The following is a 55798-nucleotide window of genomic DNA, read 5'->3' as shown; positions in this document are numbered from 1 at the left end:
GCCGTCGACGGCCGAGGTCGGGGCGCCGGACCCAGGGCTGTTGGCGCCGGACTTCGGGAAGCGTGCCCCCGGGCCGTCGACGGCGGAGGCCGGTACGCCTGGCTGCGCGCCGCTGGAGTCGGGCGGCGGGGTGCCTGGCTCCGCGTCGCTGGTCTCAGGCACCGAGGCATCTGGCTGCGGGCCAATAGAGTCAGACGTTGAGGTACCGGGCTGCGGGGCGTTGGTGTCAGACGGTCGGGCGTCGAGTTCCGGGTCCGGGGCTCAGGTGTCCTCCGAGCCCGCGAGTCGGCCGAAGTCGCGGTCCGGCGGCGGAGGAGGGGACGCCACGTCGAGGCCGTAGTGGTGGTAGAGCTGGAGTTCCTGCTCGGGTGAGAGGTGGCGCCCGACACCGAAGTCGGGGGCGTCCTTGATCAGGGCCCGCTCGAACGGGATGCGCAGGGTCCCCTCGACGATCTCGCTGGGCTCCAGGGGCACGAAGGCGTCCCTGCTGAACAGCCCGGTCCGTATGGCCGCCCACTCCGGGACACCGGTCGCGTCGTCGAGGTAGACCTCGTCGATCGTGCCGATCTTGGTGCCGTTGCTGTCGAACGCCTTGCGGCCGATCAGGTTGCGCGGATCGATGTCGGTCTGCACGGTCCCTCCAGTGGTCGCAAACTCATCCGTAAGTACTACAAAAGAGCACATCTGTGAAGGCGGCCACTCGAAGGCTGTCGCCTTGTCCTCGCTGGTAGGCTGGCAAGCGGCTGCTGATCCCGTGCGGGAGAGTCCTCCGGAATTCGTCGGAGGCGCCGAAGGAGCAACTCCTCCCCGGAATCTCTCAGGCTCACGTACCGCACGGACGAGGTCACTCTGGAAAGCAGAGCGGGTGTCGATGGCCCCCGCTCTCACCGACGGTGAAAGCCGGATCGTCCACGGGACCATCCGGTGAAACTCTCAGGTTGAGATGACAGAGGGGGAGGCCGTCGGGGTACCCGTGCCGGGGTGCCCCTCGAAGGTCGCGTCAGACCAGGAGGCCTCCGCCATGACCGCCCCTCGCATTCCGCTCTCCGAGCTCGAACAGGGAATCCCCTTCGAGCAGCGCCACATCGGACCCGACTCCGAAGCACGGGCCAAGATGCTCGCGCAGGTCGGCTACGGCTCGCTCGACGAGCTGACCGCCGCCGCGGTGCCGGACGTGATCAAGAACGCCGAGGCCCTGAACCTGCCGGCCGCGCGCACCGAGGCCGAGGTCCTGGCCGAGCTCCGCTCCCTCGCGGACCGGAACCAGGTGCTCGGTTCGATGATCGGCCTCGGCTACTACGGCACCTTCACGCCGCCGGTGATCCTGCGCAACGTCATGGAGAACCCGGCCTGGTACACCGCGTACACGCCGTACCAGCCGGAGATCTCGCAGGGCCGCCTAGAGGCACTGCTGAACTTCCAGACCGTCGTCGCCGAGCTGACCGGGCTGCCGACCTCCGGCGCCTCCCTCCTGGACGAGGGCACCGCCGCCGCCGAGGCCATGGCGCTGTCCCGCCGGATGGGCAAGAACAAGAAGGGCCTCTTCCTGGTCGACGCGGACGCGCTGCCGCAGACCGTCGCCGTCATAGAGACCCGTGCGGAACCGACCGGTGTCGAGATCGTCGTCGCCGACCTCACCGACGGCATCCCGGCCGACCTCGCCGGGCGTGAGATCAACGGCGTGCTCGTCCAGTACCCGGGTGCCTCCGGTGCCGTACGCGACATCAAGCCGCTCGTCGAGCAGGCCCACGAGGTCGGCGCCGTCGTCACCGTGGCGGCCGACCTGCTCGCCCTGACGCTGCTGACCTCGCCCGGCGAGCTCGGTGCGGACATCGCCATCGGTACGACGCAGCGCTTCGGCGTGCCGATGGGCTTCGGCGGTCCGCACGCCGGTTACATGGCGGTCCGCGAGAACTTCGCGCGCAGCCTTCCCGGCCGTCTGGTCGGCGTGTCCGTGGACGCCGACGGGCACAAGGCGTACCGCCTCGCCCTTCAGACGCGTGAGCAGCACATCCGCCGCGAGAAGGCGACCAGCAACATCTGCACCGCTCAGGTGCTGCTCGCCGTCATGGCCGGCATGTACGCCGTCTACCACGGCCCCGAGGGCCTGGCGACCATCGCACGGCGTACCCACCGCTACGCCACGGTCCTGGCCGCCGGGCTCACCGCCGGCGGAGTCGAGCTCGTGCACGGCGCGTACTTCGACACCCTCAGCGTGCGGGTCCCGGGCCGTGCCGCCGAGATCGTCGCCGCCGCCCGCGACAACGGCGTCAACCTCCACCTCGTCGACGCCGACCTGGTGTCGATCTCGTGCGACGAGACGACCACGCGCGAGCAGCTGGCCGCCGTGTGGACCGCGTTCGGTGTCGAGGGCGACGTCGACGCGCTGGACGCGAGCGCCGAGGACACCCTGCCGGAGGCGCTGCTGCGCACCGACGCGTACCTCGCGCACCCCGTGTTCCACGACCACCGCTCCGAGACGGCGATGCTGCGCTACCTGCGCAAGCTCTCCGACCGCGACTACGCGCTCGACCGCGGCATGATCCCGCTGGGCTCCTGCACCATGAAGCTCAACGCGACCACCGAGATGGAGCCGGTCACCTGGCCCGAGTTCGGGCAGATGCACCCCTTCGCACCCGCCGAGCAGGCCCGCGGCTACCTGACGCTGATCCACGAGCTGGAGGACCAGCTCGCCGAGGTCACCGGCTACGACAAGGTGTCGCTCCAGCCCAACGCCGGTTCGCAGGGCGAGCTGGCCGGTCTGCTGGCCGTGCGCGGCTACCACCGCGCCAACGGCGACGACCAGCGCACCGTCTGCCTCATCCCGTCCTCCGCGCACGGCACCAACGCCGCCAGCGCCGTGATGGCCGGCATGAAGGTCGTCGTCGTCAAGACCGCCGACGACGGCGAGATCGACGTCGAGGACCTGCGCGCCAAGATCGAGCGGTACCGCGACGAGCTGTCGGTACTGATGATCACGTACCCCTCGACCCACGGTGTGTTCGAGGAGCACGTCGCCGACATCTGCGCCCAGGTGCACGAGGCCGGCGGTCAGGTCTACGTCGACGGCGCCAACCTCAACGCCCTGGTCGGCCTCGCCAAGCCGGGCCACTTCGGCGGCGACGTCTCGCACCTGAACCTGCACAAGACCTTCTGCATCCCGCACGGCGGCGGCGGCCCCGGCGTCGGCCCGGTCGGTGTGCGCGCGCACCTGGCGCCGTACCTGCCGAACCACCCGCTCCAGCCCGAGGCCGGTCCCGAGACCGGTGTCGGCCCGATCTCGGCCGCTCCCTGGGGTTCCGCGGGCATCCTGCCCATCTCCTGGTCGTACGTCCGCCTGATGGGCGGCGAGGGACTCAAGCGCGCCACGCAGGTGGCCGTGCTCTCCGCGAACTACGTCGCCAAGCGCCTTGAGCCGCACTACCCGGTGCTGTACACGGGCCCCGGCGGGCTGGTCGCGCACGAGTGCATCATCGACCTGCGCCCGCTCACCAAGGCGACCGGTGTCAGCGTCGACGACATCGCCAAGCGCCTGATCGACTACGGCTTCCACGCGCCGACGATGTCGTTCCCGGTGGCCGGCACGCTGATGATCGAGCCCACCGAGTCCGAGGACCTGGGCGAGCTCGACCGGTTCTGCGACGCGATGATCGCGATCCGCGCGGAGATCGAGAAGGTCGGCAGCGGCGAGTGGGCCGTGGACGACAACCCGCTCCGCGGGGCTCCGCACACGGCCGCCGCGCTCGGCGGCGACTGGGAGCACCCGTACACCCGCGAGGAGGCCGTCTTCCCGGCCGGGGTCTCGGCCGCCGACAAGTACTGGCCGCCGGTGCGCCGCATCGACCAGGCCTACGGCGACCGCAACCTCGTCTGCTCCTGCCCGCCGCTGGACGCCTACGAGGACTGATCAGCGCTCGGCACGTGGACGCCTACGGGGAGTGATCACCCCCGGACATGCGTCGGGGCCGGTTCGGAGAGTACGTCTCCGGGCCGGCCCCTCGTGTGTCTGGGCGGCCTGTCACGGCCGCCCGGGTCGTGCGGCTCAGGCGGCCGTCATCACCGGCGCGCCGCCCAGCGGGCGGTGCGGGGCGATGATCTGACCGTCCGGCAGGAGCTCACCGGTGTCCTCGAAGAGCAGAACGCCGTTGCACAGCAGGCTCCATCCCTGCTCCGGGTGATGCGCCACGAGGCGGGCGGACTCCCGGTCGGCTGATTCGGCTGCGGGACACAGTGGCTGGTGCTGGCACATGGATGGGATCTTTCGCTGGGTCGAGATGTGAGTGATGGCTGTGGTGTCTGTCTTGCGGCTCGAGATACTCATCGCCGCCCCCCGTTGGTGTGTGGTCTGGAACCCAGTGTTGCCCCACGGGCGCCGATCCGCAGGGATTTGCGGGCACCGCTTCTTACAGGTTGATGACGCATCACCCGTGCGGAGGGTTCACCCCAACCGCGCTGTCCTTTCGGGTGGTTCGAGGGGGCCGGATCGGGCTAGTCCGGTTGGGCGCGGAGCACGTTTTCCCTCGTACGAGCGGCCTTCACCGCTAACGAGCGAGATGCTCTCCGGGTTCGTGACAGCGCCGTGCCCCGCGGCAGGTTTACCCGTGTGGGGCACGGCTGCGGGGCACGGACGCGCGGATCGGAGGTTCAGGCGGGCGAGCTGAGGAGAGGTGCCGGGGTGACCCGGTGGGTGAGGACCGGAAGCAGTTCGGTGACGAGGTAGGGCCGGTGCGCGGCGATGCCGGGCGGGGCCGGTGCGAGCGGGACCAGGAGGTCGGCGGCGGCCGGATGGCCGGCGGCGCCGTCCGCGGTGCAGTCGCCGTGCAGCCAGAGCGTCAGCATGTACAGCTCGGGCACGGACAGCAGGCGTGCCTGATAGGGCTGTTGCATCGTCTCGGCCTGCCGCAGGGCGAGCTCGGTCGCGGCGATGTAGGGGCCTTCGAAGAAGCGGGAGAAGGCCCAGCCGTCCGGGGTCAGCATGGTGTCGGCGGCGGCCACCGCGCGGTCGCCGCTCCGGATCAGGAAGCGCCACCCGGCGAGCCGGGTGGCGGAGGCGCCCGCGGGAGTGATGCGATCCAGGACGTGGACGGGCAGCGGGAGTTCCGGGGTGACGGGTCCCTGTGCCAGGCGCAGGGACGGGGTGCGGGCCTCACGGACGGCGGTGGGGGAACCGAGTGCCGTGAGGACCGTGCGCAGGGCGGGCGCGGGAGCCGGGGGTACGTGCAGCGGCATGGTGGGTCGCCTCTCATTCGACAGGCATGGTGGCGCGAGGGCGGGGGCGGACGGCGCTGTCAGCTCTCGGGTCAGAGGTGGGGCGAGGGGTCTGGATCTGCCGACAGGGTGTCGCCTGCCGTCGTCACCTGACGACAGGACCTAGGACCGCGAGCGCCAACTCTCTGCCTCGGTAGCGGAGTTTATACGACGGGTGTTCAGGCGTTGTTTCGTCTAGTCGCGGCGAATGAGAAGAACAAGTCGATATCCGGTCGGTGAAATGCGGTATTCATCCCGGTTCTGCGCGATCGAATCGCGGTGACCTCGGAATGCTTCGCCCGAGCGGTCGGCCGATTCTCGTCGGCGTTTTTCACGAGATCATTTCGGTCGGAAAACTTGCTCGATGCTCCATGCCGCGTGAATGTGCCTGGGGCCGATGTCCAGACTAACGGTCGAAGAGCGCGCGCGGGACGTTATGGATCGTGTTGCCTGGGCATCATCCCCCGTGACCCGGGACGCCAGGGCCGTAAACGTCGGCCTGCCCATCAAAGGAGGGACACTTCGATGGGGGAGAAGGTCGTGGCAGGGACGTTCGGCCTGTCCGATCGGCAGCGCCACCGCGACAAGCTCCGACAGTGTCTGACGGTGCTGGAGCGACTGCTGGCGGAGAAGCGGTTCGACCGCCCGAAGAATCTGATGGGCCTGGAGATCGAATTGAATCTCGCGGGGCCCGACGGCATGCCCAGAATGATGAACGGGCAAGTACTGGAACGGATTGCGAGCCGCGACTTCCAAACAGAACTCGCCATGTTCAACCTGGAAGTCAACATAGCCCCCCACCGCTTGGGCGGCCGGGTATTCGACCGGCTCGCCGAGGAGATCCGCACCTCGCTCGCCTATGCCCACAGGAAAGCCAGCGAGGTCGACGCCGGAATCGTCATGATCGGTATTCTGCCGACGCTCGGCCAGGACGATCTGGTGTCCTCCAACCTGTCGGACGTCGACCGTTACACCCTGCTCAACGATCAGATCGTGGCCGCGCGCGGAGAGGATTTCGAACTCGACATCGACGGTGTGGAGCGTCTGGTGTGCAGGTCGGCGTCCATCGCGCCCGAAGCCGCCTGCACCTCGGTGCAGTTGCACCTCCAGGTCACGCCGGGCCGGTTCGCGGCCGTGTGGAACGCGGCACAGGCGGTCGCGGCTCCGCAGGTCGCGATCGGGGCCAACTCGCCCTTCCTGTTCGGGCGTGAGCTGTGGCGGGAGTCGAGGCCCCCGCTCTTCCAGCAGTCCACCGACACCCGGCCGCCCGAGCTCCAGGCGCAGGGGGTCAGGCCGCGCACCTGGTTCGGCGAACGGTGGGTCACCTCGGCGTACGACCTCTTCGAGGAGAACCTGCGGTTCTTCCCGCCGCTGCTGCCCATCTGCGACGAGGAGGACCCGCTCGGTGTCCTCGACGCCGGGGGTGTGCCCAAGCTCGCCGAACTGGTGCTGCACAACGGCACGGTGTACCGCTGGAACCGGCCCGTGTACGGCATCGCCGACGGAGTCCCGCATCTGCGCGTGGAGAACCGGGTGCTGCCCGCGGGACCCACCGTCACCGACGTCATCGCCAACGCGGCCTTCTACTACGGCCTGGTCCGGGCGCTCGCCGAGGAGCAGCGGCCGGTGTGGACCCGGATGTCCTTCGAGGCGGCCGCCGCCAACTTCGACGCGGCCTGCCGGCACGGCATCGACGCGCGCCTCGAATGGCCGCGGCGCGGCCGCTACGGCGGGACCGCGCAGGTGGACGCGGTGAACCTGGTGCGCGACGAACTGCTGCCGCTGGCCGCAGCCGGCCTGGACGCGTGGGGTGTCGAGCCCGTCGACCGGGACTTCTACCTGGGCGTGATCGAGGACCGGTGCAGGCTGCGCGTCAACGGCGCGACCTGGCAGGCGGCCACCTTCCACCGGGCCCTGGAGAAGGGGCTCGGCCGGGAGGCCGCGCTGGCCGCGACGACGCGGCGCTACGGCGAGCTGATGCATCTCGGTGAGCCCGTGCACACCTGGCCGGTGGGACTGCCGGAGCCGGTCCCGCTGGGCTGACGCGACACCGCACGGGACGAGCCCCGACTCGGGCGGCCTCAGGGGTGAGGCCGCCCGGAGTCACGGGCTGCGGGGCGGGGGCGGCCGGGGTCAGGTCGTGGTGCCCGTGCCCGCCGCCGTGATCGCCTTGAGCATCGCCGCGTGGATCTGTGAGGGCTCGTTGACCCGTTCCCCCGAACCTCCGGTCGCCCGGGCGATCTGGTCGACCTCGCGGCGGTCGCTGTCGGGACCCACCGCGATGGCGATCAGCGGCACCGGCCGTTCCGGGTCGGCCAGTTTCCGCAGCTCGGAGACGAGAGTGGACCGGGAGATGCTGCCGGGATCCCGGTTGACCCCGTCCGTGAGGACGACCAGCGCGTTGAACCGGCCCTTCGCGTACGAGGCGACGGCCGCCTTGTACGCGGCGAGCGTGGTGTCGTACAGACCGGTCTCCCCGTGCGGGACCGGCTTCAGCGACGTGAAGGCGGCCGAGAGCCTCGCGCGCTGGCCGCCGGAGCCCTTGGAGTTTCCGAGCCGCGCGGTCGGCACGAGGACGCGGTAGTCCTTGTCGCCGTCGAGCTTGGTGGAGAACTTCCACAGCCCGATCTCGTCCTCGGCGGTGAAGGTGGCGAGCGCCTGGAGCAGGGACTCCTTGGTGACGTCCATACGGGAGCGGCCGCCGCCCGGCACCGGCTCGGCCATCGAGGAGGAGGCGTCGACGACCGTGGTGATGCGGGCCCGCTCCACCGTGATCGTCCACATGCCGAGGGCCTCCTGGACCGCGCCCTTCGACGCCGAATCGGCCAGGATCCGCTGATAGGGCTGCGGGGAGCGCCCGCCGGCCTCGGCGACGAGCGTGGCGGAGGGGCTCTCCGCGTCCGTGCGGAACCCGAACATCCGCAGGAACTGCCGGGGTGCGGGCTCGCCGAGCAGGGTCATGAACCGCAGGGCCGCCCGGCCCTCGTCGGTGCTGAGCCGCGGCTCGTCGACCAGGGTGTACGGGTAGTCGAGGAGGGGCGAGCCGTCCTTGGGGTAGAAGAGATCGAGATCCTGGCCGCCGTCCTGCGCGCTGTTGTGCGCGAACGCCGCCTGCTCGGAGAGGATCAGCGCCTGATTGCTGTCGGCGCCGCTCCGCCCGGTGCCCGAGGCGTCGCCGGGCAGCGTGTCCAGCAGGTGGGTGGCGCTGTCGGAGGTGTGCTCCGAGAGGGCCTTGGCCAGGGCGGCCGCCCGGACGTCACCGTCCTTCACACCGGAACCGGCCGCGCTGATCCGGGCCAGCGCGAGCAGCCCGGGCGAGCTGCGGGCGGGATCGACGGCGCCCAGCCTGAGCTTCTTGGCCCGCGTCGTCTCCCCGGCCAGCTCGGTCCAGGTGTACGTCTTCGCGGGCCAGCCCAGCGTCTTGGCTGCCGACGGGACGACGGCGACCCCGACCGGTGAGGAGGCGACGTTGCCCAGGCTGGTGACCTGCGTGGCGGCGGTGGTGTCGGCGACCCGCTGCACCCAGGCGTCGGAGTCCGGCACCCACACCTGGGCGTCGGACTTCCTGCCCGCTCCGAGCGAGGCGGCGACCTCGTACGACTCGCGGGCGGTCACCCTGACGTCGAGACAGCGGCCGTCGGAGGTGACGTTCTTGTCGCGCGCGTCCTCGGCGACGGCCTTGAGCGCGGGCGCGATGTCCGGCGAGGCGGCCACCTCGATGCGCACGGCGTCGTCGTCGCAGGAGCTCTCGAAGGAGAACAGGCCCCCGCGGACCGCCGCGGCCGTGCCTCCGACGACGGTGAGCACGAGTGCCGTCGCGAGCGCCGTGTTGCGGCGGCGCGCTCGGATCCGGGGGTCGGCGGAGCCCGCCCGTCGTGCGTCGGGCAAGCTGTGACGTCCCATGACGGTGAGGTCCCTCCCAGGTGAGCCTGCGCCGTGAGACAGCCGTAGAACAGGCGATGGGGGACGTACGCCCCGTACGGTGCCCGCCCCCCGACGGCCTGTCGCGCACGATCTTCGTAACTTCTTTCGAGACCCTAGCGGGGCGAGGACGGGGATGCGGTGGGAATACCCAACTGGAGGCGGGAGTGCAGGTGGAGGCGGGATCGGTGGCCGATTCTTTTCCGGCCGAGAGGCTGACCCGACGGGTTTTCCGGGACGAGACGCTGCTCGTGCTGGCGTTGTCGCTCGGCGCGAGCGGGGTGTCCGCGCTGATCAGTTTCGTCGGCTCCGTGACGAAGCCCGGGGGTCTGAAGGACCAGGCGGCCACCCTCAACGCCTCCGCGGCGCCGGGCCGTCCCTGGCTCGACCTGGCCTGGCAGCTCTTCGGCATCGCGTCGGCTCTCGTGCCGGTCGCGCTCGTCGCGCACCTGCTGATGCGCGAGGGCCGGGGCATGCGGGTGATCGGCTTCGACCGCACCCGTCCCTGGCCCGACCTCGGACGCGGCGCCCTGGTCGCGGCGGTGATCGGCAGCACGGGAATCGCCTTCTACCTGGCGGCGCGCGCGTTCGGCGCGAACCTCACGGTGGTGCCCGAGGCCTTGCCCGACGTGTGGTGGAAGTTCCCGGTGCTGATCCTCTCGGCGGTGCAGAACGCCGTGCTGGAGGAGGTCGTCGTCGTCGGGTATCTGCTGCGCAGACTCGGGCAGTTGGGCTGGACACCGGGGACCGCGCTGATGGCGAGCGCGGTGCTGCGCGGTTCGTACCACCTCTACCAGGGCATCGGCGGGTTCGTCGGCAACATGGTGATGGGCGTGGTCTTCGTCTACCTGTACCGGCGTTGGGGCCGGGTCGGGCCGCTCGTGGTCGCGCACTCGCTGCTCGACATCGGCGCCTTCGTGGGGTACGCGCTGCTCGCGGGGAAGGTGGGCTGGCTCCCGACGGCGTGAGTCACGCCCGGGGCCCCGGACTCGCGACCGTGTGAGGGGTGGCCGAGTGGCGGACCCGGTCCCGAAGCAGGGGCGTACGAGCATCTCGTACGCCCCTTTCGTGTGCCGCCGCGCGGAGGGGAGCCTGCCGGGCCGGGCCCGGCGGCCCGCTACGCGAGCAGGTCGCCCTCGATCACCGTGACCGCGTGGCCCGAGAGCAGGGTGCGGTCGCCGCGGACCTCGGTGCGGACCAGGCCCGAGCGCGGGGAGGCCTGGAGGCCGGTGAGCGCGGACCGGCCGAGGCGCTCCGACCAGAACGGGGCCAGGGCCGTGTGGGCGCTGCCGGTGACCGGGTCCTCGTCGATGCCGACGTTCGGGAAGAAGCCCCGGGAGACGAAGTCGTAGCCCCGGGAGGGATCCTCGGCGCGGGCGGTCGCGATGATGCCGCGCTCGGAGTAGCGGGCGAGCGCCTTGTGGTCCGGGGTGAGCGCGCGGACCGTCTTCTCGTCGGCGAGCTCGATGAGCAGGTCCCCGGTGTTCGGGCCGGTGTCGAGGGTGCGCAGCGGCTCGGCGCCGAGTGCCTCCGCGACACCGGCGGGGGTCTCGACCGGAGTGAGGGGGGCGGTCGGGAAGTCCAGGGTGACCGAGCCGTCCGCCTCCGGGGTGGCGATGAGGACACCGCTGCGCGTGGCGAAGCGCACCGGGCCCACATGGGCACCGGTGGTGGTCAGGACGTGTGCCGTGGCGAGGGTCGCGTGTCCGCACAGGGCGACCTCGGTGGCGGGGGTGAACCAGCGCAGCGCCCAGTCGGCCGCGCCGCCCTCGGGAAGGCGGTGGGCGAACGCCGTCTCCGCGTGGTTGACCTCCATGGCCACGCTCTGGAGCCAGGCGTCCTCGGGGAAGGCGTCGAGGAGGAGGACCCCTGCCGGGTTGCCGGTGAAGGGACGGTCGGTGAAGGCGTCGACGATTCGAATCCGCATGCTCCGACGCTAGTCGTCCGATAGGACCGCAGGCCAAGGCCAATCCGGGTGAGCCGGCCCCTGCGGGGATGGACGGACGACGGGTCCCGTGTCCGCGGCGAAGGGGAAAGGGGTTGTCATGAGAATGCTTCCGATATATCGTTGACGCATCGCGACCGATCAACGATGGAATGGAGTGATTGCGATGCGTTCCCGTGGAGAAGACTTCGGATACGAACACGGACATGGACAGGGACACCACGGCGGACCCGGCCATCGGGGTCGGGGCGGCTTCGAGGGGCTGCGAGGAGCTTTCGGGCCCTTCGGCCCGGGTGGTCCCGGCGGCGGACCCGGCGGTCCCGGCTTCGGCTTCGGTGGACCCGGCTTCGGCCCGGGCCCCTGGGGCGGGCGCGGCGGCCGGGGCGGACCGAGGGGCAGGGCGCGGCGCGGTGACGTACGCGCGTCGATCCTCGCCCTGCTCAAGGACCGGCCCATGCACGGTTACGAGATGATCCAGGAGATCGCCGAGCGCAGCGGCGGGGCGTGGAAGCCCAGCCCGGGTTCGGTGTACCCGACCCTTCAGCTGCTGGAGGACGAGGGCCTGATCGCCAGCGCGGCCGAGGGTGGCAAGAAGCTGTTCTCGCTCACCGAGTCCGGCCGCAGCGCGGCCGACGAGGGCCCCGACGCGCCCTGGGAAGAGGCCGGGCGCGGGGTCGACTGGGAGACGCTGCACGAGATCCGGCAGGCCGGTTTCGGCCTCATGGAGGCCTTCGGCCAGGTCTGGAAGACCGGCAGCAAGGGCCAGCGCGACAAGGCGCTGGCGGTCATCAACGAAGCCCGCAAGAAGCTGTACCTGATCCTCGCCGACGAGGACTGACGGCGTGCTGTGGTATCTGCCGGCGCCCCGTGGAAGTGTTTCCGCGGGGCGCCTGTCCGTGTACGGGGGGCCGGGCGCCGCGCGGACGCGCGAGGCTCAGGCCACCAGTGCGGCCAGCTTGCGCAGCGACTCGTCGAGGGCGGCCGTCGCCGAGTCCCTGAGCTTGCCGGCCATCAGCGAGACGGCCGCACCCGTGAACTCCCCGTCGATCCGCACGGAGGTCGCGTCGCCGTCGGGGGCGAGCGTGTAGCGCGTGGTGACGATCACCGACATCGGGCCCTTGCCGCGGATGGCCAGGGTGCGGCCGGGCTCCAGTTCCTCGATGGTCCAGGTGACCTCGGCCGGGAAGCCCATGAGCTTCATGTTCTCCGCGAAGGTGCCGCCCACTTCGAGCTTCTCCGGACCGCCCTTCGGGAAGTTGGTGTGGGTCGCGTTCCACTCGCCGTAGGCGGACCAGTCCGTGAGCTGGGCCCAGATCTTCTCGGAGGGCGCCTCGATCCGTGCCTCCGCGCTGACTTCGGCCATGCGACCACCCCTTCGTGTCGGGCGCTGCGCCCGGCGCAGCTACGGTGTCGCGGAACGTAGCTCCAGGGCCTGGAACATTCAATACTGATGAACCGTCAGGAATTGCGGAGGGGGAGCCGGCCTGCCGCCGAAGGGCCGGGCGAGCGGCGCCCGGACGGCCGGGTGAGCGGTGGCCGGAAGGGCGCGAGGCAAGGCGGCGCGCGCGCCTGGGGGAAAATCGGCGCGAAGTCATCCGTGAGGAGGAGCCCGCACACGGCGACGCCCACCCTGCGTCGGACCCGGAGATGCTGCCCGCCGCGGATGACCCGGCGCCGTGAGCCTGATGGGGTGGAGGTCGTGTCGCCCCGAAATCCCCGGCGGTCCGCCGCGAGCGGACCCGAGCATCCCGGCGCCGAGGCCGGACCCGGCGCGGAACCGGCCTCGGTGGTGTCCGGCGCGCGCAGACGAGCGGTGCGCGACGGGGACCGCCAGATCGACACGGCGCACCTGCTGCACTCCCTGCTGGAGTCCGACCCGGAGGTGCGTGCCGTGTTCGACGGCGGGACGCAGCTCTCCCGGCTGCTCGGCTACCTCGTGCAGCGCAGCATCGGGTACGGGCTCCGCTGGCAGAACGCCGTCGAGAACTCGGGCGCCGGACCGGTGGGGGCCGGGCCCGGCTGGTCCCCGGTGGCGGCCACGGCCCTGGAGGAGGCGTACGAGCGTGCCGTGCTGCGGGGCGACGAGCGCGCCGGTGGCCTCGACCTGCTCGCGGCACTGATCGCCGATCCCCGGTCACGGGCCGTCGAGGTGCTCGGACGGGCCGGTGTCGACGTCCCGCGGCTGCTCGAACGTCTGGGGAGCGGCCGCGACGCGACGCGGCGAAGGGGAGCGGACACGGCGGGGCCGGCGAGCGGCGGGCCCACCCCGGCAGGCCCGCGGGGACCCGTCGCGGGGTCCAGCCGATGAGACAGGTGTCTTCGGGGGTGACGGTCATGTCGTCGCCTGTCATCATGTGCCGGTGCACACGTCTCAGGGCAGTCAGGACAGTCAGGCCGACCGCGGAAGAGGTGTCGGTCTCGGCCTGGCGCTCGTGTCGGCGGTCGCCTTCGGCGGATCCGGTGTCGCGGCCAAGCCGCTGATCGAGGCCGGGCTCGACCCGCTCCACGTGGTGTGGCTGCGGGTCGCGGGTGCGGCCCTCGTCATGCTGCCGCTCGCCGTGCGGCACCGGGCCCTGGTCAAACGGCGCCCCGCGCTGCTCGCCGGGTTCGGGCTCCTCGGCGTGGCCGGTGTCCAGGCCTGCTACTTCGCCGCGATCTCCCGTGTGCCCGTCGGCGTCGCCCTTCTCGTCGAGTACCTCGCCCCCGCGCTGGTCCTCGGCTGGGTGCGCTTCGTGCAGCGCCGGCCCGTCACGCGCGCCGCGGCTCTCGGGGTCGTCCTCGCGGTCGGCGGACTCGCCTGCGTGGTGGAGATCTGGTCGGGGCTCGGCTTCGACGCCTTCGGACTCCTCCTCGCGCTGGGCGCCGCCTGCTGCCAGGTCGGCTACTTCGTCCTGTCCGACCAGGGCAGCGACGCCGGTGACGAGGCGCCCGACCCGCTGGGCGTGATCGCGTACGGCCTGCTCGTCGGCACCCTCGTACTGACCGTGGTCGCACGCCCCTGGACCATGCGCTGGTCCGTCCTCGGAGGCGACGCGGACATGAACGGGACGTCCGTGCCCGCCGCGCTGCTCCTCGGCTGGATCGTCCTCGTGGCCACCGTCGTCGCCTACGTCACCGGAGTCCTCTCCGTGCGCCGGCTCTCCCCGCAGGTGGCGGGCGTGGTGGCGTGTCTCGAAGCGGTGATCGCGACGGTCCTGGCATGGGTGCTGCTCGGCGAACACCTCTCGGCGCCGCAGATCGCGGGCGGCGCCGTGGTGCTGCTCGGGGCGTTCATCGCACAGTCGTCGGCCCCGGCGAAACCCTCGCGGGAGCCGGTCGCGAGCGGGACGAACGACGCCGAAAGGGAGTTGTCGGCCCGCGGAACGGCCGTCTAAGGTGCTGATCATGCCTGCGACGCTCGTTCTTCCGCCTCCGGCCGCCTGAGGCGGGCGTACCGGAACACCGCCCGGCCCCGTGCCGGGCGGGACGGCGCTGCCCGCAGAGGAGTCCGAGGACCTTCCCGCATGCCCCCGCCCCCGTGGCCCGGGCCGCGACGTGGTCCCTTCCCGAACTTCTGCGGAACTGCGGAGAGAATCACGTGTCGAACACCGCTGCCGGCCTGCCCGTCGGGCGAGGCCTGCTCCATCTGATCGTCGCCGGTGTCGCCTGGGGCACCGCGGGCGCCGCCGCGTCCCTGGTCTACCGGTCCAGTGACATGGGGCCGGTCGCCCTCTCCTTCTGGCGCTGCGCGGGCGGCCTCGTCCTGCTGCTCGCCGCGCGGCTGCGCCCTCGCCGCCGCCCCCACGGGCGGGAGGACCGCCCCGCCGTGCGGGAGCCGCTGCGCTCCAAGGCGCTGCGGATCGGTCTGACCGGACTCGGTCTCGCGCTCTTCCAGACCGCCTACTTCGCCGCCGTCGAGGCGACCGGCCTCGCCGTGGCGACGGTCGTCACCCTGGGCGCCGGGCCCGTCCTCATCGCGCTCGGCGCCCGGCTCGGCATGGGGGAGCGGCTCGGCCGGGGCGGGATCGCCGCCGTCGCCGGGGCGCTGACCGGGCTCGGCGTGCTGGTCCTGGGCGGTGGCGGTGCCACCGTGCGCCCCTGGGGCGTCGTGCTCGCGGTGCTCTCCGCGGCCGGATACTCCGCGATGACCCTGCTCACCCGGTGGTGGGGGCGCGACGGCCGCACGGACGGGGCACGCACGACGGTGTGGACGTTCGCCGTCACCACGCTGTGTCTGCTGCCGCTCGGGCTCGCCGAGGGACTGTTCCCGCACACCGCACAGCCCGCGCGGCTGCTGGCCCTGCTGGCGTACATCGCCGCCGTCCCCACGGCGCTGGCCTACGCGCTCTTCTTCGCGGGCGCCGCCGTCGTCCGCTCCGCCGCCGTGTCCGTGATCATGCTCCTGGAACCGGTCTGCGCGGCGCTGCTCGCCGTCGGGCTGCTCGGCGAACGGCTCACCGCGGCGACGCTCGCCGGGACCCTGCTGATGCTCGGCTCGGTCGCCGGACTCGCGGTGGCCGAGGCGCGCGCCGCGGGCACCGAACGCCTCGCGGTGCCCGAGGAGCCGCTCCTCGTGTGACGGGGAGCGGCCTTTTCCGCGACATCGGGTGCGTGGGGCCGTGATCCCGCGCGGCACCGGGTGCCGCGGGGCCGTCGTCCCGGTGGGCGCGGTGACCGGCTCCGGTCACAGGGCCTTGAGGTAGTCGGGCAGTTCGATGCCCGGTGCCAGGTCGTCCGCCGGGACGGGCGCTCCGTGTCCCTTGGTGAGCGGGACCACCCCGGTCCAGTGGGGGAGGGAGAGGTCCTCGGGCTCGTCGCTGGGGCCGCCGCCGCGCAGCTTGGCGGAGACCTCGTGGAGATCCAGGCTGATCACGGCCGTGGCGGCGAGCTCCTTGGCGTTGGCGGGACGGGAGTCCGCCGAGCGGCCGGGGACGACGTGGTCGACCAGTGCGTCCAGCGCGAGGCGCCGCTCCCCGGGGTCCGTCACCTGGTGGGCGATGCCGTGCACGACCACGGAGCGGTAGTTGATCGAGTGATGGAAGGCGGAGCGGGCCAGCACCAGTCCGTCGACATGGGTCACCGTGAGGCAGACGGCGAGCCCGGGGTCGGTCCCGCCCGACATCCGCAGCGGACGCGAACCCGTCGAGCCGTGCACGTAGAGTCGCTCGCCGACCCGTGCGTACAGCGTGGGCAGGACGACCGGCGCGCCGTCACGGACGAATCCGAGATGGCAGACGTATCCCTCGTCGAGTATCGCGTGCACGAGCTCCCGGTCGTACGCGGCGCGTTCCTTGGAGCGGGTGGGGACAGTGCGGTCGGTCGGGGTGTAGGCGGCGGACCCCGTCGTCCTCTGCTGGGTGTTCGTCTCCGACATTGCCATCTCCATTGCACTAGTGCATAATCTCGTTTGTGCTAGGAGAGTATCGGATCGAAGGGCGCCGCGCAGCCGACATCGCGGCCGATGTCGAGCGGGCGGTCGGGGCCGGAGACCTGGAACCAGGTCAACTCCTGCCGCCCATGCGGGAGTTGGCGGAGCGGCTCGGGGTGAACCCGAACACCGTCGCGGCCGCCTATCGCACCCTGCGCGAGCGCGGGGTCATCGAGACCGCGGGCCGCCGGGGCAGCCGAGTGCGCCCGAAGCCGGCCACCACGGGCCGTGAGCAACTGCGCGTCGAGGCACCCGAGGGCGTGCGGGACCTGGGGGAGGGTAATCCCGATCCGGCCCTGCTGCCGGCGCTCGCCGGGGCCTTCGCGGCGGCGACCCGGCAGTCGGACCGGCATCCCGTGCAGTACGGGCAGGACGCCGTCGAGCCGGAGCTGGAGCGCCTGGCGCGTGCCGCGCTCGACGCGGACGGCGTGCCCGAGGGGGCCGTCGTCGTCACCTCCGGATCGCTGGACGCGATCGAGCGCGTCCTGATGGCCCACCTCAGGCCGGGTGACACGGTGGCCGTCGAGGACCCCGGCTGGGGCAGCCTGTTCGACCTCCTGCCGGCGCTCGGGCTGCGTACGGCCGGAGTCGGTGTCGACGACGAGGGCCCGCTCCCCGACGACGTACGAGGAGCGCTGGAGTCGGGGGCGCGGGCCCTGATCGTCACCGACCGCGCGCAGAACCCCACCGGTGCCGCGGTCACCGCCGCTCGCGCTCGTGCCCTGCGCTCGGTGCTCCGCGCCCACCCGCGGACCCTGCTCATCGAGGACGACCACGGTCATCAGATCGTCGATCTGCCCCTGCATCCGCTCGCGGGCGTCACGCACAACTGGGCGTTCGTGCGGTCCGTCGCCAAGGCGTACGGGCCCGATCTCCGGCTCGCCGTGCTCACCGGGGATCCCGTCACCACCGACCGTGTGCACGGGCGGCAGCGGGTCGGCCCCGGCTGGGTGAGCCGGCTGCTCCAGAAGGCCGTGGTCCACCTGTGGACCTCGGGCACGGTCGACGTGGAGGCGGTGGCCGCCGCGTACGGGGCCCGCCGGGACCTGCTGATCGACGCGCTGAGGGCGCGCGGTGTCGAGGCGCGCGGACGCAGCGGGATGAACGTCTGGATCCCCGTCCCGGACGAGACCGGGGCCGTCTCCCGGCTGCTGCACCGCGGCTGGGCGGTCGCACCCGGCGCCCGCTTCAGGATGACCTCGCCCCCGGGCATCCGGATCACCGTCTCGACGCTTCGGCCCGAGGACGTCGGACCGCTGGCGGACGCCGTCGCCTCGGCCGTGGGACCGGCCCCGGCACGCCGCTACGTCTGAGCGGCGGGTCGGCCCCCGGCGCGGCGCCACGTCCCGCCCCGCCGGAACGGCCCCGGCGGGGCGGGACGTCTGAGCACCGAGGGCGCCCCGGGCGTGGCGCCACGCCCGGGCGGCGTGACGGCTCCCGGTACGGCGGCACGTCCGAGTCGCGGAGGTCCGGCGCCGGGCGGGCCACGCTTCAGCGGCTGGGCTTCGCCTGGGTGAGCGCCGCGCCCGCGAGGACGATCACCGCGCCGACCGGCGTCGACCAGGCCAGCGACTCGCCGAGGATCGCGACACCGGCGGCGGTGGCGATGACCGGGATGAAGTACGTGACCATCTGCGCGGTCGTGGGGCCGACCTCGGCGACGATCCCGTACTGGACGAGCATGGCCAGACCCGTGCCGAGCGCGCCGAGCGCCGCGATCGCGAGCAGCGGAACCCAGGCGACATGGCTCGGGAGCGTCGTGAACAGCGGGGTCACGAAGGCCAGCTGGACGGTGGCCACGAGCAACTGGGCGCCGGTCATCGACAGATGTGAGTGGCCGGTGCCCGCCAGGGTCCGGCGCACGTAGATCCAGCCGACCGGATAGCTCAGCGACGCCAGCAGGGCCATCGCCGTGCCCGTGGCGTCCAGTCCGTGGAAGCCCTGCCAGACGCCGAGAACCGTCAGGACGCCCAGGAAGCCGAGGCCGAGACCGGCCACCCTGCGTCTGGTCGGCCGGTCCTCGGAGAGCGCGACCAGGGACAGGGCCATGCCCCAGAGCGGTGAGGTGGCGTTGCAGATGCCCGCGAGCGTGGAGGGGATGGTCAGCTCGGAGTAGGCGAACAGGGAGAACGGCAGCGCGTTCAGCAGGAAGGCCGCGACCGTGAGGTGTCCCCATGTGCGCGCGCCGCGCGGGAGCCGCTCCCGCTTCACCGCCATCGCCACCACGAGCACCGCGCTTCCGAACAGCAGCCGGCCGAAGGTGACCTGGAACGGCGCGTAGCCCTCCGTGCCGACCTTGATGAACAGGAAGCTGAACCCCCAGATCAGCGACAGGACGCCGAAGCGGATCCGCCAGTCGAGGGCGGTTCGGGGGCGGGGTTCGACGTCATGCGGCGCGACGGTGCGGGAGGAGGCGACGGTGCTCATGGGCACAAGGATGAGGCAGAACAATCTCGTAGCACAAGCGAGAATATTCACGCGATATCTCGTAGCATTGCTTACATGTTGAATCTGGAGCGCCTGCGCACGCTCGACGCCCTCGCCCGGCACGGCTCGGTGAGCGGCGCGGCCGAGGGACTGCACGTGACGACCTCGGCCGTCTCCCAGCAGATGTCGAAGCTGGAGCGCGAGGTGGGCCAGCAGCTGCTGGCCAAGAACGGCAGGGGAGTGCGCCTGACCGACGCCGGGCGGCTTCTCGCCGAGCACGCGGCCCGCATCCTGTCCCAGGTCGAACTCGCGCAGTCCGACCTGGAGGCGCAGCGCGGTCAGGTCGCCGGTGAGCTGAGACTGTCCGCGTTCCCGACCGCGGCGCGCGGACTGTTCCCGGCGGCCCTCGCGGAACTGCGCGCCGAACACCCCGGACTGCGGGTGCGCTCCAGCGAACTGGAGCCGGAGGCCGGGGTCGCGGGGGTGGTGCGCGGGGACCTGGACCTGGCGGTCGTGCTCGACTGGTACAACAAGCCGATGCCGCTGCCCGACGGGCTGGTGAAGGCCTCGATCCTCGACGACCCGGCCGATGTGGCGATTCCGGCCGGTCACCGGCTCGCGGACCGCGGCGAGGTGGACCTCGGCGACTTCGCCGACGACGAGTGGATCACCTGGGGCGAGGGCGAGTTCTGCCACGAATGGCTGATGTTCACCCTGCGCTCCCAGGGCGTCGAACCGCGCATCGGGCACCGCGCCGGGGAGACCCACACCCAGCTCGGGCTCGTCGCCGCGGGGCTCGGCGTCTGCGTGGCCCCGCTCCTGGGGCGCCACCCGATGCCCGAGGGGGTCGTCACGGTACCGGTCCGGCAGCGGGTGCGCCGCCATGTCTACGTCGTGTGGCGGGCAGATGCCGACCGCCGGCCCTCGATCAGGGCGGCGGTGGACGCCTTGCGCAGGGCCGGCGCGGCCGTGCGGTAGCGGCAGGTGAGAGGCGTCCGGCGGATCGGGCCGGAGGCGGTCCACGGTGCCGTGCGTCTCCGGCGGGTGTCCGCCGGAGAGGCGCTAGACCGGAGGGAGCTTGCGGAAGTCCCACGAGGCGATGGCGTCCGGGGTCAGTCGCATCCACGCGTGCCGGCCGTCGTGCGGCATCTCCTCCAGGCCGAAGTTCTTGCGGGCGAACAGGACCTCCGGGACGTCGAGTTCGGCGCACAGATCCCCGGTGCGGGGGAACTCGCCGACGAACTCCACCGTGCCGGACAGCTCGACGCCCCGCAGCTCCCCGTACTCCTCACCGGAGTCGATCACCACAGCGACCCGCGGGTCGTTCCGCAGCTGCACCCAGCGCTTGCTGCGCACCACCGAGTACAGCCACAGCGAGGTGCCGTCCCAGGCGAACCAGAGGGCGCTCACATGCGGGACCCCGTCCTTGGAGACGGAGGCGACGCGGCAGGTGCGCTGGGTGGTGAGGAACTCGTCCAGTTCCCCGGGGGTCATCATGATCTTCCGGCCCCTGCGTTGGGTGACGGTCATACGGTCCCCTCTGGATTCCGTGGATCGGCCACGTAGCGCCGATCTTCACTCGGTGTACCGACTCTGTCCGTCGGGGCTTGCCCGTAAAGCTTTCTGACGTTCCGTCAGGAAATCATGCGGCGTCTTCCCTCCGCACGCAATGCTCGTTACGCTCCGCCGTCCCGACCCGCGCCCCGGCCCGTGTCCCGACCGCGACGTCAAGGAGAGCCATGCCGTCGTCCGAGCAACTCAGCGAACTCCTCGACCCCGTCGGCACGGTACTGCTCACCGTGGAGTGCCAACAGGGCGTCGTGGGCCCGGCCAGCGCACTGCCCGAACTCGCCCAGGAGGCACGGTCGTCCGGGGTGCTCGACCGGATCGCCCGGCTGGTGGGCGCGGCGCACGAGAGCGGGGTGCAGGTGATCCACGCGGTCGCCGAACGCCGCCCGGACGGCCGCGGCGCCAACCGCAACGCCCGGCTGTTCCGGGCGGCCGAGCGACTGCCCGTGCGTCAGCTGACCGGCACGGCGGCCGTACGGATCGCGCCGCCGATCGAGGTCGCCGAGGAGGACTTCGTCGTACGGCGGCTGCACGGTCTGTCGCCCATCTCGGGCACCGACGTCGACCCGCTGTTGCGCAACCTGGGGTGCCGCACCCTCGTCGTGACGGGGGTCTCGGCCAACATCGCCGTTCCCAACGCCGTGTTCGACGCCGTGAACCGCGGCTACACGGTCGTCGTTCCGGCGGACGCCGTCGCGGGGGTGCCCTCCGAGTACACCCCCGCCATGGTCCGCAACACGCTCGCGCTGGTCGCCACCGTCACGACCACCGACGACGTCCTCGCCTGCTTCAAGGGACGGCGGCGCTGAGGCCGGTGTTCCTCAGGCGAGCGTGATGGAGCCCCCGTCGACCTTGATGTCGGCCGCCGCCAGCCCGGTCGTCGCGGGCCCCTTCTTCACGCTGCCGTCGGTGGCGGAGAACTCGCTGCCGTGACAGGGGCACGTGATGACACCGTTCGCGATGCCCTTGACCGCACAGCCCTGGTGGGTGCACTTGGACGAGAAGGCCTTGAAGGTGCCCGCCGTCGGCTGGGTCACCACGACGCCCTTGTCGGCGAAGACCTTGCCGCCGCCCTGCGGGATGTCGCTGGTCTTGGCGAGCTCCGTGCCGGCCGCGTTCCCGCCCGCGCCGTTGTCGGAACCAACCGAACTGGAGGCCTTGTCGTCCGCCCCGCACGCGGTCAGCGCGACGGCGATCCCCGCCGCGCCGACCGCCGCCACGACGGTGCGGCGGGCCGGGGCCTGTGCGGGGTGAAGCGATTCGCTGGTCATGCTGGCTTTCCCTTCAGCGGACATGATCTGGATCTGCTCAGAGGTACGGTCCGCCATGACGGGCCGTTCAGGCAATGGCGACTTCTTGACCGGATCCACAGCGTGCCGACAGCCGCGTGTGGGGGGTCACGGCCCGCCCGGGCCCGCGGACCGGGGACTGCTCCGGCCGGCGTCACCGGGTCGCGCCCCGCCGGCCGGGACCACGCCAGTAACCTGGGGCGATGCTCAAGGAAGTGAACGCCTCCCGCTACATCACGCCGTTGCGCGAGGGCGGCTCGCTGCCGGGACTCGTCGAGGCCGACGACCTCGGGACGTACGTCATGAAATTCACCGGCGCCGGGCAAGGGCGCAAGACGCTCGTCGCGGAGGTGGTCTGCGGTGAACTCGCCCGCCGGCTCGGCCTGCGGGTGCCCGGCCTGGTGACGATCGGCCTCGACCCGGTCCTCGGGCTCGGCGAACCGGACCAGGAGGTCCAGGAGCTGCTGAAGTCGAGCGGCGGCCCGAACCTCGGGATGGACTTCCTCCCCCGTGCCATCGGCTTCGACCCGCTCGCCTTCGAGGTGAGCGCGGAGGAGGCCGGCCGGATCGTCTGGTTCGACGCCCTCGTCAACAACGTCGACCGTTCCTGGCGCAACCCCAACCTCCTCATGTGGCACGGCGATCTGTGGCTCATCGACCACGGCGCCACGATGATCTGGCACCACCACTGGCCCGGCGCCGAGAAATCCGCCGCCAAGCCGTACGACGTCTCCGACCACGCGCTCGCCCCGTTCGGACCGGACATCGCCTCCGCCGCCGCCGAACTGGCCCCGCTGGTCACCGAGGAACTGCTCGGCGAGGTCACGGCCCAGATCCCCGAGGCCTGGCTGGCCGACGAACCCGGCTTCGACACGGTGGACGCGCTGCGCCGGGCCTACGCACGGCCGCTGCTGGCACGCGCCGCCGTCATCCACGAGCGGATCACGGGCACCGAGGGGGACAAGTGAACGGGCGGGACGTCTTCGAGTACGCGCTGCTGCGGGTGGTGCCGCGGGTCGAGCGCGGCGAGTGCTTCAACGCGGGGGTGCTGGTGTACTGCCGCGCCCACTCCTTCGTCGCCGCCCGCACCCATCTGGACGAGAACAAGCTGCGCGCCCTCGACCCGGACGCCGACGTCATGGGCGTACGGGCCGCGCTGCGCGCCGTCGAGGGGGTCTGCGCCGGAGGGAAAGCGGCTGGTCAGGCGGCTCATGACGACGCCGGCCGGCGTTTTCGCTGGCTCATCGCGCCTCGCTCCACGGTGGTCCAGCCGGGTCCCGTGCACACGGGCCTGACCGCCGATCCCGAGGCCGAGACCGAGCGGTTGCTCCAGCTCCTGGTCAGGTAATGGATCACATGTGCGCGGTGCGCCGTTGACACCGGGTGCCAGGGCTTCTAGCGTCACGTCTGCTGAAGGTACTAAGCGGTCGCTCACCGGACGGGCGTACCGTGTGAGCCGCGGGTCCCGCGGGACCCGGAAGACGCCGCAAGGTTGTCGAGACAGCTTGGCCGGGCTTGGGCCGGCTTTTCCAAGGGCGAGGAGAACCAGCAATGTCCACCACTGAGCAGCGCGTCGCCGTAGTCACCGGTGCCGCGCGCGGCATCGGCGCCGCGACCGCCGTACGACTGGCCGCGGAGGGCCGCGCCGTCGCGGTGATCGACCTCGACGAGGCCGCGTGCAAGGACACCGTCGAGAAGATCACCGCCGCCGGCGGCAAGGCTCTCGCGGTCGGCTGCGACGTGTCCGACGAGGCCCAGGTGGAGGCCGCCGTCGCGCGGATCGCCGAGGAACTCGGCGCGCCGACCATCCTGGTGAACAACGCGGGTGTCCTGCGCGACAACCTGCTGTTCAAGATGAGCGCGTCCGACTGGGACACCGTCATGAACGTGCACCTGCGCGGTGCCTTCCTGATGGCCAAGGCCGTCCAGAAGTACATGGTGGAGGCCAAGTTCGGCCGCATCGTCAACCTGTCGTCCTCGTCGGCGCTCGGCAACCGCGGCCAGGCCAACTACTCCACCGCCAAGGCCGGTCTCCAGGGCCTCACCAAGACCCTGGCCATCGAGCTCGGCAAGTTCGGCGTGACCGCGAACGCCGTGGCGCCCGGCTTCATCGTCACCGACATGACCGCCGCGACCGCCGCCCGCGTCGGCATGGACTTCGACGACTTCCAGGCCGCGGCCGCCACCCAGATCCCCGTGCAGCGCGTCGGCAACCCGGACGACATCGCCAACGCCATCGCCTTCTTCACCGGCGAGGCGGCCGGATTCGTCTCCGGCCAGGTGCTGTACGTGGCCGGCGGACCGCTCAACTAGACGCGGGGGAAACGCACATGACCACACTCCCCGAACTCTCGGGCAAGGTGGCGCTCATCACGGGCGCCAGCCGCGGCATCGGCTACGGCGTCGCGGAGGCCTTGGTCGCCCGCGGCGACCGGGTCTGCATCACGGGCCGCAACGAGGACGCCCTCAAGGACGCCGTCGAGGCGCTCGGCGCCGACCGGGTCATCGCGGTGGCCGGCAAGGCCCATGACGAGGCCCACCAGGCCGTCGCCGTGGCGCGCACCATGGAGGCCTTCGGCCGCGTCGACTTCCTGGTCAACAACGCCGGTACGAACCCGGTGTTCGGGCCGATCGCCGACCTGGACCTGAACGTGGCGCGCAAGGTCTTCGAGACCAACGTCGTCTCCGCGCTCGGCTTCGCCCAGCAGACCTGGAAGGCGTGGCAGGGCGAGAACGGCGGCGCGATCGTCAACATCGCCTCGGTGGCCGGCCTCGCGCCCTCGCCGTTCATCGGCGCGTACGGCATCAGCAAGGCCGCGATGATCAACCTGACCGTGCAGCTGGCGCACGAGTTCGCGCCCAAGGTCCGGGTCAACGCCATCGCGCCCGCCGTGGTGAAGACCAAGTTTGCTGCCGCACTCTACGAGGGCCGTGAGGCGGAGGCCGCCGCCGCCTACCCGCTCGGCCGGCTCGGTGTCCCCTCCGACATCGGCGGCGCGGCCGCGTTCCTCACCTCGCAGCAGTCGGACTGGGTCACCGGTCAGACGCTCGTGGTCGACGGCGGGATGTTCCTCAACGCCGGAGTCGAATGACCCGAAGGCCGGTCGGACGCTCCCCGCACGCCGGGGACGTCCGACCGGCCTTTTGTTGAAAGCTGACAAACGCTCAACCCGCGTCGAGTCGCGCGGAGTTCCGCGCCCAAAGTGCCGACACGTTCACAGCATTCTGACACCGCGGTCACATACATGCTGATCAAGTGCCCTGCCAGGGAAAGACAGTTCCTCTGGCAGGGCACTGCGGTATGGTCTGCCGACCCTTGGGACGGCGGATCGAGGAGCGTGTGCGTGTTCAACCGGAACCGATACCTGCGACAGTTGGCGGCGGTCACGTCCATAACCCTGGTGGCCGCGTGCGGCAGTCTCACCGAGGGATCGCCGGCCGAAGAGGGGCCGATCGTGGTGGGCACCACCAGCGCCCCCAGCACCCTGGATCCCGCGGGTTCCTGGGACGGATCGTGGGAGCTGTTCCGCAACGTCTACCAGACGCTCCTGAGCTATCCGACCGGCTCCGTGGCCCCGCAGCCCGACGCCGCCGGGAAGTGCGGGTTCACGGATGAAACCAACAGCGTCTACCACTGCGAACTGCGCCCGGACATGAAGTTCGCCGACGGCCACCCGCTCGACGCGGCGGCGGTCAAGTACTCCATCGACCGCATCAGGAAGATCGGCGTACGCGGCGGCCCCGCCGGTCTGCTCGGCAGTCTCGACCGGGTCCAGGTACAGGGCAGGCGTGATGTCCTCTTCCGTCTCAACAAGGCGGACGCCACGTTTCCGCTGGTCCTGGCCACGCCCGCGATGTCGATCGTCGACCCGGGCCACTACCCGGCCGACGCCCTGCGCGAGGACGGCAAGGTCTTCGGATCGGGGCCCTACAGGCTGAGCGCCTACACACAGGACAAGAAGGCCGAGCTCGTCGGGAACGACCACTACGACGGCTTCGCCCGGCGCAGGAACAGCGCGGTGACGATCCGCTACTTCCAGGACTCGGCCCAGATGGTCGGAGCCCTGAGGGCCAAGAAGATCGATGTCACCTACCGCGGCCTCGCCGCCTCGGACATCGTCGCCCTCCAGGTGCAGGGCGTCCGCAAGGACATCCAGCTCATCGACGGCACGGGCACCGAGATCAGCTACCTGGTCTTCAACCCCAGGGACCCGTGGGCCGGCAAGGCCGCCGTCCGCCACGCGATCGCCCAGATCGTCGACCGGCCCGCCATCGCGCACCGGGTGTACCGCGACACCGTCGACCCGCTGTACTCGATGGTCCCCGCGGGCCTGGCCGGGCACACCACCGGCTACTTCGACACCTACGGCAGCCCGAGCCCGTCCAGGGCCCGCAAGATCCTGCACGACGCGGGCATCGACCGGCGCGTCCCGCTCACCCTCTGGTACACGACCGACCGCTACGGCTCCGAGACCGCTCCGGAGTTCCGCGAGCTCAAGCGCCAGCTCGACGGCTCCGGACTGTTCACCGTCACGCTCAGGAGCCGTCCCTGGAAGACGTACGAAGCGGGCTACCGCAACGGCGAGTACCCCGTGTTCGGCCGCGGCTGGTTCCCCGACTTCCCCGACGCCGAGAACTTCATCGCCCCCTTCGTGGGGGAGCGGAACGCCCTCGGTACGCCCTATCCGGCCCCTCGGATCACCGACGACCTGCTGCCGCAGTCACGCGGCGTGCGCGATCGCGGCGCGGTGGTGAAGGAGTTCGAGGAGGCCCAGCGGATCCTCGTCGACGACGCCCGGCTGCTGCCTCTGTGGCAGGGCAGGCAGTACGTGGCCGCGAACGAGGAGATCTCGGGCGGCGAACGGGCCCTGGACCCCTCGACGATCATGATGATGTGGGAGCTGGAGCGCAAGACCAGCTGGTAGCGAACCCGCCGGACCGGGTGACGCAGGGGCACACCGTACCCGTCCCGCGGCCCCGACGCGGGCCCGGAACCGATTGTCAGTGGGCGACGGTAGGTTCTTGCTCCGGAAGTCATCGCACATCGAAGGAAGTTGACGTGACCGATATCGCCATGCTGCCCGAGTCCTGGCGCGGCGTCCTGGGTGACGAACTGGAGCAGCCCTACTTCAAGGAACTCACCGAGTTCGTCGAGGAGGAGCGCGCGCGGGGTCCCGTCTACCCTCCGCGCGAGGAGGTCTTCGCCGCGCTCGACGCCACACCGTACGACCGGGTGAAGGTGCTGATCCTCGGCCAGGACCCGTACCACGGCGAAGGCCAGGGTCACGGCCTGTGCTTCTCGGTCCGTCCCGGGGTCAAGACCCCGCCCTCGCTGCGGAACATCTACAAGGAGATGAAGGAGGAGCTGGGCACTCCGATCCCGGACAACGGCTATCTCATGCCGTGGGCCGAACAGGGCGTGCTGCTGCTCAACGCGGTGCTGACCGTCCGCTCCGGCGAGGCGAACTCGCACAAGGGCAAGGGCTGGGAGAAGTTCACCGACGCGGTCATCCGCGCCGTGGCCGAGCGCCCCGACCCGGCCGTCTTCGTCCTGTGGGGCAACTACGCCCAGAAGAAGCTCCCGCTGATCGACGAGGAGCGGCACGTCGTGGTGAAGGGGGCGCACCCGTCCCCGCTGTCCGCGAAGAAGTTCTTCGGCTCGCACCCGTTCACGCAGATCAACGAGGCCGTGGCCGCCCAGGGCCATGAGCCGATCGACTGGCGCGTCCCCGACCTCGGCTGACGGCCGGCCGCTGGGCAGGTCCGTCACCGGCCTGGCCCAGCGGCGTACGGGGGCGCCTGAGCGTGATTGCCACCGGCTCCGGTTAGCGTCGTGAGCGACAGTGACGAGCCTGGAGGACGCGGTGGCGGAGCAACAGGAGCAGGCGGCGCCGGACGCCATGATGACCCGGATCGGACAGGCCGTCATGCTGCACCACGCCGGTGACCGCGAGGAGGCCCGCGGCCGTTTCCTGGACCTGTGGGGAGAGATCGGGGACGGCGGCGACGCCCTGCACCGCTGCACGCTCGCGCACTACATGGCCGACACCCAGGACGACCCCGCCGACGAACTCGCCTGGGACCTGCGGGCCCTGTCCGCGGCCGAGGAACTGACCGGCGGCCGTGTCACCGAGCCCCATCAGTCGCTCGCCGTGCGCGCGTTCTACCCCTCGCTGCATCTGAACCTCGCCGCCGACTACGCGAAGCTCGGCCGCTCCGAGGCCGCCCGGACCCATCTGCGCCGGGCCCGCGGCGCGGCCGGCGCCCTCGCGGACGACCGGTACGGCGACGGTGTCCGCGCGGCGATCGGCCGCCTGGAGCTGAGGCTCCGGGAGAACGTCACCTCGGCGGACACCGGCGCCGCCGACCGCTTCGACGGTCCGGGAGGCGAGACTCTGGGACCGCCGCGACAGCGGCCCTGAGAACAGTGGTGGCGGACGTCAGTGCCCGTACGTCCTCGTGCAGAGAACCGCCTCCGGGCTGTCGGCCTTCCAGCCCCCGTACTTCCTGCCGAGCGCGCACAGGTCCGGATGCTTCGGCACGGCGGGGACGCCGGGCGGTACGGCGGTACGGCGCCTGTGGTGCCGTGGCTCGGGACGCGGGGCGGGGTGGGCGTGCCGCGGAGGGGCCGGGGGTACGACCGCCCGCGGTGGGGGAGTCACCCGGTGCCTGGCCGGCGCGTCGGGTGAGGGCTTCCGCGAGGGGCTCACCCGCTCCAGCGCCTCCCGCGCCGGCGCCTGTACGATCCGGGGTCCCCCCTTGCTGTCCGGATGCGGCACGGTGTGCCCCGAGGGGGCGCCGGGAGAGCCGGAGGCGGGCGGCCGCTGGACGGTCACACAGCCGGAGAGGGCGGTGACTGCCACGGCGACCAGAAGCGTTGCGGTCGTCGTCGTTCGATACACCCGCGCCACTCTGCTGGTTCGGGACCGCATCCAGGGAACGGAGAAGCCCAGGATGCCCCGCACGGGTGATCCTTCCGCTCCTCCGGCGGGCACGGACGTCGGCGGGCTGACACCCTGCCCGCGCACACGCCCGTGGAGACCCGCCCACCGCCACCCGGGTGCCCGGCCGCCCGCGTACGGCCGTCGCGGCGGCCGTATGCTTCCGACGGAACCCGCGTCGGCGACTGAAGGAGACCCTGTGAAGGTCGGCTGCATCGGACTCGGCGACATCGCGCAGAAGGCGTATCTGCCGGTGCTCGGCGTGCAGCCCGAGGTCGAACTGCATCTCCAGACGCGGACCCCCGCCACCCTCGACCGGGTCGCCGACACCCTTCACCTGCCGCGGGACCGGCGACACACCGACCTGGACGCCCTGCTGGCTCAGGACCTGGACGCGGCCTTCGTGCACGCGCCCACCGCCGTCCACCCGGAGATCGTCACCCGGCTGCTGGAGGCGGGCGTGCCGACCTACGTCGACAAGCCGCTCGCCTACGAACTGCGCGCGTCGGAGCGGCTGGTGCGGCTGGCCGAGGAACGCGCCGTCAGCCTCGCGGTCGGCTTCAACCGGCGCCACGCACCCGCCTACGCACAGTGCGTCGAGCATCCCCGCGAGCTGATCCTCATGCAGAAGAACCGCACCGGGCTGCCCGAGGAGCCCCGCACCATGGTTCTCGACGACTTCATCCACGTCGTCGACACCCTGCGCTTCCTGGTGCCCGGGCCCGTCGACGACGTGACGGTGCGGGCCCGCGTCGAGGACGGGCTGCTCCACCATGTCGTGCTCCAGCTCGCTGGGGACGGATTCACGGCACTGGGTGTGATGAACCGGCTCAGCGGGTCAAGCGAGGAGATCCTGGAGGTCTCGGGCCAGGACAGCAAGCGGCAGGTCGTCAACCTCGCCGAGGTGATCGACCACAAGGGGCAGCCGACCGTGCGGCGGCGCGGCGACTGGGTGCCGGTGGCCAGACAGCGAGGCATCGAACAGGCGGTTCTCGCGTTCCTCGACGCCGTTCAGTCGGGAAAGGTGCTCAGCGCCCGGGACGCGCTGGCGACTCACGAGGTGTGCGAGCGGGTGGTCCAAGCGGTTCAGGAGCGCTCCGCCGCAGTCTGAACGCGCGCGTGCCCTCCGTCACGCACAGCGCCGCCATCACCAGCAGCGCGCCGTGCACGGGCCAGTCGCCGAACCGGACGTACGGAGTGATCCCCCGGGCCAGCGGCACGTCGTAGACCACCGCGCCGCTCGCGTCCGTGCCGAGCCAGGAGCCGATGCGCCCGCCGTCCGGGCCGTAGACGGCGGAGACGCCGGTGAGCGTCGCGTGCACCATGGAGCGGCCGGTCTCGGCGGCACGCAGCGCGGCGAGCGAGGCGTGCTGCTCGGGGGCCCAGGTGTGCTGGAACGTGGACGTCGAGGACTGGGCCACCAGCACGTCGGCGCCGTCCGCTGCGAGGTGACGGCTCATGTCGGGGAACGCCGTCTCGAAGCAGATCATCGGGCCGACGCGCAGCCCGTGACCCACGTTCATCACGACCTGCTCGGTGCCCCGCCTGCGATCCTCGCCCGCCGCCTTGCCGACGGAGGTCGCCCAGCCGAGCAGGGAGCGCGCGGGCACGTACTCGCCGAACGGGACCAGCCGCATCTTGTCGTAGCGGTCGCCGGTCGGGCCGTGCGGTCCCACCAGGACCGAACTCTTGTAGATACCGGGCCGGTCGGAACGCCGCGCGTCGACGTTCACCAGGATGTCGGCGCCGACCTCGTGGGACAGCGTGGCGATGCGCCGGGCCAGATCGGGCCGGTCGGCCAGGTCGAAGCCGACGCTGCTCTCGCCCCAGACGACCAGGTCGACGTCCTTGCCGACGAGCTGACGGGTCAGCGTCTCCTCGCGCGCGAGGCGCTTGTCGCCGCTGGTGCTCCCGTCCACGACACCGGGCTGCACGACCGCGATCCGCACCCGGCCGTCGACCTCCGGGCGCGGCGACCACACCCAGGCCGCCGAGGTGGCGGCGGCCGTCGCGACCAGTCCGGCCACGGCAGGCATACGGGACTCACGCACCGAGATCAGCACGGCGACGGCGACGTTGACCGCCACCACCAGGAGGCTGAGCAGCCACACCCCGCCGACCGAGGCCAGCCGCAGCGCCGGCTCCACCTGCCACTGACTCGACCCGAGCACACCCCAGGGACCGCCCAGGCCCTGCCAGGACCGGACGAGTTCCACCATCAGCCACCCCGACGGCAGGACGAGGAGGGCGGCAGCGACCCGGCCGGGTGAGGGCACCCCGGCCAGGAACCGTCGGACGAGCCAGCCCCAGGGGGCCCACAGCGCGCCGAGCAGCGCCGCTATGACCACGAGGAAGACATGCAGGCTCGGCAGCAGCCAGTGGTGCACGGCCAGCAGGAACCCGAACCCGCCGAGCCAGCCGTCGTACGCGGCACGTCGGCCCGTGGGGGCCGAGCGGGCCAGGAGCATCCAGGGCACCAGAGCCACGTACGCGAACCACCACCAGGACGGGGCGGGGAACGCGAGCATCGGCAGCGCACCCGCCAGCGCGGCGACGAGCCCGCGCCGCCAGGGGGAGACCAGCCATGGGCCGAACGCACGGTCGGGCCTGTTCATCCTTCGCCTCCCTGCCCCGTGGTCTCTCCAGTGTGCGCGTCGGCGGCGATCTACGACAGGGGGCGTGGTGAGCGGGCAGGGGCGTGCGGGGAGCGGGGTGCTTCGGGGTGCCGGGAGGGGCGGGCATGGCCCCCGGGGGAGGGGGGAAGGGGGAGGTGGTTCGGCGGGTGGGGGGCGGTCGTGGCTCAGGTGGTCGCGGGTGCGGGGCGCGGCTGGGGCATCCGGCGCCATTTCTCCTGGACGACCACCTGGCGCAGCCGCCAGCCGTCCTCGGTGCGCAGCAGACCGAAGGCGTAGCGGCCGCCGCACACGAGGTCGGGCGCGGTCGAGTCGCCGTCCTGCCCGGTGAACCGCATCGGATTGACGTAGTCCGCCTGTACCTCGGCGGTGTCGCCCGTGTCCTGTTCCAGGACGCCGAACCGCACCCGCCGGTTGACGATCAGGTGCTGGCGCATCGCGAACAGGTCCAGGCTTCGCGCGAGCCATCCGGCGACCTGGGCGGCGTCGCCCTCGATGCCGCCGGCCGAGCGGTAGTCGGCGCGGCCCTTCGGCGTGAACAGCCGCCGGTACGCGTCCCAGTCGCCGTCGTCGACGGCCACCGCGTACCCGGTGACGATCTCGTCCACGGAGAACCGGTCCAACACGGTCGCGAGCTCCACACGCTGCGTCATCGGCTCAGTGTTGGCCACTCCGCCTGCCACGCCAAGGGCCTGGGCGGGGATATTCGGTGTCCGGGAGGGTTCCTTGTGCTGGAGGTGGGGGCGGGGGGCGGAGTGAGCCGGAACGGCTCTACGCCGCTTCGATGATCTCGCCGCGTATCGCCTCGGCCCACTTCACGATCAACAGTTCGTACTCCGCCCGCTCCTGTGCGGACAGGGAACCGCCCGTCCGCGTCCACAGGGCGCGGATCTGTTCGTTCAACGCGGCGGCAGACCGCACGGAACCAGGCGGGGTGGCATTGGGGGACATGCGGACCAGCCTAGGCGCAAGGACTGACACTGCGCTACCGGGCGGCTACGCACGTCGTATGTGCTGCGTCACGGTGCCGGGAGACGATGTTGCTCCGATGGCCGAACTCCGCGTCCGCTCGGACGAGTTGGCGCCGCTGGGCCGGGTTCCCCGGGACGGGTGAATCGGGCGGGGCGGCGGATGCGCCGGATCCGGCGGGCGCAGGTGGAATCCCCGGCCGGGGTGATCGCCCGGGGTGCTCCATGGGACCTGTCGCGGTTTCTTCTGACGTCAGCCGTTCGGGCGGCTCGGCTCGGAGCGTTCGGCCCAGACGCGGGCCGCCAGCGCCTCCGCCTCGTCCTGAGGGATACCGGCCCGCACGAGGATGACCCCGCGGCTGCCGTCCGGGAACTTCACACTGCGCGCTTCGGTGCCCAACCGGCCCAGCGCGGGATCTTTCGGCATGCTCCACCTCCAGTCGGAGAGGCCACGCTAAATCGTCGCGACCCGGTCCGCAGAAGCGTTCGGCCAGACGGCCCATCGTTCCCGGAACACACGGACGGCGGTCCGCTCAGCCCGACGACTCGGCCGAGTGCGGGCTGAGGACATCGGCGCCCACCAGGCCGAGGAGGACGAATCCGAGGGCGATGCGGTACCAGACGAACGGCATGAAGCTCTTGTGGGAGATGAATTTCATGAACCACGAGATCACGGCATATCCGACCGCGAAGGCGACGACCGTCGCGAGGACGGCGGGCCCCCAGGACACGTGGCCCTCCGCGGCCGCGTCCTTGAGCTCGAAGGTACCGGAGGCCAGGACGGCCGGCATGGCGAGCAGGAACGAGTAGCGGGCCGCCGCCGCACGGGTGTAGCCCATGAACAGACCGCCGCTGATGGTCGCGCCGGACCGCGAGACGCCGGGGACCAGGGCCATCGCCTGGCAGAGCCCGTACAGCAGGCCGTCCTTGGTGTTCAGGTCCTCAAGTGCCTTGCGCTGCTTGGCCGCCCGGTGCCTGCCGCCCGTCTCGTCGCGGGCCGCGAGCCGGTCGGCCACGCCTATGACGACGCCCATCACGATCAGCATGGTGGCGGTGACCCGCAGATCGCGGAACGGGCCCTCGATCTGGTCCTTGAGCGTCAGGCCGAGCACCCCGATCGGGATCGAGCCGACGATCACCAGCCACCCCATCTGGGCGTCGTGGTCGCCGCGCATCGCCTTGTTCGTGAGCGAGCGGAACCACGCCGACAGGATCCTCCCCACGTCCTTGCGGAAGTAGATCAGCACCGCGGCCTCCGTGCCGAGCTGCGTGATCGCGGTGAACGCCGCACCGGGATCGTCCCAGCCCGCGAAGGCCGCGGTCAGACGCAGATGCGCGCTGGAGGAGACGGGGAGGAATTCGGTCAGCCCTTGGACGAGCCCGAGGACGAGGGATTGAATCCAAGACATGGAGGTACGTGGTCCAAGTGCTGATCGCGGAAAGGGAGATGGGGCACGCGCGATCGCGGGGGTGCGGCGATCACGGGCGCTGAGGGAAGCCTAACCTCCACGGGCGACGGCCCGGCCAGGGGGGCTTCGGGGGCCGTCCGGGGCACCGGACGCCCCGCCCGACGCGTCCGAGCCCGCGGCCTGCCGACTCCGCCCCCGCGTTCGCGAACTGATCCGAACGACAGGCCCTACGGGGCGACGGGTCCTGTCACCGTCCAGCCCGGGGACTGCGGGTGGGGCGTCAGGGAATCGTGCTCGACCCGCTCCCCGCATTCCCGGCAGACGACCTGGGGGACCAGTTCGTGGCCGCAGGTGTGCTCCAGCACCATGGGCCGGTCACCGTCGTTCGCGAGGTGAGTGTCTCCCCAGGACATCAGCATCAACAGGACGGACTCCAGTTCACGGCCCGCCCGTGTGGGCCGGTACTCGTAGCGCTTGGGGCGGTCGCTGTACTGCGCCTTCTCCAGCAGTCCGGAGTCGACGAGCCGCCTGAGTCTCGTCGTCAGCACATCGCGCGGGGCGCCGGTGTTCCGTGCCAGCTGGTCGAAGCGGGTGGCGCCGAGCGACACCTCGCGCAGGACCAGCAGGGAGTACTTCTCGCCGACGAGGGCGAGTGTCGCGGCGATCGAGCAGGGGCGGGGGTCCTTCATGCCGCCAGTCTACGAAGGTGGGTTGGATGTTCCAACCCACTGGGTTACTCTTGGGTCACTTAGTGAGTTCGGAAATCCAACTCACTCCGGATCCGAGAGGCATGCCATGCGTGACGCCGTGATCGTCGAAGCCGTACGCACGCCCGTGGGCAAGGGCAGGCCGAACGGCTCGCTCGCCCATGTCCACCCCGTGGAACTCCTGGCCCACACCCTTCGCGCGCTCGTCGAGCGCTCCGGGATCGACCCGGCGCTCATCGACGACGTCATCGGCGGCACCGTCGACCAGGTCGGCGAGCAGGCCATGAACACCACCCGATACGCCGTGCTCTCGGCCGGGTTCCCCGAGACGGTTCCCGCGACCACCGTGGACCGCCAGTGCGGCTCGTCGCAGCAGGCGGTGCACTTCGCCGCCCAGGGCGTCATGTCGGGGGAGTACGACATGGTCGTGGCCTGCGGCGTGGAATCGATGAGCCGCGTGCCGATGTGGTCCAACGTGCCGGCGGGCGCGGATCCCTTCGGCCCCGGGGTCGCGCGGCGCTACCCGGAGGGTCTGGTGCCGCAGGGCATCAGCGCCGAGCTCATCGCCGCCAAGTGGGGCATCACCCGCGAGCGCATGGACGCCTTCGCGATCGAGTCGCACCGCAAGGCGGCACAGGCGTGGGACGGCGGTCTCCTCGACGCCGAGGTCGCGCCCCTCGAAGGCCTCACCCGGGACGAGAGCGTCCGCCCCGGCAGCACCCCCGAGACGCTCGCCGGGCTGAAGCCCGCGTACTACGACCCGGGCTTCGCCGAGCGCTTCCCGCAGATCGACTGGTCCGTCACGGCCGGGAACGCGAGCCCGGTCAACGACGGTGCCTCCGCCGTTCTCATCACGTCCGGCGAGACCGCCGCACGCCTCGGCCTGCGGCCTATCGCCAGGCTGCACAGCTTCGCCGTCACCGGTTCCGACCCGCTGCTGATGCTCACCGGCGTCGTCCCGGCCACCGAGAAGGTGCTGCGCAAGGCCGGTCTCGGCCTCGGCGACATCGACCTCTTCGAGGTGAACGAGGCGTTCGCCTCCGTCGTCCTCGCCTGGCAGCAGGAGACGGGAGCGGACCTGTCCAAGGTCAACGTGCACGGCGGGGCCATCGCGATCGGCCACCCGCTCGGCGCGAGCGGCACCCGCCTCACCACGACCCTCGTCCACGCGATGCGGGCCCGGGGTGCCCGTTACGCACTCCAGACGATGTGCGAGGCGGGCGGACTGGCGAACGCGATGATCCTGGAGGCCGTGCGGCCGTAGGCCGTGTCCGCAGAGTCTCGTCCGCCCGGCGAGGCCCGGGTCGCGACCGTTCCCTCGTACCGGTGTCGTGCGGGTGTCAGTGGCCGCGCAGGTGGTGGCGCTTGCGCCAGGCCACCACCGTGCCGACCAGGGCGGGGACGGTGATCAGGGCCATCGCGATCAGGAACGCCGGCGAGGTCGGGGACGAGGCGCGGGCGCCGGCGACGGCGTACGCGGCGGTGTTCGGGATCGAGCCGAGCGCCGTCGCGACCAGGAAGGGCAGCCAGCCCATGCGGGAGACGGCGGCGCAGTAGTTCGCGGCCCAGAACGGCACCCCGGGAAACAGCCGGGCCACCATCATGGAGCGGAAGCCGTGCCGGCTGAGCTGACCGTCCGCCGCCTTCAGCCAGCGGGCCCGCAGCAGCGGCCGCAGCGCGTCCTGCCCGAGGATCCGGCCGAGCCCGAACGCGGCTCCCGCGCCGAGCACCGTGCCCACCAGCGCCGTTCCCAGGCCCAGTTGGGATCCGAACACGGCGCCTGCCGCCAGGTTGAGCAGCGGCCGGGGCACGAAGGCGACCGTGCACAGCCCGTACGCCGCGGCGAACGCGACGGCCGCCGCGGCGCCGCCGAGCTGGGGCGGCCAGCCGTCGGCGAGCAGGCGCTGCGGGTCGAAGAGGAACACGCTCGAAGCGGCCGCGGCGAGCAGCACGACCAGCAGGGAGAGCCGCGCCCAGGGCGAGCGCAGTGCTCTCAGCAGGCGCGCGGCCGGGCCGGTGCGGACGGCCGCCGGGACCGCGGGCGCGGCGACGGCACTCTCCGGGCCGGCGACCGGGTCGGCGGCGGTGAGCTCCGTGGCGGCGGCCCGGGGAGTGGCCGTGGCGGTGCCCCCGGAGCGGAGGGTGGCATCGAGCATCCGGCGAGATTAGCCGACGCGTGTGTGTGATCGCCGTATGGTTCGTCTCATGGGCGTCACAGCTTCCGGAACGTCGGGTGCGCGGTTCGGGGTGCCGGACAGCGTTCTCGCGGACACCCTCCTGGACCGGCTCACGACCGCCTACCCGGCGGCGGCCGACCCCGAGCGGGCGGCGTCGATGCGCGCGTACATGAAGGACGTCGCCCCCTTCCTCGGGCTGAGGACCCCCGAGCGCCGTGCCCTGTCCCGCACCGTGCTCCGCGACACCGCGCGGCCCGACGAGCGGGACTGCGCCGCGCTGGCCCTGCGCTGCTGGCGGCTGCCGGAGCGCGAGTACCAGTACTTCGCCGTCGACTATCTGCGCCGCCATGTGGCGCGCCTGTCCTCGGGCTTCCTGCCGGTGGCCCGGCATCTCGTCTCCACCGCCCCCTGGTGGGACACCGTCGACCATCTCGCCGCGCACGTGGTGGGAGGTCTGGTGGCCGCGGATCCGCGCCTGCGCGCCGACATGGACGCCTGGATCGAGGACGAGGACCTGTGGGTCGCCCGTACCGCGCTGCTCCATCAGCTCCGGTACAAGGACGCCACCGACACCGGGCGCCTCTTCGCGTACTGCGTCCGGCAGTCCGGCCATCCCGACTTCTTCATCCGCAAGGCCATCGGATGGTGTCTGCGCGAGTACGCCAAGACCGACCCGAGCGCCGTACGGGACTTCGTGGCCGCCGAGCGGGGAAGGCTCGCGCCGCTCTCCGTGCGCGAGGCGCTCAAGAACATCGGCCCCTGAGCCGGCGGACCTCCCGGGCCGCACCCCACGAACCCCACGAAACCTGCGGCACCACCCCCGCCCCACCGGTCCACCGGGCACAGAAAATCGTTCGACGCGGCCGGACCCGTCGGAGATGATCTCCTCATGTTCCGGTACGCCTTCCTCCTCGCAGCATCCGCGGTCGCGGACGCGCCGAAGGCTGCCGTCCCGATCGTCACGGCAGCCGTCGACGGCGCCCGAAGCTGACCCTTCCCGGATCGTCCGGCGGACCCCGCAGGGGGAGGGTCGGTAGCTCCTGGGGGTCCCCGTCCCGGCCGGTACGCGCCGGGGCCATCACTCGGCTCCGCCGACATCGAAGAAGCTTCGAGGAACCGCCATGCCCAAGACGGCTTACGTGCGCACCAAACCGCACCTGAACATCGGCACCATGGGTCACGTCGACCACGGCAAGACCACCCTGACCGCCGCCATCACCAAGGTCCTCGCCGAGCGCGGCTCCGGCACGTTCGTCCCGTTCGACCGGATCGACCGGGCGCCGGAGGAGGCCGCGCGCGGCATCACCATCAACATCGCGCACGTCGAGTACGAGACCGACACCAGGCACTACGCGCACGTGGACATGCCGGGCCACGCCGACTACGTCAAGAACATGGTCACCGGCGCGGCCCAGCTCGACGGGGCGATCCTCGTCGTGTCCGCGCTGGACGGGATCATGCCGCAGACCGCCGAACACGTGCTGCTCGCCCGGCAGGTGGGTGTCGACCACATCGTCGTCGCCCTCAACAAGGCCGACGCGGGGGACGAGGAGCTCACGGACCTGGTCGAGCTGGAGGTCCGCGAGCTGCTCTCCGCGCAGGGCTACGGTGGCGACACCGTGCCCGTCGTCCGGGTGTCCGGCCTCAAGGCGCTTGAGGGGGACCCCCGTTGGACGGCGGCGATCGACGCGCTGCTCGACGCCGTCGACACCTATGTGCCGATGCCCGAGCGCTATCTCGACGCGCCGTTCCTGATGCCGGTCGAGAACGTGCTCACCATCACCGGACGCGGAACGGTCGTCACCGGTGCCGTGGAGCGCGGCACGATCCACGTCGGCGACCGGGTCGAGGTGCTCGGCGCGGGCGTCGACACCGTGGTCACCGGTCTGGAGACCTTCGGCAAGCCGATGCAGGAGGCGCAGGCCGGCGACAACGTGGCGCTGCTGCTGCGCGGAGTGCCCCGCGACGCGGTCCGCCGCGGGAACGTCGTCGCCGCGCCCGGCAGTGTCGTGCCCAGCAGCCGTTTCACGGCGCGGGTGTACGTCCTGTCGACGCGCGAGGGCGGCCGTACGACCGCGGTCGCCACCGGGTACCGGCCGCAGTTCTACATCCGTACCGCGGACGTGGTCGGCGATGTCGACCTCGGTGAGCTGCCCGTCGCCCGGCCGGGCGACACCGTCGAGATGACGGTCGAGCTCGGCCGCGAGGTGCCGCTGGAGCCCGGCCTCGGCTTCGCGATCCGCGAAGGCGGCCGCACGGTCGGCGCCGGGACGGTGACCTCGGTCGGCTGACGCCCGGCCGAAGGACGGGAGACGGGGTCCGCCACGAAAGGCGGGCCCCGCTCTCGTCGCCGGGGGACCCGGTTCCCGCGGACGAGGCGGGGCCGTTCCCGTGGACGGGGCGGCCCCGGGCGCCTCGCTGTGAGTGCCGCACAATGGACCCGTGGACGAGCCGATACCCGTGACGCGGGCCGTGGATCACGGGACCGCCAAGCTGATGCCCGACGTCGACCGCGAGCGGGCGTGGCTGCTGACCGTGGACGGCGCGCCCCAGTCGTACGTCGATCTGGACGAACCGACACACCTGGAGTTCGAGTACACCCGGCGGCTCGGGCACGTGCTGGACACGGTGGCTGAACCCGGGCGCGCCCTGGACGTGCTGCACCTCGGCGGCGGGGCGCTCACCCTGCCCCGCTACGTCGCGGCCACCCGGCCGGGTTCACGCCAGGACGTGGTCGAGGCGGACAAGGGCCTGCTGGAACTGATCGCCGAATGTCTGCCGGTGCCCGACGGCACGGGCATCGAGCTGCACCGGGCCGACGCCCGGGCCTGGACCGAGGCCGCCGCCCCCGGCTCCGCGGACATCCTCATCGCGGACGTCTTCGGCGGCTCGCGCGTGCCGGCGCATCTGACCTCCACCGCCTACGCGAGCGCCGCCGAGCGCGTGCTGCGCCCCGGCGGCGTCTACCTCGCCAACCTCGCGGACGCGGCGCCCTTCGCCTTCCTGCGCTCCCAGCTCGCGACGTTCTCCACCGTGTTCGAGGAGATCGCCCTCATCGCCGAACCCGGGGTGCTGCGCGGCCGGCGCTTCGGCAACGCCGTGCTCGTGGCCTCCCACCACCCGCTCGACACGGCGGTGCTGGCCCGTCGTACCGCCGCCGACACCTTCCCGGCCCGGGTCGAACACGGCCCCGCGCTGCGGGACTTCATCGGCGGGGCGGCTCCGGTGCGCGACGAGGACGCCGTCCCGTCGCCCGAGCCGCCCGGCGGGTCCTTCGGCATCGGCTGACCTGAGCCCGGGATCGCCGCTGTCCCGCACCCGGTGGACTCCGGGCCGGGACAGCGGCGCTGAGGGCCGGTTACTTGGTGAGGGGCGCCAGCTGCGGGTCGTTGGCGTAGGCCTCGGCCGCGTTCTCCTTGGTCACGATGACCGGCGGGAGGAGGTACGACGGGACGACCTTGGAGCCGTTGTTGTACGACTTGGTGTCGTTGATCTGCGGCGTGTCGCCCTTCTGGAGGGACTGGACCATCTTGATGGTCTCGGCGACGAGCTTGCGGGTGTCCTTGTTGATGGTCGAGTACTGCTCACCCGCCATGATCGACTTCACCGACTCGACCTCGGAGTCCTGTCCGGTCACGACCGGGACCGGCTTGCCGGCGCCCTTGACCGAGGTGATGATCGCGCGGGCGAGCGTGTCGTTGGGCGACAGGACGCCGTCGAGCTTCTTCTTGCCGTTGTACGTCGAGGTCAGCAGGCTGTCCATGCGGGACTGGGCGTTCTCCGCCTTCCAGCCCTGGATCGCGGTCTGCTTGATCGCCGTCTGGCCCGATCCGACAACGATGTCGCCCTTGTCGATGAGGGGCTTCAGGACGCTCATCGCGCCGTCGAAGAACACCTTGGAGTTGTTGTCGTCCGGGGAGCCGGAGAACAGCTCGATCGTCCAGGGGCCCTTCGGCTTCTTCGCCTTCATGCCGTTGATCAGGGCCTGGCCCTGAAGCTGGCCGACCTTGTAGTTGTCGAACGCGATGTAGTAGTCGACGTCCTTGGTGTTGGTGATCAGGCGGTCGTAGGCGATGACCTTGGCGCCGGCCTGCTTGGCCGCGGCGACCTGGGTGGCGAGCTGCGAGGCGTCGGTCGCGCCGATCACGATGACCTTGGCGCCCTTGGTGACCATGGAGGAGATCTGCGCCTGCTGGTCGGCGACCGTGGTGGAGGCTCCCGCGTACTGCACGTCGGCCTTGAAACCGGCGCTCTTGAGCCCGTTGGTGAACAGGTCGCCCGCGAGCACCCAGTTCTCCGAGGTCTTCGCGGGAAGCGCGACGCCGATGAGGGAGCTCTTCGCGAATCCCTTGGCGTCGCCGCTGCCGGAGGTGGAGCCCTCGCGGTTGTTGGAGCATGCCGTGCCCAGGCCGAGCAGTGCGACGGCGCCGACGGCGGCGATCCCTCTGATGATGCCTCTGCGCATGGTGGGGTGAGCCTTTCTTACGGTGGTACGGGGTGAGTGGGACGCCGTGGAGGACGGCGCGCTGGGTGACGACTCGGCGTTCAGCTCGTGACCTCTGCCTTGTCGGAATCGGTGGACTGCCCGGACGGTTGGGCCGGGACGGCCGCCTCGTCGCGTTGGAACGGGCGCGCCAGTGTCCCGATGATCGAGAAACGCCCCTGCTTCTTGCTGTAGACGTCGAACGCGACGGCGAGCAGCAGGACCAGGCCCTTGATGATCTGGACCATGTCGGAGCCGACGCCCTCCAATTGGAGGCCGTTGTTGAGCAGGGCCATGACGAGACCACCGACGATGGAGCCGCTGATGGTTCCGAGACCGCCGGAGACCGCCGCACCGCCGATGAAGACGGCCGCGATGGCGTCCAGCTCCCAGCTCAGTCCGTCCTGGGGGCCGGAGGCGGCCGACCGCGCCACGAAGATCATGCCCGCCAGTGCGGCGAGGACGGACATGTTCATCATGACGAAGAAGTTGACCTGCCGGAGCTTCACACCGGACAGCTCGGCCGCACGGGAGTTGCCGCCGACGGCGTAGATGTGACGGCCGCCGATGGTGTTGCGCGTGTAGTACGAGTAGGCGAGCACCAGGACGATGAGGATGATGCCGGAGATGGGCACGCTCGTCCCGATCCGGCCGCCGGCGAACCGCAGCGTCGCGAAGATGATGACGGTCAGCATGACGGCGAGCCGTATCCCGGCCACCCACAGCGGAGCGGCGTCGGCGTTCATCTCGCGCCGGGTCTGGCGCGCCTTCCACTCTCGCCACGCCACGCCCAGACAGGCGGCCAGGCCCAGCAGCAGGGTCAGGTTGTTGTAGCCGGTGTCGGGACCGACCTCCGGCAGGAATCCGGCACCGATGTCGCGGAAGCCCGTGGGCACCGGCACGGTGTCGGCGTTGCCGATGTACTGGTTGCCGCCGCGGAACAGCAGCATGCCGGCCAGGGTGACGATGAACGCCGGCACCCCCACGTAGGCGACCCAGAAGCCCTGCCAGGCGCCGATCGCCGCGCCGACCAGGAGGCCGAGCACGATGCCCAGGGGCCAGGGGAGCGAGTACTCCTGCATCACCTTGGCGACCACGATGCCGGTGAACGCCGCGACCGAACCCACCGAGAGGTCGATGTGGCCGGCGACGATCACCATCAGCATGCCGATCGCGAGGATCAGGATGTAGGAGTACTGGCTGACCACGGCGATCAGGTTGCCGGAGGTCAGGGTCAGCCCGCCGGTCCAGATCTGGAACAGCAGGACGATCGCCACGAGCGTGGAGATCATGCCGAACTGCCGGGCGTTGGAAGTGGTACCTCCGAAGAGGTTCTTCTGAAGTTCTGTGATGCGGCTCATGTGGTCGCTGTCTTCGTGAGAGAGGTCATCTTCTTCATCAGGAGTTCCGGGTTCGCGTCCTGCCGGGTCACCTCACCGGTGATGGCGCCTTCGAACACCGTGTAGATGCGGTCGCACAGGCCGATGAGCTCGGGCAGCTCCGAGGAGATGACGATGACGCCCTTGCCCTGACCGACGAGCCGCTGGATGATCCCGTAGATCTCGTACTTGGCGCCCACGTCGATCCCGCGGGTCGGCTCGTCGAGGATCAGCAGGTCGGGATCGGTGAACATCCACTTCGCGAGGACCACCTTCTGCTGGTTGCCACCGGAGAGCTTCACCACGCCCTCGTCGACACTCGGGGTCTTGATCCGCAGGCTCTGGCGGTACTCCTCGGCGACGCGGTGCTCGCGCACCGGATCGACGACCCGGCGCCGGGCGATCTTCGACAGCTTGGCGGCCACCATCGAGGTCTTGATGTCGTCCAACAGATTGAGACCGATGGACTTGCGGTCCTCGCTGACATAGGCGAGGCCGTGCTTGATGGCGTCCGCCACCGACTTCAGCCGGATCTCGCCGCCGTCCTTGAAGACCCGGCCGGAGACGTAGTGGCCGTAGGAGCGGCCGAACAGGCTCATCGCGAGTTCGGTGCGGCCGGCCCCCATGAGGCCGGCGAAGCCGACGATCTCACCGCGCCTGACGGTGAAGGCGGAGCCCTTGCACACGAGCCGGTCCTCCGCGGTCGGGTGCTGCACCGTCCAGTCACGGACCTCGAAGAACACCTCGCCGATGGCGGGCGTGCGGTCGGGGAACCGGCTGTTGAGCTCCCGGCCGACCATGCCCCGTACGATGCGGTCCTCGTTGACCCCGTCGGCCTCGACGTCGAGGCTCTCGATCGTCCGGCCGTCGCGCAGGATCGTGATGGTGTCGGCGACCGCCTCGATCTCGTTGAGCTTGTGCGAGATCATGATCGAGGTGATCCCCCGCTCCCGGAAGCCGCGCAGCAGATCCAGCAGATGCTGCGAGTCGGCCTCGTTCAGGGCGGCGGTCGGCTCGTCGAGGATGAGCAGCTTCACGTCCTTGGCGAACGCCTTGGCTATCTCGACGAGTTGCTGCTTGCCGACGCCGATGTCCTTGATCAGGGTGTCCGGGTCCTCCTGGAGCCCGACCCGTTCCATCAGCTCCACGGCCCGCCGTTGCGCGGTCTTCCAGTCGATCGCGCCGCGTCTGCGCGGCTCGTTGCCGAGGAAGAGGTTCTCGGTGATCGACATGCCCGGGACCAGCGCGAGTTCCTGGTGGATGATCACGATGCCGGCCTGCTCGCTGGCCCGGATGTCGTGGAACTGGACGTTCTCGCCGCGGTAGACGATGTCGCCCGTGTAACTGCCGTGCGGGTGCACCCCGCTCAGCACCTTCATGAGCGTGGACTTGCCGGCGCCGTTCTCGCCGCAGATCGCGTGGATCTCGCCCTCGTTCACCACCAGGCTGACGTCCTCCAGGGCCTTCACGCCCGGGAACGTCTTGGTGATCGAACGCATCTCCAGCAGGACGGGGGTTGCGCTCATGAGCGGAACCCCGCGCTGCGGAGGCCGCGCCGGTCGCACGAGTCCGATCGGTGCGGGACGCGAATTTTCATGGACATCAACTTGCCTCCGATGGCACTGCCTGGTGCCTCCAGCTCCTGCGTGTTTCGTCTGCGGGACCGGACTTTAAATCCATTTGTTTTACTAAGTCAACGCCCCGGCGGCGGTATTGTCAGTGAGCTGGCACAAGAGAGGACGATTCGTGCGGCAAGCAGGAACAAATCTCCCCAAGGTCGGGCGATACAACCGGGCGGTGGTCCTCGACCAGATCCAACTCACGGACGGCATCAGCCGGGTCGAGATCGCTCAGCGGACCGGCCTCACCCCGCAGACGGTCTCCGGCATCGTGCGTCGGCTGCTGGACGAGGGGATCGTCCGCGAGGACGGCGCCAGCCGGGTCGCCAGTGGGGGCAAGCCCCGTACCACCCTGCGGATCAACGCCGACGCGGGCAGTGCCGTCGGACTCGTCTTCGACCCGGTCGAACTCACCTGTGCCGTGGTCGACCTGCTGGGCCGGCCGCTGGTCGTCATCCGGCGGCCCACCCCTCCCGGCACCGATCCCTCGCATGTCGTGTCCGCCATGGCCGACCTGGTCGCCGAGGTGCTGGACGAGGCGAAGACGCCGCGGGAGAAGGTGCTGGGTCTTGGCCTCGCCACGCCGGGACCGATCGACCAGGAACTCGGGGTGATCGTCGCTCCGCCCCAGCTCGCGCACTGGACGCGGGTGCCCTTGCAGAGCATGCTCGGTGACGCCACCGGGCTGCCGGTGACCCTGGACAACGACGCCACCGCCGCCGCCATCGGCGAACGCTGGTCCGGGGTCGGCAAAGGGGTCGGCAACTTCGCCTATCTGTACCTCGGCACGGGCATCGGCGGAGGTCTGATCCTCAATCACCAGGTGTACAGGGGCGGTTCGTTCAACGCCGGCGAGTTCGGTCACTCCTCGGTGCTGCCCGACGGACCGGAGTGCTACTGCGGCAACCGGGGCTGTCTGGAGGGGCTGGTCAACCCGTCCGCGATCGTCTCCGAGACACACCGTCGGCTCGCCGCGGAACCGGGCGTCGGCAGTGCCCTTTCGCCCTCGTTCGAGCGGGACCCGGCCTCCGTCGACCACGCAGCGATCCGGCTCGCGGCAGGAGCCGGTGACCCCGTCGCGGCGGCCGTCATCGACGAGGCCGCGGAGCATGTCGCCTCGCTCGCGGTCAGCATCGCCAACTTCATCGACGTGGACCTCATCATCCTCGGCGGTCACGGCCTCCAGCACGTGGAGTCGCGCTACGTCGACATCGTCGCCTCGGCGCTGGCCACCAGACCGCTGGCCCGGCACATCCGTACGGTGCAGGCCGCCGCGTCCCCGCTGGGCGCGGACGCCGCCGTGGTGGGCAGCGCGGCGCTGGTGCTGCACGCGACGTACTCGCCGCAGCTGTCCTCGCTGCTGTCCGACTGAGAGGACGGGGCGGCCACTCAGTCCGAGCGGGCTGTCCGATTGGGCGGCTGTTCCGGCCGGGCCGACCGAGCGGACCCGGCAGGCGCTCCGACCGGGCCGGCTGGGCGGGCCCGCGGTCGCGATCCGGTGGGGCGGGGGCGGTTGTCACCGGGCCTGGAACGCTGCCCGAGGCCTGCGGCGAACTGACTGGTGTACCCATGCGGCTCCGTCGCTCCGGACCGGCGTGCCCCGCGTGCTGGGGTCTTCACGGGTGAGGCCGCTCCCGTGGGTGACGGTAACGCGGCCGTCACCCGAGGAGCCCGGTGGATCCCTCCGTCTCGGCGTGCACGCGCCCGGCGCCGGACATCGCCGCGGGAGTGCCCTGCGCCACCGCCCGGGAGCGCCGCGTCAGGTTCCGTACGTCCGGGACGCACAGCACCGCCGCCGTGACCACGACGACGAGCGTGGCACAGCCCCACAGCGCGGGCGTCCGGCCGAACGCCTGCTCCACGGGACCCGCCAGCGCCGTGGCCAGCGGAACCATCGCGATCGACCCGAACCAGTCGTAGGCGGACACCCGCGAGAGCTTGTCCTCGGGTATCTCCTGGTGGAGCGCGGTCATCCAGGACACGCCGAACACCTCGATCGCCAGACCGCTGACGAACATCACGGCGTACAGCGGACCCACGGACAGCGGGATCGCGAGCGCGGCGGCGGGTGCCGCGAGCGGGAAGACGCACAGGGTGCCCGCGAACAGCAGCCGACGCGGCTTCCAGCGGGTCATCAGCAGCGCGCCGCCCACGGTCCCGACGCCGAACGCGCCGAGCGCCAGACCCCAGGGGCCCGGTCCGCCCAGACTGTCCCGGGCGACCAGCGGACCGTAGACCGCGTCCGCGGCCCCGACGACCGCGACCACCACGGAGAACTGCGCGACGATCGTCCACAGCCAGGGCCGTCCGACGAACTCGTGCCAGCCGTCGCGCAGATCGGCGAACAGACCGCCGCCGGGCTCACGCGGCGGTATGTGGCCGACGTCGAGGAAGGCGCGCAGCGCACCGGCGACCGCGAAGGCCACCGCGTCCACGGCGAGCACCCAGCCGGGTCCGATCACGGCCACCAGCGCGCCGCCCAGGGCCGCGCCGCCGACGCCGGCGCCCTGCATCGCCATCCGGAACATCGCGAACGCGCGGCTCGCCTGCTCGCCGCGGACGGAGGACATCAGCATGCCCTCGGCGGCCGGGTTGAAGAAGGCCTGTCCGGTGCTGCCGAGCGCGGACAGCAGCATCATCTGCCACAGCCGTGCCTCGCCGGAGAGGACCAGGACGGCGAACGCGGCCTGCGACACGCCGTTGAGGGCGTTGGCCGCGACCATCACCCGGTGCCGGGGCAGCCGGTCCGCCACCGCTCCGCCGATCAGCAGGAACAGCACCAGCGGCAGGGTGCGGGCCGCGGCCACCAGACCGACGTCGCCTCCGTCGCCCCCGGCGCCGAGCACCGCGAACGCCGAGGCGATCAGCGCGCCCTGGCTGCCCAGGTTGGTGACGACCGCGGCGGCGGTCAGAAGGGTGTAGTTCCGGCCCGCCCACGAGGGGCGGCGGGAGGGTCGGGCGAGGTCGGCGGCTGAGGTCACCGGGAGACTATCGCCGCCCGGTGCCCGACTTGCCAAACCCGAGGTGGGACACCCTTTACGGCACCCGGTCCGTCCGGCTGGGGCGGCGGCCCGCTCGCGTGCCCAGAGCCGTCGTGCCGCGGATGCCAGGGCCGGACGCTCACGCTCCACTTCGCTGTCGTGGAACCCGGCGGCCGCCCCGGGCGCAGAGCCCGGGGCGCAGAGTCCGGGGCGCAGAGTCCGGGGCGCCCGGAGACGTGCGGCCCCAGGCCGTGGCCGACCCCTGGCGGCTCAGGAACCTGTCGGGTCGCCGTGCAGTCGTACGGTGCCGAGGATCTTCTTCACCGTCGCGTCCGGGATCTCCTCCGAGACGCCCTTGGCGGCGTAGAGCGTCCAGGACACGAAGTCGCCCGCCGAGTTCTTGAAGGCGAAGGTGGTCGCCTTGCCGTCGGAGTCGCACTTGCCCTTCTTGGCGACGCCCTTGGAGTACGTCGTCGCGACGCTGCCCTCGACACCGGACGCCGTGGTGAACGCCTGGGGCTTGCCGATCTTCAGCAGCTTCTTCGAGGCGTCCTTCTGGTCGGTGTAGCCGCCGAAGACCCACCACGCGGAGTCATTGCGCGCCACGTCGTCGGTGTTCTTGGCGCCGCTCTGGCCCTTGGTGCCCGCGGCGGCGAGCGCGGTGTCCTCGGTGCGGCCGTCCTTGTTCGCGTCGGACGTGCACCACTTCTCCTTGAGGAACGCGGGCGCGGACATGCCGATGAGCGCGGAGCCGTCGCCCTTCTTGTCGTCCTCGAATCCGATGAAGGTGCCGGGAGTGCTGACACTCCAGTCCGGCGGCACGTCGAAGGCGGTGCCCCACTTCGGGTTCACCACGACCTTCCAGCCGGCGATCGTCGCCTTCTCGCCGTCGCCACCGCGCGGGTCGGCCTCGCTCGCGCTCGCGCCGGCCGACGTGGAGGCCGACGCCTTGGGGGACTTGGACGAGTCGCCGCCCGCCTTGTCGTCGTTCTTGTCCTTGTTGCCCAGGACCAGGAATCCGGTGACCCCGGCGGCGATCACGACGACCAGGGCCGCGACGATCGCGGTGATCTTCGTCTTGTTGCCGCCGCCACCGCCGTCGCCGGGCACCTGAGGCGTGCCGAGGGGATCCGACGGCGCTCCCCACTGCGGCTGCCCCGGCTGCTGTCCGTACGGGCCCGGCTGCTGTGGATACCCCGGCTGCTGGTACCCGGGCTGCTGATACGGATTCGGTTGCTGGTACCCCGACTGCTGGTAAGGGTTCTGGTCCTGCGGGTTCTGCTCGCCCCCGGGCGGCTGCTGTCCTGGCCACATGGCTGGTAACGATAGAGGGGCCTGTGACCCGGGTGCCATGGCGGTCCCCCAAACGACCGCGTCATCGGGCCACTTGTCCCATTGGTCCCGGCCGCAGCCTTGCCTGACGTTCCATCAGATTGCTTTCCCTGCCTGGATCTTGATGTCGGACGTCACGCTTCCGCGCTGTCCGGGCGACCTGGCGGCGCCGACATCGTGATCATGGGCCGTCGCGGCCAGGTCGCCGTGGGACGCCTCTGCCGTCGCGTTTCGTCGGGCCTGCACCGGAGTGCGGCTCCGCATTCGGCCGGGACGCCTTTCGGTGCCTTCTGGTGCAAACGTCGGGGGGCGGGTCTGGCCAAGGATTCCTACTCATGGGTAACATCGGGGCATGAGCGCAGACCAGATGACGATCGGCGAGATGCTCGCCGCGACCGTGCCGATGGCCCGGACCCTGAATCTCGAGTTCGTGGAGACCACTCCGGAGAAGGCCGTCGTGGCGCTCCCGGACCAGGGCGACTTCCACAACCACGTCGGCGGACCGCACGCCGGAGCCATGTTCACGCTGGGGGAGTCGGCGAGCGGGGCGATCGTGCTCGCCGCCTTCGGGGACCAGCTCTCCCGCGCGGTGCCGCTCGCGGTCAGCGCCGAGATCGCGTACAAGAAGCTCGCGATGGGCCCGGTCACGGCCACCGCCACGCTCGGGCGCCCCGCGGCCGACGTCGTCGCCGAGCTGGACGCGGGTCAGCGCCCCGAGTTCCCCGTCACGATCGCCATCCAGCGCGGTGACGGCGCGGTCACCGGCGAGATGACCGTGATCTGGACCCTCCGCCCGAACGGCTGACGTCCGGCCTGCGGCACCCCGGCTCCCTCCAGGTTCCTGACGAGCCTCGGGGGGCGGCCGGGGAGATCCTTCGCGGACCGCCCGCCGGAAGGGTGCCCACCCTGGCGGGGCCGGTGCGGACCCACGCGGACCGGCCCCGGCCGGACCCGAGGCGGAGGCCGCCGGCGCGAGCGTCGCCGGGCGCCCCGCGGCCCGGACCGGCGTTGTCGGTGGCCGCCGATACGCTGATGCCATCCAGCGTTCAACGACTACCAGTCGGGGATGCTGCTGACGCCCCACCCGACGTGGAACCCCGGGTGGGGCGTGCTGCTGTCAGGACCCGCCACCGATCACGCCCATTCGGTCCCGCGACCGAGCGGCGGCCGCGTGAGCCGGCGGGTGTGCCCCCGGGGCGTGTTCCAGGGCGTGTTCCGGATGTCGCGCGCGCCGCGGAGCCCCTGGACGCCGTACGGCGACTCCTTGCTCCGGGCGTGTCCCCGGGTGCGGCCGCCACGTTGAAGCTTGGGTAACGACAGGGACTCGCCTCACGAGGGCGGGCCGCCGACGAAGACCCCGCCGACCGGCCAGGGTGAACCCTGAAGGACCTGGTCCAGCCGTTCGCCGGGCACTCCGGTCATCAACGTGAGAAAAGGGCGCCGTGAGTGGGACGTTGCTCGACCTCGCCCGGGACTACGAGGGCGAGGCATCCGGTCTGCCGGTGTGGAAGCGTCACCGGCGGGCGCTCCTGGGATCGGCGCGGCTGTTCCGACGCATGGTCTGCAACCGTGAGGCGGCCGACCCCGGCCGGATCACCATCACCTGGACGATGCTCATCGACATCCCCCAGCGCTGGTGCCTGCGGCACGGTTACCGGGCCGTCCCGGGACCCGACGGATACGTCATCCGGCGCGGTGACGAGCCGCCGTTCGTCGCCGCGCCGGGGGACACGCTCCGGTGGGACGGGGAACGGGTCACCGTGGAACGGGAGCGGTGAACTTCCCGCCGCCGTGCACTCGGATGTTCACGGTCTGGGTGACCCGGGTGCAGAGCCGATGCCGGTCGTCCTCGATGTCGCACTCCACGACCGCCGTGTCGCGTCCCACCCGCAGCACACGGGCCTTCGCGTACGCGGTTCCCTCGCGCACGGGCCGCAGGAAGTGCGTGGTGGAGGTGGTGGTGGCGGGAACGGCGCCCGCGGGACCGTTCAGCGCCGCGCACACGGCCGAGGCGACATCGGCGAGGCCCATGAGCGCACCCCCGTGCAATCCCCCTCCCGCGGTGGACAGTTCGGGCACGAAGTCGAGTTCGGCGTCCACGCCCTCCGCGGACAGGGCGGTGAAGCGCACGCCCAGGGTCCTGGCGTAGGGGGCCATCGCGTAGATGTCGTCGGCGGTGACGGTCACATCGGGCTCCTTGTGGGAGGGGCGGGGCACAAGTTGATGATCCTTTCTATCAACTCCCTTGAGAAAGAGGGGCGTTCCCGCGAGTGAGCGAGGGGCGGTGCGACGAGCGGTGTGACGGGCGCGCGGCGAGCGCCGTGCCCCTCCCGGCGCGAGGGCCGTCGTCGCCGCGCCGGCGGCCCGGAACTCCAGGAGCTCACCACGGCCTGGCCGGGGGATTGAACGCCTGTTCCCTTCCGGCCCTCCATGCCCGACCCTGACCTACGAGCGATGCGCGCACCGCCCGCGGGACAGGGCGGGTGACGCGCCGGGGAGCGGGACCGAGGAGTGCGAGCGTGGACGTACGAGGGCAGGGCACCGTTCTGGTGACCGGTGGCAGCGGGTTCGTCGGGAGCCATCTGGTGAGGCGGCTGCTGGAGCGGGGCTACCGCGTCCACACCACCGTACGAAGCATCGCGGACACCGCGAAGGTGGCACCCCTCCAGGAGATGCGGGAGTCCTTTCCCGGCAGGCTCGAACTGTTCGAGGCGGATCTGCTGGCCGACGGGTCCTTCGACGCGGCGATGAGCGGCAGCGCGGTGGTCTTCCATGTGGCGTCGCCGTTCCTGATGCCGGAGAAGATCAAGGACGGCCGCAGGGACATGGTCGACCCGGCACTGCTCGGCACCCGCAACGTGCTGGCCGGGGTGGAACGGACACCGACGGTGGGGAAGGTCGTCCTCACCTCCACCGTCGGCGCGATCTTCGGCGACTACGTCGACGTCCGGGACATGGACGGGGGTGTCCTGTCGGAGAAGTACTTCAACACCACCAGCACGGTCGAGAACAACCCGTACCACTACGCGAAGACGCTCGCCGAGCGCGAGGCGTGGGCGGCGGAGGCGGCCCAGGACCGCTGGCGCCTGGTGTCCGTCAACCCCGGTCTGGTCCTCGGCCCGTCCCTCACCCCCGCGTCGCGGTCCGGCAGCCTCTTCCTGCTGGACGAACTGTTCAAGGGCTACTTCTTCTACGGCGCACCCGACTTCAGCTTCACCACGGCGGACGTCCGCGAGGTCGCGGACGCGCACATCGCGGCGGCGGAACACGAAGACGCCAAGGGCCGCTACATCGTCGCGGCCGAGACGATGACGTCCTTCCACGCCATGGCGCGTGTCGTCCGCGGCCGGTATCCCCGGGCCCTCCGGCTGCCCCGCAACGCGCTCCCGCACTGGCCGGTCCGCGTCCTCGGCCCGGCCTTCGGACTGACCCAGGACTACATCCGCAAGCACCTCGGCATCCGGTTCCCCGTGGACAACGGCAGGAGCGTGCGGGAGCTGGGGATCACCTATCGTCCGGTCGAGGAGACGCTGCTCGACCACTACGAGAGCTGGCGGCGGCGGGCGTGACGAGCCCCACGTCCCGGCCCCGGTTCATGCCGACCAGGTAGGCTGCCCGGCGAGCGCTCCGGGGAAGCGCACCCCGGTGATCACGCGAAACGCGGTCGGCCGGGTCACGTACACCGAAACGGGAGGAACCGGCGTTGCACGTCCAGGACTGGCTCGAGACGGTGCCCGCGGTCAGTATCTACGCGCTCGTGGCCCTGGTCATCGGCCTGGAGAGCCTGGGCATCCCGCTGCCCGGCGAGATCGTCCTGGTCTCGGCCGCGCTGCTCTCCTCCCAGCACGGCGGCATCAACCCCGTCGTCCTCGGCGTCTGCGCCAGCCTCGGGGCCATCGTCGGCGACTCCATCGGCTACGCCATCGGCCGCAAGGGCGGACGCCCCCTGCTCGCCTGGCTCGGCGCGAAGTTCCCCCGGCACTTCGGCGAAGCCCATGTCGCCACGGCGGAGCGGTCCTTCCAGAAGTGGGGCATGTGGGCCGTCTTCTTCGGCCGCTTCATCGCCCTGCTGCGGATCTTCGCGGGTCCGCTCGCCGGTGTCCTGCGGATGCCGTACTGGAAGTTCCTGATCGCCAACGTCCTCGGCGGCATCATCTGGGCCGGCGGCACCACCGCGGTCATCTACTACGTCGGTGTCGTCGCCGAGTCCTGGCTCAAGCGCTTCTCGTGGCTGGGCCTGGTCGCCGCGGTGCTCGTCGGTCTCGCCTCGATGCTGATCGTCCGCCGCAAGGCCGCCAAGTCCGCCGCGGAACACGGCACCGCGGAGGCGGAGCCCGTCCCCGCCGCCGACTAGCGCGGTCCCCGCACCTCCAGCGGCGCGCGCCGCCGCACTACTTCCCGGTCCCGCGCGCCGAACTACTTCCCGGTCCTGGCACGCGCGCCGAGCCGCTTCCCGGTCCCGGCACGCGCGCCGAGCTCATGGGCCGGTCCCGGCACCCGCGCCGCCGCGTGGGGCGAGGCCGCCTACGTGTGGATCTCGCGGTGTGCCTTGGCCAGCTCCATGTAGAAGACGCCGTTCAGCGAGAGGCCCTCGCGCTCCTCGTCGGTCAGCGGGCGCTTGACCTTCGCGGGAACCCCGGCGACGAGTGAGCCGGGCGGTACCCGCATCCCCTGCGGCACCAGCGCCTGCGCGGCCACCAGCGAGCCGGCTCCGATCACGGCCCCGTTGAGCACCGTGGCCCCCATGCCGATCAGGCAGTCGTCCTCCACGGTGGCGCCGTGCACCACGGCGTTGTGGCCGATCGAGACCCGCTCCCCGACGGTGATGGGGAAGCCGGGGTCCACATGCAGCGTGCAGTTGTCCTGCACGTTGCTGCCCGCGCCGATGACGATCGGGCCGCAGTCGGCGCGCAGCACCGCGCCGTACCAGAGGCTCGCGCCCGCCTCCAGCGTGACGTCTCCGATGACCACGGAGGTGGGGGAGACGAACGCCTCCGGGTCCAGCCGCGGATCCTTGCCGCCGATCCCCTTGATCAGCGCCTGCTGCGTCGTCACCGTGTCACCGTCTCGTCGTCTCGTGGTCGGGTCCCGCTGAGTACACCGGCACCGTATGCCATCGCCCCCGCGTACCTCCGGTGGGGCGAAGATCACAGCCGTGTGACCGCGTCGGCGTGCCCCGCCCTGAGTACCGTGAACGCGTGTCCAGGAGCAAGAACACGTTCTCATCATGGCGGCGACGCCTCGCGCAGCGCGCCGTCCACGCGGGCTGGGCCTGGATGCGGCGCGCGGGAACGGTCTCGGCCGAGCAGCCGGGCCGTTTCCGTTTCGGTGCCATCGGCGAGAACACCCGGCTGGCCTTCCCGCTGGGCACGGTCTTCGGCGAACCCTGGATCCACCTCGGCTCGTACTGCATCGTCGCCGAACAGGTCACGCTGACCGCCGGTCTCATGCCCGATCTGGACCTCGGCCCCGACCCGATCCTGCGCATCGGGGACGGTGTGGTGCTGGGCCGCGGCAGTCATGTCATCGCCGACACGACGGTCACGATCGGCAACGACTGCTACTTCGGGCCGTATGTGTACGTGACCTCCACGAACCACTCGTACGACGATCCGCATCAGCCCATCGGCAAGCAGTGGCCGCGGATGGAGCCCGTGGAGATCGGGCCCGGCTGCTGGATCGGGACGGGCGCGGTGATCCTTCCCGGCGCGCGGATCGGACGGAACGTCGTCGTCGCGGCGGGTGCGGTCGTCCGGGGGCAGGTGCCGGACCACTCCGTCGTCGCCGGGGCTCCCGCGAAGGTCGTGCGGCGCTGGGACCCGGTCGCCGGATGGCAGCCGCCGCTGCGTACGCCGCCTCCGGTGCCGATCCCCGACGGGGTGACCCCCGAGCAGCTCCAGGCGCTCGCGGAACTGGACGAGGAGACCGTGGCACGGCTCGCGGAGCTGGATCTCGACGCGCGGGACGCGGCCGAGGACGTGCACGCGAACTCCGGGGACGTCCGCGCCGAGTCCTGACCCCGGGAACGGTCCCGGGGGCTCAGCCGGTCGCCAGCAGCACCGTGCCGACCAGCGCCAGGGCCGCCCCGGTGGCCTGCACGCCCCGCAGCCGTTCCCTGAGGACACCGCGCGCGGCCAGGGCCGTGACCACCGGATAGAGCGAGGCGAGGACGGCGGCGACGGTGACCGGGCCGTGCTGGGCGGCCACCGAGTACGTGCCGTTGGCGGCGACGTCGGCGAGGCCCACGAACGCGAGCGCGGGCAGGGAGGCCCAGGGGAACCCGCCCTCGGGCAGGGCCCGGGCGCCGCGCCGGACGGAGAACGCCAGGGCCGCGCCGCCGGTGACCACATTGGTCAGACGCTGCACGAACAGCGCCAGGAAGAGCCCGGTGACCGAGGACGACGCCTCCGCGATCAGCGCGAACACCGTGCCGAAGCCGGCGGCCGCGATCAGCGTCAGCAGGATCGCCTGCCGCTGCACGGGCGCGCCCCGCAGCTGGGGACCGCCCGCGAGGGCGACACCCGCCACGGCGACCGCGATCCCCGCGATCTGTGTCAGCCCCGGGCGCTCCCCGAGGAACAGCCCGACGCCGATGGGAACCGCCACGGCCAGCGAGCCGAGCGGCGAGACCACGCCCATCGGTCCGAGCGCGAGAGCCTTGTAGAAGGAGAGCAGCGCGACCGGACCCACCAGACCGGCGGCGACCGCGAACCACAGCTGCGGTCCCGCCGCGCTCCAGCCGCCGGTGGCCAGCACGATCGCGCCGAGGACCACCGCGGCGATCGACTGGGAGGCGACGACCACCGTGAGGGCGGGGGTGCGCCGGGTCAGCAGACCTCCGCCGAAGTCGGCCAGGCCCCACAGAAGGCTGGTGGCCAGGGCGAAGAGTGCTGTCACGGGGGCCCTCGCAGTACAGTTCGGTGAACGATCAGGTGCACCACACGATAGTTCATCTGATTGAACTCTGTCATTCACAATATTGGACGGAATGTGTCGGATCTCGACCTGCTGACTCAGTCCCTGGCGCGCAACATGAAGCGCTGGCGATCCGAGCGCGGCTTCACCCTGGAGACGCTCGCCGCCCGCTCCGGAGTCAGCCGCGGCATGCTCATCCAGATCGAGCAGGCCAGGACCAACCCGAGCCTGGGTACCGTCGTCAAGATCGGTGACGCGCTCGGCGTCAGCATCACCACCCTGCTGGACTACGAGCAGGGGCCCAAGGTGCGGATCGTCCCCGCCGACCAGGCCGTCAGGCTGTGGCACACGGAGGCGGGCAGCTACAACCGGCTGCTGGCCGGCACGGAGGCGCCCGGCCCGCTGGAGATGTGGGACTGGCGGCTCATGCCCGGCGAGGGCAGCCCGTC

At 71.3% G+C, this 55798-nt stretch carries 55 protein-coding genes and 1 riboswitch (2 of these 56 running past the window's edge); of the genes, 30 read left to right on the top strand and 25 right to left on the bottom strand.

Going from position 1 to position 55798, the window contains the following annotated elements:
* Window positions 1-340, top strand: partial view of a DNA polymerase IV gene (locus ACZ4AA_RS10855; RefSeq protein ID WP_467598861.1) — the 3' end only. 1388 nt of this gene lie to the left of the window's left edge; only the last 340 of its 1728 coding nucleotides appear in the window; its start codon lies off the left edge, out of view; it ends in the stop codon at window positions 338-340.
* Here the strand turns inward: ACZ4AA_RS10855 and ACZ4AA_RS10850 are convergent.
* Complete coding sequence (locus ACZ4AA_RS10850) at window positions 262-633, bottom strand: PRC-barrel domain-containing protein (RefSeq protein ID WP_467598858.1); 372 nt, start codon at window positions 631-633, stop codon at window positions 262-264. The genes ACZ4AA_RS10855 and ACZ4AA_RS10850 overlap by 79 nt on opposite strands.
* A gap of 114 nt (window positions 634-747) precedes the next feature.
* Window positions 748-843: riboswitch (glycine riboswitch) on the top strand.
* 178 nt (window positions 844-1021) lie between these two features.
* Between ACZ4AA_RS10850 and gcvP the strand changes: the two genes are divergently transcribed.
* Window positions 1022-3907, top strand: coding sequence for an aminomethyl-transferring glycine dehydrogenase (gene gcvP, locus ACZ4AA_RS10845; RefSeq protein WP_467598855.1), 2886 nt, complete (start codon window positions 1022-1024; stop codon window positions 3905-3907).
* A gap of 135 nt (window positions 3908-4042) precedes the next feature.
* Here gcvP and ACZ4AA_RS10840 read toward each other — a convergent pair whose 3' ends face one another.
* Window positions 4043-4249 (bottom strand): DUF5999 family protein, encoded by a 207-nt coding sequence (locus ACZ4AA_RS10840; RefSeq protein WP_339128072.1) that lies wholly within the window; start codon window positions 4247-4249, stop codon window positions 4043-4045.
* 395 nt (window positions 4250-4644) lie between these two features.
* A complete protein-coding gene (locus tag ACZ4AA_RS10835) occupies window positions 4645-5229 on the bottom strand; it encodes a hypothetical protein (RefSeq protein WP_467598852.1) in 585 nt (194 codons plus the stop codon).
* A gap of 543 nt (window positions 5230-5772) precedes the next feature.
* Between ACZ4AA_RS10835 and ACZ4AA_RS10830 the strand changes: the two genes are divergently transcribed.
* Window positions 5773-7290 carry a glutamate-cysteine ligase family protein gene (locus ACZ4AA_RS10830; protein WP_467598849.1) on the top strand — a complete coding sequence of 506 codons (1518 nt, stop codon included), beginning with the start codon at window positions 5773-5775 and terminating at the stop codon, window positions 7288-7290.
* A gap of 90 nt (window positions 7291-7380) precedes the next feature.
* On the opposite strand, the gene ACZ4AA_RS10825 is transcribed toward ACZ4AA_RS10830, so the two are convergent.
* Window positions 7381-9150, bottom strand: coding sequence for a substrate-binding domain-containing protein (locus ACZ4AA_RS10825; RefSeq protein WP_467598846.1), 1770 nt, complete (start codon window positions 9148-9150; stop codon window positions 7381-7383).
* A gap of 185 nt (window positions 9151-9335) precedes the next feature.
* Here ACZ4AA_RS10825 and ACZ4AA_RS10820 point away from each other — a divergent pair, with 185 nt between their 5' ends.
* Complete coding sequence (locus ACZ4AA_RS10820) at window positions 9336-10136, top strand: CPBP family intramembrane glutamic endopeptidase (protein ID WP_467598843.1); 801 nt, start codon at window positions 9336-9338, stop codon at window positions 10134-10136.
* 149 nt (window positions 10137-10285) lie between these two features.
* Here ACZ4AA_RS10820 and ACZ4AA_RS10815 read toward each other — a convergent pair whose 3' ends face one another.
* A complete protein-coding gene (locus ACZ4AA_RS10815) occupies window positions 10286-11095 on the bottom strand; it encodes a PhzF family phenazine biosynthesis protein (RefSeq protein ID WP_467598840.1) in 810 nt (269 codons plus the stop codon).
* A gap of 184 nt (window positions 11096-11279) precedes the next feature.
* On the opposite strand from ACZ4AA_RS10815, the gene ACZ4AA_RS10810 reads away from it, so the two are divergent.
* A complete protein-coding gene (locus tag ACZ4AA_RS10810; protein ID WP_467598837.1) occupies window positions 11280-11951 on the top strand; it encodes a PadR family transcriptional regulator in 672 nt (223 codons plus the stop codon).
* Window positions 11952-12047: 96 nt separating this feature from the next.
* On the opposite strand, the gene ACZ4AA_RS10805 is transcribed toward ACZ4AA_RS10810, so the two are convergent.
* Window positions 12048-12476 (bottom strand): type II toxin-antitoxin system Rv0910 family toxin, encoded by a 429-nt coding sequence (locus tag ACZ4AA_RS10805; RefSeq protein ID WP_467598834.1) that lies wholly within the window; start codon window positions 12474-12476, stop codon window positions 12048-12050.
* 336 nt (window positions 12477-12812) lie between these two features.
* Between ACZ4AA_RS10805 and ACZ4AA_RS10800 the strand changes: the two genes are divergently transcribed.
* The 3 genes from ACZ4AA_RS10800 to ACZ4AA_RS10790 all read left to right on the top strand — a co-directional run bounded on the left by ACZ4AA_RS10800 (window position 12813) and on the right by ACZ4AA_RS10790 (window position 15671).
* The gene (locus ACZ4AA_RS10800) at window positions 12813-13421 is read left to right on the top strand and encodes a Clp protease N-terminal domain-containing protein (RefSeq protein ID WP_467598831.1); all 609 of its coding nucleotides are present in this window, start codon (window positions 12813-12815) and stop codon (window positions 13419-13421) included.
* A gap of 46 nt (window positions 13422-13467) precedes the next feature.
* A complete protein-coding gene (locus ACZ4AA_RS10795; protein WP_467598828.1) occupies window positions 13468-14487 on the top strand; it encodes an EamA family transporter in 1020 nt (339 codons plus the stop codon).
* A 203-nt stretch (window positions 14488-14690) separates the two neighbouring features.
* On the top strand, window positions 14691-15671 hold the full coding sequence (locus ACZ4AA_RS10790; protein WP_467598825.1) for a DMT family transporter: 981 nt from the start codon (window positions 14691-14693) through the stop codon (window positions 15669-15671).
* Window positions 15672-15776: 105 nt separating this feature from the next.
* Here ACZ4AA_RS10790 and ACZ4AA_RS10785 read toward each other — a convergent pair whose 3' ends face one another.
* Window positions 15777-16478, bottom strand: coding sequence for a pyridoxamine 5'-phosphate oxidase family protein (locus ACZ4AA_RS10785; RefSeq protein ID WP_467598822.1), 702 nt, complete (start codon window positions 16476-16478; stop codon window positions 15777-15779).
* 23 nt (window positions 16479-16501) lie between these two features.
* Between ACZ4AA_RS10785 and ACZ4AA_RS10780 the strand changes: the two genes are divergently transcribed.
* Entirely contained in the window at window positions 16502-17833 is a 1332-nt protein-coding gene (locus ACZ4AA_RS10780) for an aminotransferase class I/II-fold pyridoxal phosphate-dependent enzyme (protein ID WP_467598819.1), read from the top strand.
* Between the two features lie 178 nt (window positions 17834-18011).
* On the opposite strand, the gene ACZ4AA_RS10775 is transcribed toward ACZ4AA_RS10780, so the two are convergent.
* Complete coding sequence (locus ACZ4AA_RS10775) at window positions 18012-18947, bottom strand: DMT family transporter (protein WP_467598816.1); 936 nt, start codon at window positions 18945-18947, stop codon at window positions 18012-18014.
* A 75-nt stretch (window positions 18948-19022) separates the two neighbouring features.
* Between ACZ4AA_RS10775 and ACZ4AA_RS10770 the strand changes: the two genes are divergently transcribed.
* Window positions 19023-19925: a LysR family transcriptional regulator gene (locus ACZ4AA_RS10770; RefSeq protein ID WP_467598814.1), complete on the top strand. Its 903-nt coding sequence runs from the start codon at window positions 19023-19025 to the stop codon at window positions 19923-19925.
* An 84-nt stretch (window positions 19926-20009) separates the two neighbouring features.
* Here the strand turns inward: ACZ4AA_RS10770 and ACZ4AA_RS10765 are convergent, their stop codons facing one another.
* Window positions 20010-20477: a pyridoxamine 5'-phosphate oxidase family protein gene (locus ACZ4AA_RS10765; protein ID WP_467598811.1), complete on the bottom strand. Its 468-nt coding sequence runs from the start codon at window positions 20475-20477 to the stop codon at window positions 20010-20012.
* Between the two features lie 209 nt (window positions 20478-20686).
* On the opposite strand from ACZ4AA_RS10765, the gene ACZ4AA_RS10760 reads away from it, so the two are divergent.
* The gene (locus ACZ4AA_RS10760; RefSeq protein ID WP_467598809.1) at window positions 20687-21325 is read left to right on the top strand and encodes a cysteine hydrolase family protein; all 639 of its coding nucleotides are present in this window, start codon (window positions 20687-20689) and stop codon (window positions 21323-21325) included.
* 12 nt (window positions 21326-21337) lie between these two features.
* Here ACZ4AA_RS10760 and ACZ4AA_RS10755 read toward each other — a convergent pair whose 3' ends face one another.
* Window positions 21338-21787 (bottom strand): Rieske (2Fe-2S) protein, encoded by a 450-nt coding sequence (locus ACZ4AA_RS10755; RefSeq protein WP_467598807.1) that lies wholly within the window; start codon window positions 21785-21787, stop codon window positions 21338-21340.
* A gap of 221 nt (window positions 21788-22008) precedes the next feature.
* Here ACZ4AA_RS10755 and ACZ4AA_RS10750 point away from each other — a divergent pair, with 221 nt between their 5' ends.
* From ACZ4AA_RS10750 to ACZ4AA_RS10715, 8 genes are all read left to right on the top strand, one after another.
* Window positions 22009-22773 (top strand): HipA family kinase, encoded by a 765-nt coding sequence (locus tag ACZ4AA_RS10750; RefSeq protein ID WP_467598804.1) that lies wholly within the window; start codon window positions 22009-22011, stop codon window positions 22771-22773.
* A complete protein-coding gene (locus ACZ4AA_RS10745; protein ID WP_467598802.1) occupies window positions 22770-23153 on the top strand; it encodes a DUF3037 domain-containing protein in 384 nt (127 codons plus the stop codon). The genes ACZ4AA_RS10750 and ACZ4AA_RS10745 overlap by 4 nt, the downstream gene beginning before the upstream one ends.
* Window positions 23154-23356: 203 nt before the next feature.
* The gene (gene fabG, locus ACZ4AA_RS10740) at window positions 23357-24118 is read left to right on the top strand and encodes a 3-oxoacyl-ACP reductase FabG (protein ID WP_467598800.1); all 762 of its coding nucleotides are present in this window, start codon (window positions 23357-23359) and stop codon (window positions 24116-24118) included.
* Window positions 24119-24135: 17 nt separating this feature from the next.
* Window positions 24136-24897, top strand: coding sequence for an SDR family oxidoreductase (locus ACZ4AA_RS10735; RefSeq protein WP_467598797.1), 762 nt, complete (start codon window positions 24136-24138; stop codon window positions 24895-24897).
* A gap of 252 nt (window positions 24898-25149) precedes the next feature.
* Window positions 25150-26730, top strand: a complete 1581-nt coding sequence (locus ACZ4AA_RS10730) for an ABC transporter substrate-binding protein (RefSeq protein WP_467598794.1) — start codon at window positions 25150-25152, stop codon at window positions 26728-26730.
* 134 nt (window positions 26731-26864) lie between these two features.
* Window positions 26865-27548: a uracil-DNA glycosylase gene (locus ACZ4AA_RS10725; protein WP_467598791.1), complete on the top strand. Its 684-nt coding sequence runs from the start codon at window positions 26865-26867 to the stop codon at window positions 27546-27548.
* Window positions 27549-27669: 121 nt separating this feature from the next.
* Entirely contained in the window at window positions 27670-28227 is a 558-nt protein-coding gene (locus ACZ4AA_RS10720; protein WP_467598788.1) for a hypothetical protein, read from the top strand.
* A gap of 718 nt (window positions 28228-28945) precedes the next feature.
* A complete protein-coding gene (locus ACZ4AA_RS10715) occupies window positions 28946-29857 on the top strand; it encodes a Gfo/Idh/MocA family protein (protein ID WP_467598785.1) in 912 nt (303 codons plus the stop codon).
* On the opposite strand, the gene lnt is transcribed toward ACZ4AA_RS10715, so the two are convergent.
* The 6 genes from lnt to ACZ4AA_RS10685 all read right to left on the bottom strand — a co-directional run bounded on the left by lnt (window position 29775) and on the right by ACZ4AA_RS10685 (window position 34445).
* The gene (gene lnt / locus ACZ4AA_RS10710) at window positions 29775-31361 is read right to left on the bottom strand and encodes an apolipoprotein N-acyltransferase (RefSeq protein WP_467598781.1); all 1587 of its coding nucleotides are present in this window, start codon (window positions 31359-31361) and stop codon (window positions 29775-29777) included. The genes ACZ4AA_RS10715 and lnt overlap by 83 nt on opposite strands.
* Before the next feature lie 185 nt (window positions 31362-31546).
* A complete protein-coding gene (locus tag ACZ4AA_RS10705) occupies window positions 31547-32032 on the bottom strand; it encodes a nuclear transport factor 2 family protein (protein ID WP_467598778.1) in 486 nt (161 codons plus the stop codon).
* Window positions 32033-32150: 118 nt separating this feature from the next.
* Window positions 32151-32330: a hypothetical protein gene (locus ACZ4AA_RS10700; RefSeq protein ID WP_467598775.1), complete on the bottom strand. Its 180-nt coding sequence runs from the start codon at window positions 32328-32330 to the stop codon at window positions 32151-32153.
* A 270-nt stretch (window positions 32331-32600) separates the two neighbouring features.
* Window positions 32601-32774 carry a hypothetical protein gene (locus tag ACZ4AA_RS10695; protein WP_467598772.1) on the bottom strand — a complete coding sequence of 58 codons (174 nt, stop codon included), beginning with the start codon at window positions 32772-32774 and terminating at the stop codon, window positions 32601-32603.
* 106 nt (window positions 32775-32880) lie between these two features.
* Window positions 32881-33756: an undecaprenyl-diphosphate phosphatase gene (locus ACZ4AA_RS10690; RefSeq protein ID WP_467598769.1), complete on the bottom strand. Its 876-nt coding sequence runs from the start codon at window positions 33754-33756 to the stop codon at window positions 32881-32883.
* A 227-nt stretch (window positions 33757-33983) separates the two neighbouring features.
* The gene (locus tag ACZ4AA_RS10685) at window positions 33984-34445 is read right to left on the bottom strand and encodes a winged helix-turn-helix transcriptional regulator (protein WP_467598766.1); all 462 of its coding nucleotides are present in this window, start codon (window positions 34443-34445) and stop codon (window positions 33984-33986) included.
* 106 nt (window positions 34446-34551) lie between these two features.
* On the opposite strand from ACZ4AA_RS10685, the gene ACZ4AA_RS10680 reads away from it, so the two are divergent.
* Window positions 34552-35727: a thiolase family protein gene (locus ACZ4AA_RS10680; RefSeq protein ID WP_467598763.1), complete on the top strand. Its 1176-nt coding sequence runs from the start codon at window positions 34552-34554 to the stop codon at window positions 35725-35727.
* Window positions 35728-35803: 76 nt separating this feature from the next.
* On the opposite strand, the gene ACZ4AA_RS10675 is transcribed toward ACZ4AA_RS10680, so the two are convergent.
* Window positions 35804-36619, bottom strand: coding sequence for a TVP38/TMEM64 family protein (locus ACZ4AA_RS10675; RefSeq protein WP_467598760.1), 816 nt, complete (start codon window positions 36617-36619; stop codon window positions 35804-35806).
* A 49-nt stretch (window positions 36620-36668) separates the two neighbouring features.
* On the opposite strand from ACZ4AA_RS10675, the gene ACZ4AA_RS10670 reads away from it, so the two are divergent.
* From ACZ4AA_RS10670 to ACZ4AA_RS10660, 3 genes are all read left to right on the top strand, one after another.
* A complete protein-coding gene (locus ACZ4AA_RS10670; protein WP_467598757.1) occupies window positions 36669-37403 on the top strand; it encodes a DNA alkylation repair protein in 735 nt (244 codons plus the stop codon).
* A gap of 358 nt (window positions 37404-37761) precedes the next feature.
* Window positions 37762-38931, top strand: coding sequence for an elongation factor Tu (gene tuf / locus ACZ4AA_RS10665; protein WP_467598754.1), 1170 nt, complete (start codon window positions 37762-37764; stop codon window positions 38929-38931).
* Window positions 38932-39082: 151 nt separating this feature from the next.
* Window positions 39083-39928 carry a spermidine synthase gene (locus tag ACZ4AA_RS10660; RefSeq protein ID WP_467598751.1) on the top strand — a complete coding sequence of 282 codons (846 nt, stop codon included), beginning with the start codon at window positions 39083-39085 and terminating at the stop codon, window positions 39926-39928.
* 70 nt (window positions 39929-39998) lie between these two features.
* Here ACZ4AA_RS10660 and ACZ4AA_RS10655 read toward each other — a convergent pair whose 3' ends face one another.
* From ACZ4AA_RS10655 to mmsA, 3 genes are all read right to left on the bottom strand, one after another.
* Window positions 39999-41105 carry a substrate-binding domain-containing protein gene (locus tag ACZ4AA_RS10655; RefSeq protein ID WP_467598748.1) on the bottom strand — a complete coding sequence of 369 codons (1107 nt, stop codon included), beginning with the start codon at window positions 41103-41105 and terminating at the stop codon, window positions 39999-40001.
* Window positions 41106-41185: 80 nt separating this feature from the next.
* Window positions 41186-42484, bottom strand: a complete 1299-nt coding sequence (gene mmsB / locus ACZ4AA_RS10650) for a multiple monosaccharide ABC transporter permease (protein ID WP_467598745.1) — start codon at window positions 42482-42484, stop codon at window positions 41186-41188.
* On the bottom strand, window positions 42481-44028 hold the full coding sequence (gene mmsA, locus ACZ4AA_RS10645) for a multiple monosaccharide ABC transporter ATP-binding protein (RefSeq protein ID WP_467598742.1): 1548 nt from the start codon (window positions 44026-44028) through the stop codon (window positions 42481-42483). Before mmsA ends, mmsB begins: the two co-directional genes overlap by 4 nt.
* A gap of 271 nt (window positions 44029-44299) precedes the next feature.
* Here mmsA and ACZ4AA_RS10640 point away from each other — a divergent pair, with 271 nt between their 5' ends.
* Window positions 44300-45493 (top strand): ROK family transcriptional regulator, encoded by a 1194-nt coding sequence (locus ACZ4AA_RS10640; RefSeq protein WP_467598739.1) that lies wholly within the window; start codon window positions 44300-44302, stop codon window positions 45491-45493.
* Window positions 45494-45779: 286 nt separating this feature from the next.
* On the opposite strand, the gene ACZ4AA_RS10635 is transcribed toward ACZ4AA_RS10640, so the two are convergent.
* Both ACZ4AA_RS10635 and ACZ4AA_RS10630 read right to left on the bottom strand, forming a co-directional pair.
* The gene (locus tag ACZ4AA_RS10635) at window positions 45780-47102 is read right to left on the bottom strand and encodes an MFS transporter (RefSeq protein WP_467598737.1); all 1323 of its coding nucleotides are present in this window, start codon (window positions 47100-47102) and stop codon (window positions 45780-45782) included.
* 270 nt (window positions 47103-47372) lie between these two features.
* Window positions 47373-48416, bottom strand: a complete 1044-nt coding sequence (locus tag ACZ4AA_RS10630) for a DUF8017 domain-containing protein (RefSeq protein WP_467598734.1) — start codon at window positions 48414-48416, stop codon at window positions 47373-47375.
* 385 nt (window positions 48417-48801) lie between these two features.
* On the opposite strand from ACZ4AA_RS10630, the gene ACZ4AA_RS10625 reads away from it, so the two are divergent.
* Both ACZ4AA_RS10625 and ACZ4AA_RS10620 read left to right on the top strand, forming a co-directional pair.
* Window positions 48802-49239, top strand: a complete 438-nt coding sequence (locus ACZ4AA_RS10625; RefSeq protein WP_339135340.1) for a DUF4442 domain-containing protein — start codon at window positions 48802-48804, stop codon at window positions 49237-49239.
* 637 nt (window positions 49240-49876) lie between these two features.
* Window positions 49877-50212 carry a hypothetical protein gene (locus ACZ4AA_RS10620; RefSeq protein WP_467598731.1) on the top strand — a complete coding sequence of 112 codons (336 nt, stop codon included), beginning with the start codon at window positions 49877-49879 and terminating at the stop codon, window positions 50210-50212.
* On the opposite strand, the gene ACZ4AA_RS10615 is transcribed toward ACZ4AA_RS10620, so the two are convergent.
* Window positions 50190-50621 (bottom strand): PaaI family thioesterase, encoded by a 432-nt coding sequence (locus ACZ4AA_RS10615; protein ID WP_467598728.1) that lies wholly within the window; start codon window positions 50619-50621, stop codon window positions 50190-50192. The genes ACZ4AA_RS10620 and ACZ4AA_RS10615 overlap by 23 nt on opposite strands.
* Before the next feature lie 332 nt (window positions 50622-50953).
* Here ACZ4AA_RS10615 and ACZ4AA_RS10610 point away from each other — a divergent pair, with 332 nt between their 5' ends.
* Entirely contained in the window at window positions 50954-52003 is a 1050-nt protein-coding gene (locus ACZ4AA_RS10610) for an NAD-dependent epimerase/dehydratase family protein (RefSeq protein ID WP_467598725.1), read from the top strand.
* Window positions 52004-52137: 134 nt separating this feature from the next.
* Window positions 52138-52788, top strand: coding sequence for a DedA family protein (locus ACZ4AA_RS10605; RefSeq protein ID WP_467598722.1), 651 nt, complete (start codon window positions 52138-52140; stop codon window positions 52786-52788).
* Window positions 52789-52958: 170 nt separating this feature from the next.
* Here ACZ4AA_RS10605 and ACZ4AA_RS10600 read toward each other — a convergent pair whose 3' ends face one another.
* Window positions 52959-53489, bottom strand: coding sequence for a gamma carbonic anhydrase family protein (locus tag ACZ4AA_RS10600; protein WP_467598719.1), 531 nt, complete (start codon window positions 53487-53489; stop codon window positions 52959-52961).
* A 143-nt stretch (window positions 53490-53632) separates the two neighbouring features.
* Between ACZ4AA_RS10600 and ACZ4AA_RS10595 the strand changes: the two genes are divergently transcribed.
* Entirely contained in the window at window positions 53633-54451 is an 819-nt protein-coding gene (locus tag ACZ4AA_RS10595) for an acyltransferase (RefSeq protein WP_467598716.1), read from the top strand.
* A 22-nt stretch (window positions 54452-54473) separates the two neighbouring features.
* Here ACZ4AA_RS10595 and ACZ4AA_RS10590 read toward each other — a convergent pair whose 3' ends face one another.
* Window positions 54474-55331, bottom strand: a complete 858-nt coding sequence (locus ACZ4AA_RS10590; RefSeq protein ID WP_467598713.1) for an EamA family transporter — start codon at window positions 55329-55331, stop codon at window positions 54474-54476.
* Between the two features lie 93 nt (window positions 55332-55424).
* Between ACZ4AA_RS10590 and ACZ4AA_RS10585 the strand changes: the two genes are divergently transcribed.
* Window positions 55425-55798, top strand: the 5' portion of a protein-coding gene (locus ACZ4AA_RS10585; protein ID WP_467598710.1) for a helix-turn-helix domain-containing protein. Its footprint extends 199 nt past the window's final position; 374 of the gene's 573 nt are visible here — the first part of the coding sequence; its start codon is at window positions 55425-55427; the stop codon falls past the right edge of the window.

This window comes from Streptomyces sp. NPDC024698 (genome assembly GCF_055559015.1).
The sequence above is the reverse complement of the archived record's forward strand: the minus strand, read 5'-3'. Positions and strand labels throughout refer to the sequence as shown.

What these genes read in the sequence shown, in the direction of transcription:
- ACZ4AA_RS10775 (WP_467598816.1), bottom strand. Translation starts at nt 18,947, where the DNA reads ATGAGCACCGTCGCCTCCTCCCGCACCGTCGCGCCGCATGACGTCGAA.
- ACZ4AA_RS10835 (WP_467598852.1), bottom strand. Translation starts at nt 5,229, where the DNA reads ATGCCGCTGCACGTACCCCCGGCTCCCGCGCCCGCCCTGCGCACGGTC.
- ACZ4AA_RS10785 (WP_467598822.1), bottom strand. Translation starts at nt 16,478, where the DNA reads ATGGAGATGGCAATGTCGGAGACGAACACCCAGCAGAGGACGACGGGG.
- lnt (WP_467598781.1), bottom strand. Translation starts at nt 31,361, where the DNA reads ATGAACAGGCCCGACCGTGCGTTCGGCCCATGGCTGGTCTCCCCCTGG.
- fabG (WP_467598800.1), top strand. Translation starts at nt 23,357, where the DNA reads ATGTCCACCACTGAGCAGCGCGTCGCCGTAGTCACCGGTGCCGCGCGC.
- ACZ4AA_RS10825 (WP_467598846.1), bottom strand. Translation starts at nt 9,150, where the DNA reads ATGGGACGTCACAGCTTGCCCGACGCACGACGGGCGGGCTCCGCCGAC.
- ACZ4AA_RS10630 (WP_467598734.1), bottom strand. Translation starts at nt 48,416, where the DNA reads ATGTGGCCAGGACAGCAGCCGCCCGGGGGCGAGCAGAACCCGCAGGAC.
- ACZ4AA_RS10670 (WP_467598757.1), top strand. Translation starts at nt 36,669, where the DNA reads ATGGGCGTCACAGCTTCCGGAACGTCGGGTGCGCGGTTCGGGGTGCCG.
- ACZ4AA_RS10770 (WP_467598814.1), top strand. Translation starts at nt 19,023, where the DNA reads ATGTTGAATCTGGAGCGCCTGCGCACGCTCGACGCCCTCGCCCGGCAC.
- tuf (WP_467598754.1), top strand. Translation starts at nt 37,762, where the DNA reads ATGCCCAAGACGGCTTACGTGCGCACCAAACCGCACCTGAACATCGGC.
- mmsB (WP_467598745.1), bottom strand. Translation starts at nt 42,484, where the DNA reads ATGAGCCGCATCACAGAACTTCAGAAGAACCTCTTCGGAGGTACCACT.
- ACZ4AA_RS10680 (WP_467598763.1), top strand. Translation starts at nt 34,552, where the DNA reads ATGCGTGACGCCGTGATCGTCGAAGCCGTACGCACGCCCGTGGGCAAG.
- ACZ4AA_RS10675 (WP_467598760.1), bottom strand. Translation starts at nt 36,619, where the DNA reads ATGCTCGATGCCACCCTCCGCTCCGGGGGCACCGCCACGGCCACTCCC.
- ACZ4AA_RS10815 (WP_467598840.1), bottom strand. Translation starts at nt 11,095, where the DNA reads ATGCGGATTCGAATCGTCGACGCCTTCACCGACCGTCCCTTCACCGGC.
- mmsA (WP_467598742.1), bottom strand. Translation starts at nt 44,028, where the DNA reads ATGAGCGCAACCCCCGTCCTGCTGGAGATGCGTTCGATCACCAAGACG.
- ACZ4AA_RS10705 (WP_467598778.1), bottom strand. Translation starts at nt 32,032, where the DNA reads ATGACGCAGCGTGTGGAGCTCGCGACCGTGTTGGACCGGTTCTCCGTG.
- ACZ4AA_RS10655 (WP_467598748.1), bottom strand. Translation starts at nt 41,105, where the DNA reads ATGCGCAGAGGCATCATCAGAGGGATCGCCGCCGTCGGCGCCGTCGCA.
- ACZ4AA_RS10840 (WP_339128072.1), bottom strand. Translation starts at nt 4,249, where the DNA reads ATGTGCCAGCACCAGCCACTGTGTCCCGCAGCCGAATCAGCCGACCGG.
- ACZ4AA_RS10760 (WP_467598809.1), top strand. Translation starts at nt 20,687, where the DNA reads ATGCCGTCGTCCGAGCAACTCAGCGAACTCCTCGACCCCGTCGGCACG.
- ACZ4AA_RS10750 (WP_467598804.1), top strand. Translation starts at nt 22,009, where the DNA reads ATGCTCAAGGAAGTGAACGCCTCCCGCTACATCACGCCGTTGCGCGAG.
- ACZ4AA_RS10700 (WP_467598775.1), bottom strand. Translation starts at nt 32,330, where the DNA reads ATGTCCCCCAATGCCACCCCGCCTGGTTCCGTGCGGTCTGCCGCCGCG.
- ACZ4AA_RS10685 (WP_467598766.1), bottom strand. Translation starts at nt 34,445, where the DNA reads ATGAAGGACCCCCGCCCCTGCTCGATCGCCGCGACACTCGCCCTCGTC.
- ACZ4AA_RS10625 (WP_339135340.1), top strand. Translation starts at nt 48,802, where the DNA reads ATGACGATCGGCGAGATGCTCGCCGCGACCGTGCCGATGGCCCGGACC.
- ACZ4AA_RS10735 (WP_467598797.1), top strand. Translation starts at nt 24,136, where the DNA reads ATGACCACACTCCCCGAACTCTCGGGCAAGGTGGCGCTCATCACGGGC.
- ACZ4AA_RS10810 (WP_467598837.1), top strand. Translation starts at nt 11,280, where the DNA reads ATGCGTTCCCGTGGAGAAGACTTCGGATACGAACACGGACATGGACAG.
- ACZ4AA_RS10690 (WP_467598769.1), bottom strand. Translation starts at nt 33,756, where the DNA reads ATGTCTTGGATTCAATCCCTCGTCCTCGGGCTCGTCCAAGGGCTGACC.
- gcvP (WP_467598855.1), top strand. Translation starts at nt 1,022, where the DNA reads ATGACCGCCCCTCGCATTCCGCTCTCCGAGCTCGAACAGGGAATCCCC.
- ACZ4AA_RS10830 (WP_467598849.1), top strand. Translation starts at nt 5,773, where the DNA reads ATGGGGGAGAAGGTCGTGGCAGGGACGTTCGGCCTGTCCGATCGGCAG.
- ACZ4AA_RS10765 (WP_467598811.1), bottom strand. Translation starts at nt 20,477, where the DNA reads ATGACCGTCACCCAACGCAGGGGCCGGAAGATCATGATGACCCCCGGG.
- ACZ4AA_RS10755 (WP_467598807.1), bottom strand. Translation starts at nt 21,787, where the DNA reads ATGACCAGCGAATCGCTTCACCCCGCACAGGCCCCGGCCCGCCGCACC.
- ACZ4AA_RS10805 (WP_467598834.1), bottom strand. Translation starts at nt 12,476, where the DNA reads ATGGCCGAAGTCAGCGCGGAGGCACGGATCGAGGCGCCCTCCGAGAAG.
- ACZ4AA_RS10695 (WP_467598772.1), bottom strand. Translation starts at nt 32,774, where the DNA reads ATGCCGAAAGATCCCGCGCTGGGCCGGTTGGGCACCGAAGCGCGCAGT.